Annotated in this window: 54 protein-coding genes (2 of these 54 cut by a window edge); 16 read left to right on the top strand and 38 right to left on the bottom strand. The window is 73.1% G+C overall.

Annotated elements, in window-relative coordinates; genetic code table 11:
* Positions 1 to 1,250: the 3' portion of a prenyltransferase/squalene oxidase repeat-containing protein gene (locus AB0C21_RS35580; RefSeq protein WP_500210282.1), read on the top strand. 124 nt of this gene lie to the left of the window's left edge; 1,250 of the gene's 1,374 nt are visible here — the last part of the coding sequence; the start codon falls outside the window, past its left edge; it ends in the stop codon at positions 1,248 to 1,250.
* Between the two features lie 7 nt (positions 1,251 to 1,257).
* Here AB0C21_RS35580 and AB0C21_RS35575 read toward each other — a convergent pair whose 3' ends face one another.
* The 7 genes from AB0C21_RS35575 to AB0C21_RS35545 all read right to left on the bottom strand — a co-directional run bounded on the left by AB0C21_RS35575 (position 1,258) and on the right by AB0C21_RS35545 (position 8,534).
* Positions 1,258 to 2,091 carry a shikimate dehydrogenase gene (locus AB0C21_RS35575; protein WP_500210280.1) on the bottom strand — a complete coding sequence of 278 codons (834 nt, stop codon included), beginning with the start codon at positions 2,089 to 2,091 and terminating at the stop codon, positions 1,258 to 1,260.
* A complete protein-coding gene (mltG, locus tag AB0C21_RS35570) occupies positions 2,088 to 3,248 on the bottom strand; it encodes an endolytic transglycosylase MltG (protein WP_149264760.1) in 1,161 nt (386 codons plus the stop codon). Before mltG ends, AB0C21_RS35575 begins: the two co-directional genes overlap by 4 nt.
* The gene (gene ruvX / locus AB0C21_RS35565) at positions 3,245 to 3,703 is read right to left on the bottom strand and encodes a Holliday junction resolvase RuvX (protein ID WP_149264759.1); all 459 of its coding nucleotides are present in this window, start codon (positions 3,701 to 3,703) and stop codon (positions 3,245 to 3,247) included. The genes mltG and ruvX overlap by 4 nt, the downstream gene beginning before the upstream one ends.
* Before the next feature lie 58 nt (positions 3,704 to 3,761).
* Positions 3,762 to 6,431, bottom strand: a complete 2,670-nt coding sequence (gene alaS / locus AB0C21_RS35560; RefSeq protein WP_500210279.1) for an alanine--tRNA ligase — start codon at positions 6,429 to 6,431, stop codon at positions 3,762 to 3,764.
* 1 nt (position 6,432) lies between these two features.
* Positions 6,433 to 6,753 carry a hypothetical protein gene (locus tag AB0C21_RS35555; RefSeq protein ID WP_149264757.1) on the bottom strand — a complete coding sequence of 107 codons (321 nt, stop codon included), beginning with the start codon at positions 6,751 to 6,753 and terminating at the stop codon, positions 6,433 to 6,435.
* On the bottom strand, positions 6,750 to 7,166 hold the full coding sequence (locus AB0C21_RS35550) for a DUF948 domain-containing protein (RefSeq protein ID WP_149264756.1): 417 nt from the start codon (positions 7,164 to 7,166) through the stop codon (positions 6,750 to 6,752). The genes AB0C21_RS35555 and AB0C21_RS35550 overlap by 4 nt, the downstream gene beginning before the upstream one ends.
* Positions 7,167 to 7,271: 105 nt before the next feature.
* Complete coding sequence (locus AB0C21_RS35545) at positions 7,272 to 8,534, bottom strand: replication-associated recombination protein A (protein WP_500210318.1); 1,263 nt, start codon at positions 8,532 to 8,534, stop codon at positions 7,272 to 7,274.
* A gap of 290 nt (positions 8,535 to 8,824) precedes the next feature.
* Here AB0C21_RS35545 and AB0C21_RS35540 point away from each other — a divergent pair, with 290 nt between their 5' ends.
* From AB0C21_RS35540 to AB0C21_RS35525, 4 genes are all read left to right on the top strand, one after another.
* Positions 8,825 to 9,274, top strand: a complete 450-nt coding sequence (locus tag AB0C21_RS35540; RefSeq protein WP_500210278.1) for a hypothetical protein — start codon at positions 8,825 to 8,827, stop codon at positions 9,272 to 9,274.
* Between the two features lie 105 nt (positions 9,275 to 9,379).
* The gene (locus AB0C21_RS35535; protein WP_500210277.1) at positions 9,380 to 10,033 is read left to right on the top strand and encodes a thioredoxin-like domain-containing protein; all 654 of its coding nucleotides are present in this window, start codon (positions 9,380 to 9,382) and stop codon (positions 10,031 to 10,033) included.
* Positions 10,030 to 10,659, top strand: coding sequence for a DUF305 domain-containing protein (locus tag AB0C21_RS35530; RefSeq protein ID WP_500210276.1), 630 nt, complete (start codon positions 10,030 to 10,032; stop codon positions 10,657 to 10,659). The genes AB0C21_RS35535 and AB0C21_RS35530 overlap by 4 nt, the downstream gene beginning before the upstream one ends.
* 80 nt (positions 10,660 to 10,739) lie before the next feature.
* Positions 10,740 to 11,303 (top strand): TIGR03086 family metal-binding protein, encoded by a 564-nt coding sequence (locus tag AB0C21_RS35525; RefSeq protein ID WP_500210274.1) that lies wholly within the window; start codon positions 10,740 to 10,742, stop codon positions 11,301 to 11,303.
* Positions 11,304 to 11,346: 43 nt separating this feature from the next.
* Here AB0C21_RS35525 and AB0C21_RS35520 read toward each other — a convergent pair whose 3' ends face one another.
* Positions 11,347 to 12,582 (bottom strand): DUF349 domain-containing protein, encoded by a 1,236-nt coding sequence (locus AB0C21_RS35520; RefSeq protein WP_500210273.1) that lies wholly within the window; start codon positions 12,580 to 12,582, stop codon positions 11,347 to 11,349.
* Between the two features lie 73 nt (positions 12,583 to 12,655).
* Positions 12,656 to 13,405, bottom strand: coding sequence for a peptidylprolyl isomerase (locus AB0C21_RS35515; protein ID WP_149264749.1), 750 nt, complete (start codon positions 13,403 to 13,405; stop codon positions 12,656 to 12,658).
* A 217-nt stretch (positions 13,406 to 13,622) separates the two neighbouring features.
* On the opposite strand from AB0C21_RS35515, the gene AB0C21_RS35510 reads away from it, so the two are divergent.
* Genes AB0C21_RS35510 through aspS form a run of 3 tightly spaced genes read left to right on the top strand, consistent with a single transcriptional unit; the run spans position 13,623 to position 17,412 of the window.
* Entirely contained in the window at positions 13,623 to 14,363 is a 741-nt protein-coding gene (locus AB0C21_RS35510; RefSeq protein WP_500210270.1) for an MBL fold metallo-hydrolase, read from the top strand.
* An 11-nt stretch (positions 14,364 to 14,374) separates the two neighbouring features.
* Positions 14,375 to 15,655, top strand: coding sequence for a histidine--tRNA ligase (gene hisS / locus AB0C21_RS35505; RefSeq protein WP_500210268.1), 1,281 nt, complete (start codon positions 14,375 to 14,377; stop codon positions 15,653 to 15,655).
* The gene (gene aspS / locus AB0C21_RS35500; RefSeq protein ID WP_500210266.1) at positions 15,652 to 17,412 is read left to right on the top strand and encodes an aspartate--tRNA ligase; all 1,761 of its coding nucleotides are present in this window, start codon (positions 15,652 to 15,654) and stop codon (positions 17,410 to 17,412) included. Before hisS ends, aspS begins: the two co-directional genes overlap by 4 nt.
* Positions 17,413 to 17,474: 62 nt before the next feature.
* On the opposite strand, the gene AB0C21_RS35495 is transcribed toward aspS, so the two are convergent.
* The 18 genes from AB0C21_RS35495 to pgsA all read right to left on the bottom strand — a co-directional run bounded on the left by AB0C21_RS35495 (position 17,475) and on the right by pgsA (position 35,859).
* On the bottom strand, positions 17,475 to 20,018 hold the full coding sequence (locus AB0C21_RS35495; RefSeq protein ID WP_500210265.1) for a RelA/SpoT family protein: 2,544 nt from the start codon (positions 20,016 to 20,018) through the stop codon (positions 17,475 to 17,477).
* A 102-nt stretch (positions 20,019 to 20,120) separates the two neighbouring features.
* Complete coding sequence (locus tag AB0C21_RS35490; RefSeq protein WP_500210264.1) at positions 20,121 to 20,651, bottom strand: adenine phosphoribosyltransferase; 531 nt, start codon at positions 20,649 to 20,651, stop codon at positions 20,121 to 20,123.
* Between the two features lie 9 nt (positions 20,652 to 20,660).
* Positions 20,661 to 21,830, bottom strand: a complete 1,170-nt coding sequence (gene secF, locus AB0C21_RS35485) for a protein translocase subunit SecF (protein WP_500210263.1) — start codon at positions 21,828 to 21,830, stop codon at positions 20,661 to 20,663.
* Positions 21,831 to 21,832: 2 nt separating this feature from the next.
* Entirely contained in the window at positions 21,833 to 23,629 is a 1,797-nt protein-coding gene (secD, locus tag AB0C21_RS35480) for a protein translocase subunit SecD (RefSeq protein WP_500210262.1), read from the bottom strand.
* 41 nt (positions 23,630 to 23,670) lie between these two features.
* Positions 23,671 to 24,165 (bottom strand): preprotein translocase subunit YajC, encoded by a 495-nt coding sequence (yajC, locus tag AB0C21_RS35475; protein WP_500210261.1) that lies wholly within the window; start codon positions 24,163 to 24,165, stop codon positions 23,671 to 23,673.
* Between the two features lie 178 nt (positions 24,166 to 24,343).
* The gene (gene ruvB / locus AB0C21_RS35470) at positions 24,344 to 25,417 is read right to left on the bottom strand and encodes a Holliday junction branch migration DNA helicase RuvB (RefSeq protein WP_500210259.1); all 1,074 of its coding nucleotides are present in this window, start codon (positions 25,415 to 25,417) and stop codon (positions 24,344 to 24,346) included.
* Positions 25,418 to 25,452: 35 nt separating this feature from the next.
* The gene (gene ruvA, locus AB0C21_RS35465; protein ID WP_149264744.1) at positions 25,453 to 26,061 is read right to left on the bottom strand and encodes a Holliday junction branch migration protein RuvA; all 609 of its coding nucleotides are present in this window, start codon (positions 26,059 to 26,061) and stop codon (positions 25,453 to 25,455) included.
* Positions 26,058 to 26,633, bottom strand: a complete 576-nt coding sequence (gene ruvC / locus AB0C21_RS35460; RefSeq protein WP_149264796.1) for a crossover junction endodeoxyribonuclease RuvC — start codon at positions 26,631 to 26,633, stop codon at positions 26,058 to 26,060. Before ruvC ends, ruvA begins: the two co-directional genes overlap by 4 nt.
* Before the next feature lie 55 nt (positions 26,634 to 26,688).
* On the bottom strand, positions 26,689 to 27,840 hold the full coding sequence (locus AB0C21_RS35455) for a GNAT family N-acetyltransferase (protein WP_500210258.1): 1,152 nt from the start codon (positions 27,838 to 27,840) through the stop codon (positions 26,689 to 26,691).
* An 81-nt stretch (positions 27,841 to 27,921) separates the two neighbouring features.
* A complete protein-coding gene (locus tag AB0C21_RS35450; protein ID WP_149264742.1) occupies positions 27,922 to 28,677 on the bottom strand; it encodes a YebC/PmpR family DNA-binding transcriptional regulator in 756 nt (251 codons plus the stop codon).
* Positions 28,678 to 28,680: 3 nt separating this feature from the next.
* Complete coding sequence (gene pdxT / locus AB0C21_RS35445) at positions 28,681 to 29,298, bottom strand: pyridoxal 5'-phosphate synthase glutaminase subunit PdxT (RefSeq protein WP_149264741.1); 618 nt, start codon at positions 29,296 to 29,298, stop codon at positions 28,681 to 28,683.
* 213 nt (positions 29,299 to 29,511) lie between these two features.
* The gene (locus tag AB0C21_RS35440; RefSeq protein WP_500210255.1) at positions 29,512 to 30,126 is read right to left on the bottom strand and encodes a DUF6928 family protein; all 615 of its coding nucleotides are present in this window, start codon (positions 30,124 to 30,126) and stop codon (positions 29,512 to 29,514) included.
* Positions 30,127 to 30,264: 138 nt separating this feature from the next.
* Positions 30,265 to 31,188: a pyridoxal 5'-phosphate synthase lyase subunit PdxS gene (gene pdxS, locus AB0C21_RS35435; protein ID WP_500210253.1), complete on the bottom strand. Its 924-nt coding sequence runs from the start codon at positions 31,186 to 31,188 to the stop codon at positions 30,265 to 30,267.
* Between the two features lie 154 nt (positions 31,189 to 31,342).
* Complete coding sequence (locus tag AB0C21_RS35430; RefSeq protein WP_500210251.1) at positions 31,343 to 32,377, bottom strand: DUF3048 domain-containing protein; 1,035 nt, start codon at positions 32,375 to 32,377, stop codon at positions 31,343 to 31,345.
* Positions 32,378 to 32,548: 171 nt separating this feature from the next.
* Positions 32,549 to 33,088 (bottom strand): LemA family protein, encoded by a 540-nt coding sequence (locus AB0C21_RS35425; RefSeq protein WP_149264738.1) that lies wholly within the window; start codon positions 33,086 to 33,088, stop codon positions 32,549 to 32,551.
* Positions 33,089 to 33,096: 8 nt separating this feature from the next.
* Entirely contained in the window at positions 33,097 to 34,260 is a 1,164-nt protein-coding gene (locus AB0C21_RS35420; RefSeq protein WP_500210249.1) for a glycosyltransferase family 4 protein, read from the bottom strand.
* A 10-nt stretch (positions 34,261 to 34,270) separates the two neighbouring features.
* Complete coding sequence (locus AB0C21_RS35415) at positions 34,271 to 35,200, bottom strand: phosphatidylinositol mannoside acyltransferase (protein WP_500210247.1); 930 nt, start codon at positions 35,198 to 35,200, stop codon at positions 34,271 to 34,273.
* On the bottom strand, positions 35,197 to 35,859 hold the full coding sequence (pgsA, locus tag AB0C21_RS35410) for a phosphatidylinositol phosphate synthase (RefSeq protein ID WP_500210245.1): 663 nt from the start codon (positions 35,857 to 35,859) through the stop codon (positions 35,197 to 35,199). Before pgsA ends, AB0C21_RS35415 begins: the two co-directional genes overlap by 4 nt.
* A 355-nt stretch (positions 35,860 to 36,214) precedes the next feature.
* Here pgsA and AB0C21_RS35405 point away from each other — a divergent pair, with 355 nt between their 5' ends.
* Together AB0C21_RS35405 and AB0C21_RS35400 are read left to right on the top strand one after the other, a co-directional pair.
* Positions 36,215 to 38,380: an elongation factor G-like protein EF-G2 gene (locus AB0C21_RS35405; RefSeq protein ID WP_500210243.1), complete on the top strand. Its 2,166-nt coding sequence runs from the start codon at positions 36,215 to 36,217 to the stop codon at positions 38,378 to 38,380.
* Between the two features lie 192 nt (positions 38,381 to 38,572).
* Positions 38,573 to 39,430, top strand: a complete 858-nt coding sequence (locus tag AB0C21_RS35400) for a polysaccharide deacetylase family protein (RefSeq protein ID WP_500210242.1) — start codon at positions 38,573 to 38,575, stop codon at positions 39,428 to 39,430.
* Between the two features lie 56 nt (positions 39,431 to 39,486).
* On the opposite strand, the gene AB0C21_RS35395 is transcribed toward AB0C21_RS35400, so the two are convergent.
* Positions 39,487 to 40,116 carry an HIT family protein gene (locus tag AB0C21_RS35395; RefSeq protein ID WP_235037427.1) on the bottom strand — a complete coding sequence of 210 codons (630 nt, stop codon included), beginning with the start codon at positions 40,114 to 40,116 and terminating at the stop codon, positions 39,487 to 39,489.
* 188 nt (positions 40,117 to 40,304) lie between these two features.
* Here AB0C21_RS35395 and AB0C21_RS35390 point away from each other — a divergent pair, with 188 nt between their 5' ends.
* Positions 40,305 to 40,973: an Asp23/Gls24 family envelope stress response protein gene (locus tag AB0C21_RS35390; protein ID WP_500210240.1), complete on the top strand. Its 669-nt coding sequence runs from the start codon at positions 40,305 to 40,307 to the stop codon at positions 40,971 to 40,973.
* Here AB0C21_RS35390 and AB0C21_RS35385 read toward each other — a convergent pair.
* From AB0C21_RS35385 to AB0C21_RS35365, 5 genes are all read right to left on the bottom strand, one after another.
* Positions 40,955 to 41,563 carry a hypothetical protein gene (locus tag AB0C21_RS35385; RefSeq protein WP_500210238.1) on the bottom strand — a complete coding sequence of 203 codons (609 nt, stop codon included), beginning with the start codon at positions 41,561 to 41,563 and terminating at the stop codon, positions 40,955 to 40,957. The two genes, AB0C21_RS35390 and AB0C21_RS35385, sit on opposite strands and share 19 nt — an antisense overlap.
* A gap of 106 nt (positions 41,564 to 41,669) precedes the next feature.
* Positions 41,670 to 43,655 (bottom strand): threonine--tRNA ligase, encoded by a 1,986-nt coding sequence (gene thrS, locus AB0C21_RS35380; protein ID WP_500210237.1) that lies wholly within the window; start codon positions 43,653 to 43,655, stop codon positions 41,670 to 41,672.
* Between the two features lie 284 nt (positions 43,656 to 43,939).
* Positions 43,940 to 45,403, bottom strand: coding sequence for a sugar porter family MFS transporter (locus AB0C21_RS35375; protein ID WP_500210236.1), 1,464 nt, complete (start codon positions 45,401 to 45,403; stop codon positions 43,940 to 43,942).
* A gap of 48 nt (positions 45,404 to 45,451) precedes the next feature.
* The gene (locus AB0C21_RS35370; RefSeq protein ID WP_149264729.1) at positions 45,452 to 46,084 is read right to left on the bottom strand and encodes a class I SAM-dependent methyltransferase; all 633 of its coding nucleotides are present in this window, start codon (positions 46,082 to 46,084) and stop codon (positions 45,452 to 45,454) included.
* Positions 46,085 to 46,144: 60 nt separating this feature from the next.
* Positions 46,145 to 46,648, bottom strand: a complete 504-nt coding sequence (locus AB0C21_RS35365; RefSeq protein WP_500210234.1) for a cysteine dioxygenase — start codon at positions 46,646 to 46,648, stop codon at positions 46,145 to 46,147.
* A gap of 298 nt (positions 46,649 to 46,946) precedes the next feature.
* On the opposite strand from AB0C21_RS35365, the gene AB0C21_RS35360 reads away from it, so the two are divergent.
* Positions 46,947 to 48,197 (top strand): sensor histidine kinase, encoded by a 1,251-nt coding sequence (locus tag AB0C21_RS35360; RefSeq protein ID WP_500210232.1) that lies wholly within the window; start codon positions 46,947 to 46,949, stop codon positions 48,195 to 48,197.
* Between the two features lie 39 nt (positions 48,198 to 48,236).
* A complete protein-coding gene (locus AB0C21_RS35355) occupies positions 48,237 to 48,911 on the top strand; it encodes a response regulator (protein ID WP_141576397.1) in 675 nt (224 codons plus the stop codon).
* Between the two features lie 14 nt (positions 48,912 to 48,925).
* Here the strand turns inward: AB0C21_RS35355 and AB0C21_RS35350 are convergent, their stop codons facing one another.
* Entirely contained in the window at positions 48,926 to 49,882 is a 957-nt protein-coding gene (locus AB0C21_RS35350) for a quinone oxidoreductase family protein (RefSeq protein WP_500210230.1), read from the bottom strand.
* Positions 49,883 to 49,910: 28 nt separating this feature from the next.
* Positions 49,911 to 50,657, bottom strand: coding sequence for an SDR family oxidoreductase (locus AB0C21_RS35345; protein ID WP_500210228.1), 747 nt, complete (start codon positions 50,655 to 50,657; stop codon positions 49,911 to 49,913).
* 46 nt (positions 50,658 to 50,703) lie between these two features.
* Here AB0C21_RS35345 and AB0C21_RS35340 point away from each other — a divergent pair, with 46 nt between their 5' ends.
* Both AB0C21_RS35340 and AB0C21_RS35335 read left to right on the top strand, forming a co-directional pair.
* A complete protein-coding gene (locus AB0C21_RS35340) occupies positions 50,704 to 51,927 on the top strand; it encodes an acyl-CoA dehydrogenase family protein (protein WP_500210227.1) in 1,224 nt (407 codons plus the stop codon).
* Positions 51,924 to 52,589, top strand: coding sequence for a TetR/AcrR family transcriptional regulator (locus AB0C21_RS35335; protein WP_149264722.1), 666 nt, complete (start codon positions 51,924 to 51,926; stop codon positions 52,587 to 52,589). The genes AB0C21_RS35340 and AB0C21_RS35335 overlap by 4 nt, the downstream gene beginning before the upstream one ends.
* Before the next feature lie 7 nt (positions 52,590 to 52,596).
* On the opposite strand, the gene AB0C21_RS35330 is transcribed toward AB0C21_RS35335, so the two are convergent.
* Entirely contained in the window at positions 52,597 to 53,616 is a 1,020-nt protein-coding gene (locus AB0C21_RS35330; protein WP_500210226.1) for an ROK family transcriptional regulator, read from the bottom strand.
* Between the two features lie 77 nt (positions 53,617 to 53,693).
* On the opposite strand from AB0C21_RS35330, the gene AB0C21_RS35325 reads away from it, so the two are divergent.
* Positions 53,694 to 54,878, top strand: coding sequence for an MFS transporter (locus AB0C21_RS35325; RefSeq protein WP_500210224.1), 1,185 nt, complete (start codon positions 53,694 to 53,696; stop codon positions 54,876 to 54,878).
* Between the two features lie 89 nt (positions 54,879 to 54,967).
* On the opposite strand, the gene AB0C21_RS35320 is transcribed toward AB0C21_RS35325, so the two are convergent.
* Together AB0C21_RS35320 and kynU are read right to left on the bottom strand one after the other, a co-directional pair.
* The gene (locus tag AB0C21_RS35320; protein WP_067639228.1) at positions 54,968 to 55,171 is read right to left on the bottom strand and encodes a cold-shock protein; all 204 of its coding nucleotides are present in this window, start codon (positions 55,169 to 55,171) and stop codon (positions 54,968 to 54,970) included.
* Between the two features lie 192 nt (positions 55,172 to 55,363).
* Positions 55,364 to 55,816: the final stretch of a kynureninase gene (kynU, locus tag AB0C21_RS35315; protein WP_500210223.1), read on the bottom strand. 798 nt of this gene lie beyond the right edge of the window; only the last 453 of its 1,251 coding nucleotides appear in the window; its start codon lies off the right edge, out of view; its stop codon occupies positions 55,364 to 55,366.

Here is a 55,816-nt window from a genome sequence, read left to right as displayed (position 1 = left end):
TGGACGTCCTGCGCGACACCTACGCGCCCGCGCTCGGCACGGGCGGAGGCTGGTACCACGAGCTCGCGCGGCCGGAACCCGGCACCACCGCCACCGCGCTCGGGCTGATGGCGTTCGCCGAGGCGGGGCGCGCGTTCGAGTACTTCGACGACGGCCTGGCGCTCCTCGCCGCCCGGCAGACCCGGTCCGACGACCCGCTGCGCGACGGCGGCTGGGCCACCAAGACCAGCCTCGGCATGCCGGTGGTCGAGGCGACCGGCTGGATCGCGCGGTTCCTCGCCCGCGCCCGCTGCGAGCTGCGCGACGACGCCCCCGACCTCGGGCGCGCCTACCGGTGGCTGCTGCGCAACCAGAATCCCGACGGCGGTTGGGGCTCGCTGCGCGGCTGCCCGTCCCGGGTGTGGCTGACGTGCCTCGCGCTCCGCGCGCTCAGCGAGCTCAACCCCTACGACCCGGCCGTCGACCGCGGCGTCGAATGGCTGACGGCGGACCGGACCGCGCACCGCCCCGCCTGGGGCCCGACGCAGACGTCCCTGCCCACCGTCACCCACACCGCCTTCGCGCTGGTGACGCTGGCCGAGGCGCGCCCGTGCCTGCGGACCGAGCGGCTGCTGGACGCCTACGACTGGCTGCTGGAGCACCTCGACCCCGACGACGACCACACGTGGATCGAGACCTACGGCGTCTCGCCGTGCACCGCGCCGGAACGCGGGCCGGAGCCGGTGTGGCGGCTCGCCCTCTGGCATTACGGGCTGCCGATCGCGCTCACCGCGCTGCTGCGCGACCCGCGCGGCCCGCACGGGCCGACCGTCGCCCGGGCGTTCCGGACGCTGGTGCGCGGGGAGGTCGCCGACCCGCGCTGGAACGGCTACCCGGGGAGTGGGCGCACGTCGCTGTGGACGCTGTGGTGGCGGCTGGAGACGCTGGTCGCGCTCTCGCGGACCCCTCTCGCCGGGAGCGCCGACGTCCTGCACTGGCTGCCGGACGCGATGGTCGTGCAGCGCGCCCACGCCCGGGAGCGTCCGCTGGCCGACCTGCTCCCGCACCGCCGCCTCGTCGACCCGGTCGGGCTGGCCCAGCGGCACTGGGCGGCGTTCCTGCTGAGCCTGGTGTGCGCCGGCAGCTCGCTCGGCGTCGCCGTGGGGCTGTGGGGCTGGAAGGACTTCTGGCTGAGCGTGATCCTGCCCATCGTCCTCACCAGCGTCGACGAGTCGGTGAAGCGGCGCCGCGCCCAGCGGGCGCCGCCCTGAGGCGGGGTCAGGTGCGGCGGGCGAGTTCCGCCTCGCCCGCGGCGCGCATCGCCTCCACCGGCACGTCGTCGCGGCCGGTCATCAGGGCCACCTGCCGGACGGCCTGGTGCAGCAGCATGGCGAAACCGCCGACGACCGTGCCGCCCGCCCGCTCGACGGCCGCCGCGAGCGCCGTGGGCCACGGCGCGTACACGACGTCGAACAGCGCCGCGCCGGACTCGGCGACCGGCCCGGCGTACGCGTCGGCGGCCCGCCCCGGGAGCGTCGACACCACGAGCTCCGCCGGGAGGTGCGCCGGCGCCTCGTCGAGCGTCACGACCCGGACCGCGAGCCCGAACCGCTCCCCCACCCCGGCCGCGCCGGCGGCGCGCTCCGGGGTGCGGACCGCGAGGACGGCCTCGCGCGTGCCGAGCCCGGCGAGCGCGGCCAGCGCGGACGCGGCGGTCGCGCCGCCGCCGAGCACCAGCGCCGTGGCCGGGGCCTTCAGCCCCGCCTCGGCGAGCGCGGTCTCGATGCCGTACACGTCGGTGTTGTCGCCGTGCCGCCGCCCGTCCCGGAAGACGATCGTGTTCGCGCCCCCGACCTTCACCGCGAGGTCGGAGACGGTGTCCACGAGGCCGAGCGCGACGCGTTTGAGCGGCATGGTCAGCGACAGGCCCGCCCATTCGGGCCCGAGCCCGTCCAGCAGCGCGGCCAGGCCGTCCTCGCCGCACTCGACCGCGTCGTAGGACCAGTCGCCCAGCCCCATCGCCGCGTACGCCGCCCGGTGCAGCACCGGCGACAGCGAATGCGCGATCGGTGACCCCAGCACCGCGGCGCGGTGCCCCGTCGTGTCCGTCACTGGCCCGGGTGCGCCTTCTGCCAGGCCCGGAACTCCTTCTCGATCGCCTGCCGCTCCTGCTCCGTCGTGGCGAACTTGGTGACCTTGTTCGTCGGGTCGGTGGCGATGAAGTACAGCCACGTCCCCTCCGCCGGGGTCAGCGCCGCCTCGATCGCGTCCGGCCCCGGGTTGGAGATGGGGCCGGGGGGCAGACCCGGGTGCAGGTAGGTGTTGTAGGGCGAGTCGGTCTGCAGGTCCTTCTCGGTGACGGTGAGCCGCCGCTCGTTCAGCGCGTACAGCACCGTCGTGTCGAACTGCAGCTTCATGCCCTTCTCGACCCGGTTGTAGATGACCCGGGAGATCTTCGGCAGGTCGCTCGGCTTGCCGCCCTCGGCCTGGACCAGGCTGGCGAGCGTCATGACCGTCGCCGGGTTCATGCGCGCCTTGCGCGCCTTGCCGACGAGGTCGACGCTCTCGGCCTCCCTGTTGAAGCGCCCCACCATCTCCTTGAGGATCTGCTCCGCCGTGCCGTTCGGATCCAGGTCGTAGCGGCCCGGGTACAGGTACCCCTCGATCTTGCCCCGCGCGTAGGAGGGCAGCCCGAGGCTCTTCGGCCGCCTCGCCACCGCCTGGAACTCCTTGACGGAGATGCCGGTCTTCTTCGCCAGCAGCTCGTAGACCTCGACGGCCCGGCGCCCCTCGGGGATCACGATCTGGTTCCCGGCCCGCGACTTCGGGTCCAGCAGCAGCGCCACCGCCGCGGCCGACGACATCCGCAGCCGCAGCTGGTAGAAGCCCGGCTGGATGCTGGAGGCGCGGGTCTCCTTGTTGTAGGTCTTCACGAACGCCCGGGAGCTCTTGACGACCTTGTGCTGCTCCAGCGTCGCGCCGATCACCGACCCGGTCGCGCCGTCCTTGATCTGGACGGTGACCTTGCCGGAGCCCTCGCCCTTGTAGTCCGGCGGGTTCCACTTGTTGTCGAGCCACGCGAACCCGAGGACGCCGCCGGTGCCGAACACCGCCACCAGGAACGCCATCGCGAACAGCGCCGCGGCGCGCCCGCTGCGCTTGCGGCGCTTCTGCCGCTTGCGCCGGCGCCGCTGGTCGCGCCTGCCGTAGGGCTCCTCGCGCGGAGGACCGTCGCCGTACGGATCGGAGAAGAGGTCCAAGTCGTTCATGAGCTCCCCTGAACGATCTCCCCTGGGGGGCGTCCGGTCAACCGCTCCGCGTCAAGGGCCGCCTGGAGCAGGACCGCCGCGGCGGCCTGGTCGACCACCTTGCGCCGGGCCTGGCCGTGCACTCCCCCGGCCCGCAGACCGCTCTCGGCGGTGACGGTGGTGAGCCGCTCGTCGTGCAGCCGGACCGTCTCCGGGGGAAGGCGGTCGGCGAGCCTGGCCGCGAACCTGCGCGCCGCCTGCGCCGCCGGGCCCTCCCGGCCCGACAGCGAGGTGGGCAGCCCGACGACCACCTCGATCGCCTCGTGCTCGCCGACCAGCTCAACGAGCCGGTCGACGTCCCCCTTGCCGCTCTTCACCGTCTCCAGCGGAGACGCGAGGATCCCCCCGGGATCGCACCGCGCGACCCCCACCCGAACGCTCCCGACGTCAACCCCCAGCCGCACGCCCGTTCTCATACCCTCGCCTCCGCTGGCCGGTGGCGAGGGGCGTTCGTCCTGCCCCGTCGTGCCGGGCTCACGCGGCCCCTACTGCCTGCTCGACGGCGGCGAGGGCATCGCCGATGGCGGCGGGGTTGGCGCCGCCTCCCTGGGCGAGGTCGTCCTTGCCGCCGCCGCCTCCGCCGAGCGCCTTGGCGGCCAGGCCGACGAGCGCGCCCGCCTTGAGGCCGCGGTCGCGCGCGCCCTGGGTGACGGCGATGACGACGACGGGACGGTCCTTCGGCACGCCGGCGACCATCACGACCGCGGGGCGCGCCGTGAGCCGGCCGCGGATGTCGACGGCCAGCTTGCGCAGGTCGTCGGCGCCGGTGCCGTCGGGGGCGCGGTGCCCCACGAACGCGGTGCCGCCCACGTCCTTGGCGCCGTCGGCGAGGGACCCGGCGATGGCGAGGACCTGCTGGGAGCGGAGCTTCTCCAGCTCCTTCTCCGCGTCGCGCAGCCGGGTGACCACGCCGGAGATGCGCTCGGGCAGCTCCTCCTTGCGGGTCTTCATCTGCTCGGCGAGCTGCGCCACGAGGACGCTCTCGCGGGCCAGGAACCGGAACGCGTCGATGCCGACCAGCGCCTCGACGCGGCGGACGCCGGCGCCGATGGACGACTCGCCCAGCACCTTGACCAGGCCGAGCTGGCCGCTGCGGGCGACGTGGGTGCCGCCGCACAGCTCGCGGGAGTAGTCGCCGACCTCGACCACCCGGACCTCGTCGCCGTACTTCTCGCCGAACAGCGCGAGCGCGCCCATCGCGCGGGCCTCGTCGATCGAGGTGTGGAAGGCGCGCACGTCGAGGTCGCCGACCAGGACCTCGTTGACCTCGTCCTCGACGTCGCGCAGCACGCTCGCGGGGACGGCGCCGGACGCGGTGAAGTCGAACCGGAACCGGCCGGGCGAGTTCTCCGACCCGGCCTGCGCGGCGGACTCGCCGAGCGCGCGGCGGAACCCGGCGTGCACCATGTGGGTCGCGGTGTGCGAGCGGGAGATCGCCCGGCGGCGCTCCACGTCGACCTCGGCGTAGGCGGTGTCGCCGGCCTGCGCCTCGCCGCTGCGGACCCGGCCGCGGTGCACGATGAGCCCGGCGAGGGGCGCCTGCACGTCCGTCACCTCGACGACGGCGCCGTTGCCGAACCGGATCACGCCGTGGTCGGCGAGCTGGCCGCCGCCCTCGGCGTAGAACGGGGTGCGGTCGAGGACGACCTCGACCTCGGTGCCCTCCCCGGCGGCGGGCGCGTTGGCGCCGTTCACCAGCAGCCCGACGAGGCGGGCGTCGCCGGCGAGGCTGCCGTAGCCGGTGAAGTCGACCCTGCCGCCGGCGCCGGTGAGCAGCTCGTCGAGGACGGAGACGTCGAGGTTGCCGGTCTTCTTGTCGCGGGCGTCCTTCTTGGCGCGGTCCCGCTGCTCCTTCATGAGCCGGCGGAAGCCCTCCTCGTCCACCTGGAGGCCCTGCTCGGACGCCATCTCCAGGGTGAGGTCGATCGGGAAGCCGTAGGTGTCGTGCAGCTTGAACGCCTGCTCGCCCGCCAGGGTCGCGCCGCCGGAGCGCTTGGTGTCCGCGACGGCGGTGTCGAAGATCGCCGTGCCGGTGCGCAGCGTCTGCAGGAAGGAGTCCTCCTCGGCATCGATGACCGTGTGGATGTTCGCGGCGGTGCGCACCAGCTCGGGGTACTGCTCGCCCATCGCCTTGATCGCGACGGCGGTCAGCTCGTGCATGAGGCCGGCGTCCTGCCCGCCGAGCAGGCGCAGGTTGCGGATCGAGCGGCGCAGGATGCGGCGCAGCACGTAGCCGCGGCCCTCGTTGCCGGGGCGGATGCCGTCGGCGACCATCATCGTCCCGCTGCGGACGTGGTCGGCGACGACGCGCAGCGACACGTCGGCCCGGTGCTCGCGGCCGTAGGCGGTGCCGGTCAGCCCGGCGGCGCGGTCGAGGACCCGCCAGAGGGTGTCGGTCTCGTAGATGTTGTCGACGCCCTGCAGGATCGCCGCCATGCGCTCGAGGCCCATGCCGGTGTCAATGTTCTTGGCCGGCAGGTCGCCGAGGATCGGGAAGTCGGTCTTGCTCTCGCCGGGGCCCCGCTCGAACTGCATGAAGACGAGGTTCCAGACCTCCAGGTACCGGTCCTCGTCGGCGACCGGGCCGCCCTCGCGGCCGTACTCGGGGCCGCGGTCGTAGTAGATCTCCGAGCAGGGGCCGCACGGGCCGGGGACGCCCATCGACCAGAAGTTGTCCTCCATGCCGCGCCGCTGGATGCGGTCGAGGGGGACGCCGACCTTGTCGTGCCAGATGTTCAGGGCCTCGTCGTCGTCGTGGAAGACGGTGACCCACAGCTTGTCCTCGGGGAACCCGAAGCCGCCGTCGGCCCGCGGCCGGGTCAGCAGCTCCCAGGCGAACGGGATCGCCTGCTCCTTGAAGTAGTCGCCGATGGAGAAGTTGCCCAGCATCTGGAAGAAGGTGGCGTGCCGGGTGGTCTTGCCGACCTCCTCGATGTCGGGGGTGCGCACGCATTTCTGGGCGCTCGTCATCCGCTGGGAGGGCGGGGTGCGCTGGCCGAGGAAGTACGGCTTGAACGGGACCATGCCGGCGTTGACCAGCAGCAGGGTCGGGTCCTCGGCGACCAGGCTGGCCGAGGGCACCACCGTGTGCCCGCGCTCCTCGAAGAATCCGAGGAAGCGGCGTGCGACCTCTGCCGACTCCATATCAGTGGCCATCCTTGTCGTTCTCGATGATCGTGTATCTCGCCTTGAGCACGCGGCGGGACGGCGGTCCCCCGCCGTCCGGCGGAGCCTGGTCCATGCGGACGGCCTCGCGCAGCTCCTCCTCGCGGGCCCGCATCTCGGTACGGACGTCGGAGGCGAAAAGCCTCAACCGCTCGCCGGCGCCCTGGCCGGTCGACACCGCCCGCGCCGCGACGCTCTCGGGCGACAGGGCGCGCGTGAACCGCTCCACGCGCCGCTTGACGCGGTGCGTGGCGTAGACGCCGGCGCCCGCGCCGACCGAGAGCCAGAACAGCCGCCTCATCTGCGCCCCTTACCCGAGGAGCGGGCCTGCAGTTCCGGGCGGCCGGACGCGGCGCGCCCCTCGCCGTCGCGGCCGCCGAGGGCCTTGCGGACGCCGTAGGAGAAGGCGGCGGCCTTCACCAGCGGCCCGCCGACCACCGAGGTCATCACGGTGGTGACGGCCGAGACGTTCTGCGTGACGCCCGCGACCTGCTTGGTGATGACGTCGGTGCGGCCGAGCTGCTCGTTCGCGCGCTTCACCGTCCGGGCCATGTCGTCCATCAGCGGGCCGGCCTGGTCGCCGATGTCGTGCACGAGCTCGCTGGCCTCGCCGAGCAGCCGGGAGAGCTTCAGCAGGGTGAGCGCGATGAACGAGACCAGCACCGCCCAGAACACCGCCACGATGAGGGCTGCTAGCTGTCCACCAGTGAGCATCAGGGCTTTCCGTTCGCGTGGGGTCGGCACGGGGCCGGGCATGGCCTGACAGACCTTACCGGTCTACCAGGCCCCATGGCGGGAGCACCGGCCGGGGAAGATCGATCAACGCCGGTCGGCGGTGCCGCGCAGCACGGAGCGGATCCGCGCGAGGACCTCGGTGAACCGCGCCTCGGCGCCGTGCCTGGTGGGGCGATAGTACTCCCGCCCGTCCACGGCGTCGGGCGCGTACTGCTGCCGGACCACGCCGCCGGGGTGGTCGTGGGCGTACTTGTAGCCCTTCCCGTGCCCGAGCTTCGAGGCGCCCTTGGAATGCCCGTCGCGCAGGTGCTTGGGGACGGGCCCCGCAAGCCCCTTGCGGACGTCGCCGAGCGCGTCGTCCACCGCCCTGATCACGGCGTTGGACTTCGGCGCCAGGGAGAGATGGATCACGGCCTGGGCCAGGTTGATGCGGGCCTCGGGCAGGCCGACGAACTCCACCGCCTGGGCGGCGGCGACCGCGGTCTGCAGCGCGGTCGGGTCGGCCATGCCGACGTCCTCGCTGGCGTGCACGATCAGCCGCCGGGCGATGAACCGGGCGTCCTCGCCCGCCTCGATCATGCGGGCCAGGTAGTGCAGCGCCGCGTCGACGTCGCTGCCGCGGATGCTCTTGATGAACGCGCTGATGACGTCGTAGTGCTGGTCGCCCTCGCGGTCGTAGCGGACGGCGGCCCGGTCGACGGCCTTCTCCAGGACGTCGACGTCGATGGTCGCGCCCTCGTCGACGACGAGCGCGGCGGCCTCCAGGTAGGTGAGGGTGCGGCGGGCGTCGCCGCCGGCCAGCCGGACGAGGTGGTCCTCGGCGGCGGGGTCGAGGGCGACCGCGCCGTCCAGCCCGCGCTCCTCGGTGAGGGCGCGGCGGATCACCTCGCGCAGGTCGTCCTCGCCGAGCGGCTCCAGGGTGAGCAGCAGCGAGCGCGACAGCAGCGGGCTGATGACGGAGAAGAACGGGTTCTCGGTGGTGGCGCCGATGAAGGACACCCAGCGGTTCTCCACGGCGGGCAGCAGGGCGTCCTGCTGGGCCTTGTTGAAGCGGTGCACCTCGTCGACGAACAGGACCGTCTGGCGCCCCGTCATGCCGAGCTCCCGGCGCGCCAGGTCGATCTCGGCGCGGACGCGCTTGACGCCGTCGCTGACCGCGGAGATCTCCACGAAGCGGCGGGAGGTGACATGGCTGACGACGGTGGCCAGGGTCGTCTTGCCCGTTCCCGGCGGGCCCCACAGCACGAGCGACATCGGCACGTCCCGGTCGACGAGCTGCCTGATCGGCGTGCCGGCGCCGAGCAGGTGGCCCTGCCCGACGACCTCGTCCAGGGAGCGGGGGCGCATGCGGACGGCGAGCGGCTGCTCCGCGCCGCCCCGGGCGGGCGCCGCCGGCGGCTCCGACCGCGCGTCCGCCGGGACCGCGTCGCCCCCGTCCCGCTCCGGAGCGTCGAAGAGGCCCTCCGGCTCGCCCGATTCCGTCCTGCTGGTCACGCTCCGACACTATCTCGCGGCGCGGACGGTCCCGGACCGGCGGCGGCCGCCGGCGGGGGGCTGCGCGGGAGCACGGCGGACGGGAACCCGGACGGCGGCCGCGGCGTTGGAACAGCCCGGAAGGCGCGATCAGGAGAGTGACGGTGTCCGCAACGGCCCCACGACCGCGCCACGGGCTGGCAGGTCTGCTCGTGGCGCTGTTCGTCGTGGGCGGCCTGGTGTTCAGCTACGGGCTGGGCCACGCGCCGCCGCCGCGGATCTGCACCCAGCACGCCGTGAGCGCTCCCGTCGGCGCCCCCTGGGCCTTCACGGGCCATGGTGACGCGGGTGCCGGGGCATCGGCGCTCCACGGCTCTCACGGCCCTGCACAGGGTGCTACGTCCGTCTCTCCGGTGAAGGCTCCGGCGCACGTTCCCATGAACGCGTGCCTGTGCCTGGCCGTGCTGTTCACCCTCGTCCTGCTGGCCCTGGCCGCCGGCCTGCGCAGGCCCCTCTCCCGCCTGCCCGCCCGTTTCGGCTGGACGCTCTCTCCGCCGTCCGGCGCCGGGCTCGTCCTCGCGTTCTCGCCCTCCCTCCAGGTTCTCCGGCTGTAGACGGACCGGCCCCACGGCCGTTTCGCGCGCCCGCATCACCCTTCTGCCGATGCGGCGCCGCGCCCTGTCCGTACCGACCTACAGCACCCCTGAGAGGACACCCGCATGTCCAAGAGCGCCCGCAACAAGAACGCGCGCGGCAACACCGCCACGAAGAACAGCGGCACGAAGAACCGCGCCAGGAAGAACGCTCCCAAGAACGCGCTGACCCAGCGCGAGGTCCCGTGGGGAGGCATCGCGTTCTTCACCGTGATCGGCCTGGTGGCGGTCGTCGCCATCGGCTTCGCGTTCATGCAGACCAGGTCGTCCGCCGACGAGTCCCTGCCCGGCCTGGTGACGAAGGACGGCCTCGGCCGCGGCCACGTCGGCGGCGCCGTCAAGTACGACACCGACCCGCCGATGGGCGGCGACCACAACCCTGTCTGGCAGAACTGCGACGGCCGCGTCTACGACGCGCCGCTGCGGAACGAGCACGCCGTCCACTCGCTGGAGCACGGCGCCGTCTGGATCACCTACGGCCCCGGCCTCGCCGCGGACCAGCTCGACGTGCTCAAGGGCAAGGTCGGCGCCACCGACTACACGATGCTCAGCCCCTACCCGGCCCAGGGCTCGCCCATCGCGCTCACCGCCTGGGGCCGGCAGGTCCGGGTCCAGAAGGCCGACGACCCGCGCGTGGACCGGTTCCTGCGGTCCTTCGTGAAGGGGCCGCAGACCCCCGAGCCGGGCGCGGCCTGCTCCGGCGGCAAGGACACCCCGTGAGCGCCGCCCCCGCGGCTCCGCGGGGGCGGCGCGCCACCGTCGTCCTCGCGGTCCTGGTGCTGGCCGTCGGCGCCGTCCTGGTCGCGCTCGCCGTCTCCCGCTCGGAGCGGCCGGGCACGGACGGCCCCGAGGCCGGGTTCGCCCGCGACATGAGCGCCCACCACGCCCAGGCGGTGCGGATGTCGTTCGTCGTCCGGGACCGCACGGAAGATCCCGAGACGCGGCTGCTGGCCTACGACATCATCAACACCCAGTCCGCCCAGATCGGCATGATGACGGCCTGGCTGGACGAGTGGGACCTGCCGAAGACCGATCCGTCCGGCCGCATGCGCTGGATGTCCGGACACGGCGGCCGCCACGGCGGCGGCGAGGCCGCGATGCCGGGCATGGCGCCGCGCGGCCGGCTCGCCGAGCTGGAGAAGGCGTCCGGCCGGGCCGCCGAGGTGCTGTTCCTGCAACTGATGATCGCCCACCATCGCGGCGGCGTCGGCATGGCGCGGGCGGTGGTGGAGCGCACGGGGCACGAGCGGGTGCGGCGGCTGGCCCGCACGATGGTCGAGGGGCAGCAGGCGGAGATCACGCAGATGAACGCGATGCTCCGGCAGCGCGGGGCCGCCGCCGTGTGATCGGGCGCCGTGTGATCGCGCGCCCGCCGGCTTCGCCATAGCGCTTGACAGCGCCGTCGGATCGCGGGTCACTGACCACCATGGCTCACAACCTCAGCGGCTACCACCGGGCCCTCGACCTCTTCGAGGGCCTGGTGGCCGGCGTCCCCCGCGACGGGTGGGACGCGCCGTCGCCCTGCGCGGGGTGGACCGCCCGGGACGTCGCCGGGCACGTGACCGGCGGCCAGTTCCTGGTCCGGGCGCTGGCCACGGGAGAGCCCGAGCCGGACGTCAACTCCGCCCCGGCGCGCTTCGTCCCGGGCGACGTCCTGATGAGCTGGCGGGCCGCCCGCAAGGAGTGCGCGGCGTCCCTCACCCCGGACGCGCTGGACCGTCCCATCCCGTTCGGCGGGCTGGGCGAGCTGCCCCTGGGCGACTTCCTGGAGGGGTACATCCTGGAGCCGCTGGTGCACGCCTGGGACCTGGCGCGGGCGACGGGCCAGCCGTCGCGCCTGGACCCCGACCTCGTCCACCACGCGTTCGCCACCGCCCAGGTGGTCGCCGCCTCGCTCCGGGCCGAGGGCCACCTGGCCCCGCCCCTGCCCGCCCCGCGAGGCGCGGACGAGCAGACGCGCATGCTCGCCTTCCTGGGGCGCACGGCCTAGAGACCGGGAGAGCGGCCCGGCGCCGGAGAGGACGGCTCGGAGGTCAGGAGAACTCGGCGAGGGTGCGCTCGGCCTCTTCCAGCCAGGCGCGGCGGGCGCTGAGGGCCTCCTCGGCCTCCTTGACGTCCTTCGCGCGGCCGGCCTCGCGGGCCTTGCCGAGCCGCTTCTCCAGCTGCTCGATGGAGCTGCGCAGCTGGTTGACGGTGGCCTCGGCGCGGGCGCGGGCCTCGGGGTTGGTGCGGCGCCACTCGTTCTCCTCGGCGGAGCGGACGGCCTCCTCGATCTTGCGGAGCCGTCCCTCCAGCCGGTCGCGCTGGTCGCGCGGCACCATCCCGGCGGCCTCCCAGCGCTCCTGGATCGCGCGCAGGGCCTGCCGTGCCTGCCGGACGTCGCGCACCGGGAGCAGCCGCTCCGCCTCGGCGAGGATCTTCTCCTTCTCCTCGGCGTGCTCGCGGAACTCGGCGTCGCGCTCGGCGAACGCGGCGCTGCGGGCCTGGAAGAAGGTGTCCTGGGCGCCCTTGAAGCGGGCCCACAGGTCCTCCTCGACGTCCCGCGAGGCGCGCCCGGCCAGCTTCCAGCGGCGCATCAGGTCGCGGTACGCGGCGGCCGTCTCGCCCCAGTCGGTGGAACCCGACATCGCCTCGGCCTCGGCGACCAGGCGCTCCTTCTCCCGCCGGGCCTCCTCGCGCTGGTCGTCGAGGGTCGCGAAGTAGGCCTTGCGGCGCTTGGTGAAGGCGTTGCGCGCGGACGACAGCCGCTTCCACAGCGCGGTCTCGGTGGGCCGGTCGATGCGGTCGGCGGCCTTCCACTCCTCGACCAGCTGGCGCAGGCGCTCGCCGCCGTTCTTCCAGTGCGTCTCCTCGACCGCGATCCGCTCGGCCTCGGCGACGATGCGCTCCTTGACCTCGCGCGCCTCGTGCCGGTGCTGCTCGCGCTGGGCCTTGACCTCCTCGCGGCGCCGCCCGACCTGCTCGGACAGGCCGTCGAGGCGGCGCAGGAGGGCATCGAGGTCGCCGACGGCGTGCGCCTCGGCGACGGCCTCGCGGAGCCGGTCGATGCTCTGCTGGGCCTGGGCCGGCTGCAGGTCGGTGGTGCGGACCCGCTGCTCCAGCAGGCCGATCTCGGTGACGAGAGCGTCGTACTTGCGCTTGAAGTAGGCCAGGGCCTCTTCGGGCGCGCCCGCCTGCCAGGACCCGACGACCCGCTCGCCGTCGGCCGTCTTGACATAGACGGTGCCGTCCTCGTCCACCCGGCCCCAGGGATCGGTCGCGCTGGACACCCTTGCCTCCTGAATCGCGGGTCCGGACGCGCTCACGGCGGCCGGACCCTCCACACCTTAGTATCCCGTTCGCCTATTTCCCGGCGATCGTGACGTCCTGGATCTCTACCTTCTTCTTGGGCGCGCCGTCGCCCTTCGGGTCCGAGCCCGCGGCGGCGATCTTCTTCAGCACGTCCAGCCCCTTGGTGATCTTTCCGAAGACCGTGTAGTCCGGCGGGAGCTGCGAGTCCTTGTAGACCATGAAGAACTGGCTGCCGTTGGAGTCCGGCAGGCTGCTGTGCGCCATGGCGAGCGTGCCCTCGGTGTACGTGGCGCCCTCGGTGTTCTCGTTGGCGAACTGGTAGCCCGGCCCGCCGGTGCCCTTCGCGGTCGGGTCGCCGCACTGCAGGACGTTCAGGCCGCCGCTCGTCATCCGGTGGCACGTGGTCTTGTCGAAGAAGTTCTTCTGCGCCAGGTACGCGAACGAGTTGACCGTGCACGGCGCCTTGCTGCCGTACAGCTGCATCTCCACGTCGCCCTGGTTGGTCTTCATCGTCGTCTGCACGACGTCCGAGTAGGCGGGCTTGCCCGGAGGGGTGCCGATGCCCTGGGGCGCGCCGTCCTGCTTGGCCGCCTTGTAGGTGCACTTGGGCCCCGCCGCCGTGGACTTGTCGTCCTTGCTGAGCACCATGAACGCGGCGCCGCCCACCACGATGACCGCCACCACCGCCGCGGCGGTGATGATCTTGAGTCGGCGCGCCCGCGCCGCCTCCTGCGCCTGCCGCTGCTGCTGGCGCTCGTAGCGCTGCCGCGCGAGCTGCTTCTTGCGGTCCTTCGCCGCCACGTGCCTCGCCTCTCCGGTGTGATCAGGTGAACGTGCAGCGCATAGTAGCGGTACCGGGGAGTAAACGCGCCTCCGCGTTCAGGGAGCGCCTCCCTCCCGCCCGCGCCCCGGCGGGTCGGGCCCGCGACACGTCGGCCGCCTATCTCGTTCGCGGTGGCCATGGCCGCGCCGGTACCCTCGAACACGCCCACAGGGATGGTTCTAAGGAAGGACGACCGTGCTCGTCGCCGGGTTCCCCGCTGGATCGTTCGCCGCGAACTGCTACGTCGTGGCGCCCGCCGCGGGTGAGGAGTGCGTGATCATCGACCCCGGCCAGGACGCCGAGGCCGGGATCGAGGAGATCCTGCGCGAGCACCGGCTGAAGCCGGTCGCGGTGCTGCTGACGCACGGCCATCTCGACCACGTCTGGTCGGTGGCCCCGGTCTGCGGCGCCAAGGACGTCCCGGCCTACGTCCACCCCGACGACCGCGACCTGCTGACCGACCCCGCCAAGGGCCTGTCGCTGGGCCCCGGGCAGCAGCTGTTCGGCGGCCTGGAGCTCTCCGAGCCCGACGACGTGCGCGAACTGGCCGACGGGGCGGTGCTGGAGCTGGCGGGGCTGAGCTTCACCGTCGACCACGCACCGGGCCATACGCCCGGGTCGGTGACGTTCCGTACGCCGAAGACGCAGGAGATCCCGGACGTGATGTTCACCGGGGACCTGCTGTTCGCCGGCTCCATCGGGCGCACCGACCTGCCGGGCGGGTCGTACGAGCAGATCCTCGCCAGCCTGTCCCGGGTGTGCCTCACCATGCCCGACGAGACGGCCGTCCTGCCCGGGCACGGCGACCAGACCACAATCGGCCGCGAGCGCGCGACCAATCCGTTCCTGAGCGCGGTTTCACCGGGGGGTCCAGGGGGGTCGTCCCTCCTGGGGAACCGGGTGGTCCCCGCGGACGGACCTGACAAGGGATTCTGACCTAAAAGATCATGAGTTCGAGCTTCCGGGCCCCCAAGGGGGTCAGCGAATACGTGCCGCCGCGGGCGGACCTCTTCTACGCCATCCGGGAGGCCTTCGCCGAGCAGGCGAGGCTGGCCGGCTACGGCTACCTGGAACTGGCGGTGTTCGAGGACACGAACCTGTTCCGGCGCGGCGTCGGCGAGTCCACCGACGTGGTGTCCAAGGAGATGTACACCTTCGAGGACAGGGGCGGCCGGTCGCTGACGCTGCGCCCCGAGTTCACCGCGTCGGTGCTGCGCTCCGTCCTGGAGAACAACCTCCACAAGGGCTCGCTGCCGGTGAAGGTGTGGACGACCGGGGCCGCGTTCCGCGCCGAGCGCCCCCAGCAGGGCCGCTACCGGCAGTTCTACCAGCTCGACCTGGAGGCGATCGGCAGCGAGGACCCGCAGGTCGACGCCGAGACGATCGCGATCGCGTGGAACTGGTACCGGTCCCTCGGCCTGACCCGGGTGCGGCTGCTGCTGAACTCTCTCGGCTGCAAGGAGTGCCGCCCCGCCTACCGGGCCCTGCTGCAAGACTTTCTGCGCGGCCTCGACCTGGACGAGGACACCCGCGCCCGCGTCGAGATCAACCCGCTGCGGGTGCTGGACGACAAGCGCCCCAAGGTGCGCGAGCAGCTCACGGGCGCCCCGCTGATGGCCGACCACCTGTGCCCGGCGTGCAAGGCGCACCACGACCGCGTCCGGGAACTGCTCGCCGACCTCGGCATCGCGTGGGAGGACACGCCCACCCTCGTCCGCGGGCTGGACTACTACACCCGCACCACCTACGAGTTCGACCACCCGCTGCTCGGCGCCCAGTCCGGCATCGGCGGCGGCGGCCGCTACGACGGGCTGTCGGAGGACATCGGCGGCCCGCCCCTGCCCGGCATCGGGTTCGGCCTCGGCCTGGACCGCACGATCCTCGCGCTGGAGGCCGAGTCGTCGGACGTGGAGGGCCCCGCGTTCGCCGCGAAGCCCCGCTGCGAGGCGTTCGGCGTGGCGCTCGGAGACGCCGCCGAACGGCGCGTGTTCGCGCTCGTCGCCGAGCTGCGCCGCGCCGGGATCGCCGCCGACATGGCGTTCGGCGGCAAGAAGCTGAAGGGCGCCATGAAGGACGCGGACCGCTCGGGCGCCCGGTACGCCGTGATCCTCGGGGAGCGAGATATCGCGGACGGCGTCGCCCAGGTCAAGGACCTGGCCGAGGGCGAGCAGACCGCCGTCCCGCTCACCGACCTCACCACGACGTTGAAGGAAAGGCTCTCCAAATGATCCGCACCCACGAGGCGGGGACGCTCCGCAAGGAGCACGCCGGGCAGCAGGTAACGCTGGCCGGCTGGGTCGGCCGCCGCCGCGACCACGGCGGCGTCACGTTCATCGACCTGCGCGACGCCTCCGGCACCGCGCAGGTCGTCTTCCGCGAGGAGGACACCGCGCACGACCTGCGCGTCGAGTACTGCGTGAAGGTCGTCGGCGAGGTCCGCGTCCGGCCCGAGGGCAACGAGAACCCCGACCTGCCCACCGGCGAGGTCGAGGTCGCCGCCGCCGACATCGAGGTGCTGTCGGACGCCGCGCCGCTGCCGTTCCCCATCGAGGGCGATGTCAACGTCAACGAGGAGATCCGCCTCAAGTACCGCTACCTCGACCTCCGGCGCGAGAGCGTCGCGCGGGCGATGAAGGTCCGCTCGGAGGCCTCGTTCCTGGCGCACGAGGTGATGCGCGAGCACGGCTTCGTGAACGTCGAGACGCCCACCCTCACCCGGTCCACGCCGGAGGGCGCCCGCGACTTCCTCGTCCCCGTCCGGCTCCAGCCGGGCCACTGGTACGCGCTCCCGCAGTCGCCGCAGCTGTTCAAGCAGCTCCTCATGGTCGGCGGCCTCGAACGCTACTACCAGATCGCCCGCTGCTACCGCGACGAGGACTTCCGGGCCGACCGGCAGCCCGAGTTCACCCAGATCGACATCGAGATGTCGTTCGCCGAGCAGGACGACGTCCTCAAGGTCGGCGAGGACCTCGTGGCGCGCCTGTGGAAGGAGATCGCCGGGTACGAGATCCCCCGCCCGATCCCCCACATCACCTACGCCGACGCGATGGCCCGCTACGGCTCCGACAAGCCCGACCTGCGGTTCGGCAACGAGCTGACCGACATGACCGAGTACTTCGCCGGCACGTCGTTCCGCGTGTTCCAGGCCCCGTACGTCGGCGCGGTCGTCATGCCGGGCGGCGCGTCCCAGACCCGCAAGGAGCTGGACGGCTGGCAGGACTGGGCGAAGGCGCGCGGCGCCCGCGGCCTCGCCTACGTGCTCGTCCAGGAGGACGGCACCCTCGGCGGCCCGGTCGCCAAGAACCTCTCCGACGCCGAGAAGGAGGGCCTCGCCGCCAAGACCGGCGCCTCCCCCGGCGACGCGGTCTTCTTCGGGGCCGGCAAGCGGCACTCCACCCAGGAGCTCCTCGGCGCCGCGCGGCTGGAGATCGGCCGCCGCCGCGGCCTGATCGACGAGTCCGCCTGGGAGTTCGTCTGGGTCGTGGACGCGCCGATCTTCGAGCCGGTCGAGGACGACAAGGGCGAGCAGATCGGCTGGACGTCGGTGCACCACCCGTTCACCGCGCCCAAGCCCGAGTTCGCCGACACCTTCCAGGACGACCCGGGCCCGGCCCTCGCCGACGCCTACGACCTCGTCCTGAACGGCAACGAGATCGGCGGCGGCTCCATCCGTATCCACCGCGCCGAGATGCAGCAGCGCGTCTTCGACGTGCTGGGCCTCTCCAAGCAGGAGGCGGAGTCCAAGTTCGGCTTCCTGCTGGAGGCGTTCAAGTTCGGCCCGCCCCCGCACGGCGGCATCGCGTTCGGCTGGGACCGGGTGGTCATGCTCCTCGCCCGCCAGGAGTCCATCCGCGACGTGATCGCCTTCCCGAAGGCCGCGTCCGGCCACGACCCCCTGACCGCCGCGCCCACCCCCATCACCCCGGAGCAGCGCGCCGAGGCGGGCGTCGACGTCATCCCCGAGGACGAACCCGCCGAGAACTGACCTCGACGAAGAAGGGGCGGCCGCAGCGATGCGACCGCCCCTTTTCTCTGCTCCCGGCGCTCCTAGCGAGGGGCGCCGCTGGTCACCCGGTAGACGTCGTAGACGCCGTCGATGGAGCGGACGGCCTTCAGGACGTGGCCGAGGTGCTTCGGGTCGCCCATCTCGAAGGTGAAGCGGCTGACGGCGACACGGTCGCGGGTCGTGGTGACCGACGCCGACAGGATGTTGACGTGCTGGTCGGACAGGACCCGGGTCACGTCCGACAGCAGCCGCGGGCGGTCGAGGGCCTCCACCTGGATCGCGACGAGGAACACCGAGTCCTCGCCCGGGGACCACTTGACGTCGATCAGGCGGTCCGGCTGCGACTTCAGGCTCTCGACGTTGGCGCAGTCGGCGCGGTGCACCGAGACGCCGTGGCCGCGGGTCACGAAGCCGACGATGTCGTCGCCGGGGACGGGGGTGCAGCAGCGCGACAGCCGGACCCACACGTCCGAGTCGTCGGCGACGACGACGCCCGGGTCGCCCGCCGGGCGGGTGCGCTTGCGGCGGGTCGGCAGCGCGATCTCGGCGAGGTCCTCCTCGGCGCTCTCGACGCCGCCGAGCGCGTCCACGAGGCGCTGGACGACGTGCTGCGCCGAGACCTGGCTCTCGCCGACGGCCGCGTACAGGGACGACACGTCCGGGTAGCGCATGTCGCGGGCGAGGGCGAGGAGGGCCTCCCCGGACATCATCCGCTGCAGCGGCATGTTCTGCTTGCGCATCGCGCGGGCGATGGCGTCCTTGCCGGACTCGATCGCGGTGTCGCGGCGCTCCTTGGAGAACCAGTGCTTGATCTTGTTGCGGGCGCGGGCGCTCTTGACGAAGCCGAGCCAGTCGCGGCTCGGGCCCGCGTCGGGCGACTTGGAGGTGAAGACCTCGACGGTGTCGCCGTTGTCGAGGGTCGATTCGAGGGGGACGAGGCGGCCGTTGACGCGGGCGCCGATACATCGGTGCCCGACCTCGGTGTGGATCGCGTACGCGAAGTCGACGGGGGTCGCGCCCTGCGGCAGCGCGATCACGTCGCCCTTCGGGGTGAACACGAACACCTCGGAGACCGACAGGTCGAAGCGGAGCGACTCCAGGAACTCGGCCGGGTCGGCGGTCTCCTTCTGCCAGTCGAGGAGCTGGCGGAGCCACTGCATGTCACCGGCCTTGCGGCCGCCGACCGTCTCCTCCTTGTACTTCCAGTGCGCGGCGACGCCGTACTCGGCGCGGCGGTGCATGCCCCAGGTGCGGATCTGCAGCTCGACGGGCTTGCCCTCGGGGCCGATCACCGTCGTGTGCAGCGACTGGTACATGTTGAACTTCGGCATCGCGATGTAGTCCTTGAACCGGCCGGGGACCGGGTTCCACCGCGCGTGGATCGAGCCGAGGGCGGCGTAGCAGTCGCGGACGCTGTCGACGAGGACCCGGATGCCGACCAGGTCGTAGATGTCGTCGAAGCTGACGTCCCGCGCGATCATCTTCTGGTAGATCGAGTAGTAGTGCTTCGGCCGGCCCGTCACGGTGGCCTTGATCCGGGCCTCGCGCAGGTCGGTGGAGACGTTCTCGATCACTTCCTGGAGGTAGACGTCGCGGCGCGGGGCGCGCTCGGACACCAGGCGGGCGATCTCGTCGAACCGCTTGGGGTACAGCGTGGCGAACGCGAGGTCCTCCAGCTCCCACTTCAGCGTGTTCATCCCGAGGCGGTGCGCGAGCGGCGCGAACACCTCCAGGGTCTCGCGGGCCTTCTTCTCCTGCTTGTGCCGCGGCATGTAGCGCAGCGTGCGCATGTTGTGCAGCCGGTCGCCGAGCTTGATCACCAGGACGCGGATGTCGCGGGACATCGCCACGACCATCTTGCGGACGGTCTCGGCCTCCGCGGCCTCCCCGTACTTGACCTTGTCGAGCTTGGTGACGCCGTCGACCAGGGCGGCGATCTCGTCGCCGAACTCGGCGCTCAGCTGGTCGAGGGTGTAGGGGGTGTCCTCGACGGTGTCGTGCAGCAGCGCCGCGCAGAGCGTCTCGGTGTTCATGCCGAGCTCGGCGAGGATGGTGGCGACCGCCAGCGGGTGCGTGATGTAGGGGTCGCCGCTCTTGCGCTTCTGGTGGCGGTGGTAGTGCGCGGCCACGTCGTAGGCGCGCTCGATGAGCCGGAGGTCCGCCTTCGGGTGCGTGTTGCGGACCGTCTTGATCAGAGGTTCGAGTACCGGGTTCATAGCGGGGCCGCGCTGGGCGCCCAACCTGGCGAGCCTGCGGCGCACCCGGGCGGCGGACGGCGGGATCGTGGCCGGCGTGGGCCTGGACGGGACGGCGGACCCGGACGCGTCGTCGGCGTCCGGGGCGGCGCCTGGGCCTTTGGCTGGGGGAACATCGGATCTCGATGGCTGGGCGGGCGGGGCGGCGGACTCGGACGTCTGCGCGGGCTCGGACGTCTGCGTGGCTGACTCGGACGTCTGCGCGGGGGGCTTGGACGTCCGCGCGGCGGAGTCGTCGGGCTCGGGCGGCCGGACGTCGGGCGGTGGCGGCGCGCGCCGTTCCTCGGCGGCGGCGTTCACCGCGTCGGTCGATACCACCTCACCTGGCACCCAGCCTCCCTAGTCCATCCGGGCGCCGCACTCGCGTGCCGAGGGTCGCGCCCGTCCCCACCGGACCCTGATGGCGTCAGTGTATCCGGCGCCTATTTCGTACTAGACCGTAACCAGGGAATGAACGTCCAGATTCCCCAGCTTGTCGCGTCCGTTCAGGAACGACAGCTCGAGGAGGACCGAAAGTCCGACGACCTCGCCGCCGCCCCGCCGGACCAGCTCGGCGGCGGCCCTGGCCGTCCCCCCGGTCGCCAGGACGTCATCGACGATCAGCACCCGGTCGCCGGGTTCGAAGGCGTCGAGATGGATCTCGATCGTCTCGCTCCCGTATTCGAGATCATAGGTCTCCGCGTCCGTCGCCGAGGGCAGTTTCCCCTTCTTGCGCACCGGGACGAAGCCCGCGCCGAAGTGGTAGGCGACGGGCGCGGCGAGGATGAACCCGCGGGCCTCGATTCCGACGATCTTGTCGATGGTGCCGCGGCCGTGGTGGTTGACGACGGCGTCCACCACCCCGGCGAACGCCACGTGGTCGGCCAGCAGCGGGGTGATGTCCTTGAACATCACCCCCTGCTTGGGATAGTCGGCGATGTCGCGGATCCGCTCCTGGATCAGCTTGTTGAGGTCCACTCCCACGTTCCCCGCCTACTTGCCGCCGCGGCGCTGCTGCCGCGACCCTCGCTTCGGCTGCTGCCGCGACCCCGTCTGCACGACCTTGCGCACGGTGACCGCGCTGCGGACGTCGGTGGCGGGACGGTCGGCGCCCTCGTCCTCCGGGTCGTCCGCCGGGTCGTCCTCCGCGGTGTCGGCGGAGGCCCCGGCACCGGCCTTGACCTTCGCCTTCGACGTCCGCCTGGCGCTCTGCTCGCGCCGGGCGATGTTCTCCCGGAGCTGCTTGTACTTCGGCTCGCGCTCCTTGAACTGGACCAGCAGCGGCGTCGCCACGCAGATCGAGGAGTACGTACCGACGATCATGCCGACGAACAGGGCGAGCGACAGGTCCTTCAGCGTGCCCGCGCCGAACAGGGTCGTGCCGATGAACAGGATCGCGCCGACGGGCAGGATCGCCACCAGCGAGGTGTTCAGCGAGCGCACCAGGGTGCTGCTGAGCGCCTGGTTGGCGGCCTCGCTGTAGGTGATCTTGGAGGTCGGCCCGAGCGGCTTGGTGACCTCCTTGATCATGTCGAAGACGACGACGGCGTCGTACAGCGAGTAGCCGAGGATCGTCAGGAAGCCGAGCAGCGTGGCCGGGGTCACCTCGAAGCCCGACCAGGCGTAGATGCCGGCGGTGATCACGAGGTCGTGGACGAGCGCGACCACCGCGGCCACGGCCATCCGCCACTCGAACGCCACCGACAGGTAGGCGATGATCAAGATCATGAAGACGAGCAGCGCCTGCCACGCCTTCTTCTGGATCTCACCGCCCCACGAGGCGCCGACGACCTGGGTGCTGACCTTGTCGGCGGGGACGGTCAGCTCCTTGGCGACGCTGGTCTTGACCGCGGTGACCTCGCTCGAGGACAGGCTCTCGGTCGTGACCCGCCAGTCGCCGCCCGCCTTCTGCACGATCACCTGGTGCGGGCCGCCGTCGGCGACGGCGCCGCGCACCTGCTCGATCGAGGCGCTCGGCGCCTTGAAGGTGAAGACGGAGCCGCCCTTGAACTCGACGCCGAAGTTGAGTCCCTGCACCAGCAGGCCCGCGATCGACAGCGCCAGCAGCAGCCCGGAGATCGTGTACCAGATCTTGGGCCGGCCGACGATGTCGGCGCTGATCTCGCCCCGGTAGATCCGGGAGATGGCCGCACGCGTTCCCATGCTCAGGCCTCCTGGCTCGTCGTGCGGGCGGCTGGGGCGGTGTCCTGCGCCTTGTGCAGGCGCCTCGGGTCGAGACCGGACATCGGATGCCCGCGGCCGAAGAAGCTGGTGCGCGCCAGCAGCGCGACCATCGGCTTGGTGAAGAAGAACACCACGATGACGTCGATGAGCGTCGTGAGGCCCATCGCGAACGCGAACCCGGCCACCCCGCCGACCGCGAGGAAGTACAGCACGAGCGCCGCGAGGAAGGTCACGGCGTCGGCGACGAGGATGGTGCGCCGCGCCCGCTTCCAGGCGTTCTCGATCGACGAGCGCAGCCTGCGCCCGGCCCGCAGCTCGTCCCGCAGCCGCTCGAAGTAGACGATGAACGAGTCGGCGGTGATGCCGATGGACACGATCAGGCCGATGATGTGCGGCAGCGAGAGCCGGAAGCCCATCCCCTCACCGAGGATCACCACCGCCTCGTAGGTGATGGCCGACGCCACGACCAGGCTGGACACCGCCACGAGGCCGAGGCCCCGGTAGTAGAACAGGCAGTAGAGCACCACCAGGCCGAGCCCGATCGCGCCGGCGATCAGTCCGCCGGTCAGCTGGTCGGAACCCAGCGTGGACGACACCTCGTCGATGGAGCTCTGCTTGAACTCCAGCGGCAGCGCCCCGTACTTGAGCACGTTGGCGAGGTCGGTGGCGTACTGCTGGTTGAAGCTGTCGGGCGGGCCGTCGATGCTGGCGGTGCCGCCGGTGATGGGGCCCTCGCGGATGCTGGGCGCGGAGACGACCTGGCCGTCCAGCACGATCGCGACCTGCGCCTGCGGCGAGGACGGGTTCTGCTGGTAGGCCTGGGAGGCGGCGGTGGTGACCGCGCCGAACTCGCGGGCGCCCTTGCCGTCGAACTTCAGCGAGACCGACCAGCTGGCCTGGCCCTGCTGGGCGTTCGGCGGCATCGCGGTCGCCGAGGAGACGTTCTCGCCCAGGACCTGGACGGGGCCGAGGATGTACTTGGCGACCTGGCCCTTCTCCTCGTCCTGGTCGCAGGCGGCGACGAACTTGCGGTTCGGGTCGTTGGACCCCGGGGCCCGCCGGTCGTTGCCGTAGCAGTCGAGCGCCTCGAACTGGCTGATCACGGCCTTGTCGGTGACGCCCGGGTAGTCCTGCGCGGGCGCGCTGGGCTGCCCGGACGGCTGGCCCAGCGGCGACGACGCCGACGGAGCCGGCGACGCCGCGGCGGACCCGGCCGGCTTCGGGGTCGGGGCCGCAAGCGCCCCCGAGAGCGCCCGGCCGCGCGGGGTCGCCGACGTCGACGGCGACGCGCTCCCGGACGGGGAGGCCGACGCGGACGGCGAGGGGCTCTTGCCCCCGTCCTTCCCCTTCGACGACGGGCTGGGGGACGGGGCGGGCGCCGCCCCGTTCGTGGGCCGCCCGTCGGCCACCGCGAACACCTGGCGGAACTGCAGCTTCGCCGTCGTCCCGATCAGGTTGACGACGCGGCCCTGCCCCTCACCGGGGACGTTCACCACGATGTTGTTGCTGCCCTGCTTGGCGACCTCGGCGTCGGACACCCCCAGACCGTTGACGCGCTTCGTCATGATCTTGACGGCCTGGTTCATCTGGTCGGCCGGAGGGTTCTTGCCGTTCGGGGTCTTGGCCGTGAGGGTCACGGTCGTCCCGCCGGCGAGGTCGAGGCCCAGCTTGGGCTTCGTCTGCCCCTGCCAGACCGCCAGACCTGCCAGGACCACCATGACCGCGAAGAGCGCGAGGAGCGTGCGCCCCGGCTTGGGAGCATTCTTGGGCGGAGCCACTTGTCGTCGTACTTCCCGTCGTATCGTCGCCTGAGAGGGGGTCAGGCGGGCTTGTCGCCCGCCTCGACCTTCGCCTTCCCCTTCGGCTTGGACTCGGGCTCGCCGTCCTCGTCCGCGCTCTCCGCGGCCTCGCCGTCCTTGGACAGGTCGACCTCGGCTCCGTCCTTGGACAGGTCGACGCGGTCGCCGTCCTCGTCCTCGACGGCCTCGTCGTGCTCGTCGTCGAGCTCCTCGGGGTCGTCGTCCTTGAGGACCTGCATGATCGCCTGCTTGACGAACCGGACCTCGACGCCGTCGGCGATCTCCAGCACGACACCGTCGTCGTCCACCGACACGACGGTCGCGCGGATACCGCTGGTCGTCAGGACGCGGGCGCCCGGTTCCATGGCGTTCTGCATCTGCATCTGCTCTTTGCGGCGCCTGCTCTGCGGCCGGATGAGCAGGAAGTAGAAGACCAGTGGCACGGCGAGGAGCAGGAGCAGGTTGAAGGCCCCGCTACCGCCGTTGTTCGCCGCGAGAATCATGTCGCTGCCCATTACTGGGGCATCCTTCCGATGTCGATTGCCCAGCCTGTGACCAGACCGGTCACGTGCAACGGGACCGCCGGCTGGAGACGGTGAACCAAGTCCCGGAGTCTAGAGAGTACGCGAGACCCCGGCAACGAGGCGACGATCGGCGTCGCCGGGAAGTTCCCAACCCGTTACCAGATGATCACTATTCCGCTCCGTCGGCGTTCCCGTCCAGGTCGAACAGGGTGCCCGCCATCGGCGCGGTCGGCGGTCGGGGAAGCCCGAGGTGCGCCCACGCGGCGGCCGTGGCGACCCGTCCGCGCGGCGTCCTGGCGAGCAGGCCCTGCCGGACGAGGAACGGCTCCGCGACGACCTCGACGGTCTCGGGCTCCTCCCCCACCGACACGGCGAGCGTCGACAGGCCCACCGGCCCGCCGCCGAACTTGCGCATCAGCGACTCCAGGACGGAACGGTCGAGCCGGTCAAGGCCCCGTTCGTCCACCTCGTACAACGCCAGGGCCGCGCGGGCCGATTCCCGCGTGATCACCCCGTCGGCGCGGACCTCGGCGTAGTCGCGGACGCGGCGCAGCAGCCGGTTGGCGATCCGGGGCGTGCCGCGCGAGCGCCCGGCCACCTCGGCGGCGGCGGCGTCGGCGATCTCCACGCCCAGCAGCCGGGCCGACCGGCGGACGATGACCTCCAGCTCGGCGGGCTCGTAGAAGTCCATGTGCGCGACGAACCCGAACCGGTCGCGCAGCGGGCCGGGCAGCATGCCCGCCCGCGTGGTGGCCCCCACCAGCGTGAAGGGGGCGATGTCCAGCGGGATCGCCGTCGCGCCCGGGCCCTTGCCCACGACGACGTCGACGCGGAAGTCCTCCATCGCCATGTAGAGCATCTCCTCGGCGGGCCGCGCCAGCCGGTGGATCTCGTCCAGGAACAGCACCTCGCCCTCGGCGAGGGTGGACAGCACGGCCGCGAGGTCGCCGGCCCGCTCGATCGCGGGCCCCGAGGAGATCCGCAGCGGCTGCCCCAGTTCCGCCGCGATGATCATGGCGAGGGTGGTCTTGCCGAGTCCGGGCCCGCCGGACAGCAGCACGTGGTCGGGAGTCCGGCCGCGCCGCAGCGCGCCGTGCAGCACCAGCGAGAGCTGCTCCCGCACCCGTTCCTGCCCGACGAAGTCGTCCAGCTTCTTCGGCCGCAGCGCGGCCTCGATCTGCTGCTCCTCGATCCCGTCGGCGTCCGCCGACACCAGCCGCTCGCCCTCGTCGGTCCCGCTCATCCCCGCTCCCCACGCCTCCCCGGGACTGCTCTCACTCATTGTTTGCTGAGCTTCTTCAGTGCCGACCTGAGCAGCGCCGCGACCGGGGGCGTCTCGCCGCCGTCGAGGTCCGCGGCGACGGCGTCGACGGCGGCGTCGGCGTCCTTGGCCGACCAGCCGAGGTTGACCAGGCCCATCTGGACCTGCTCGCGCCACGGCTCGGCACGGGCGGGCGCGCGCAGGTCGCCGCCGTCGTCGCCGACCGGGCCGCCGAGGCGGTCCCGCAACTCCAGGACGATGCGCTGCGCGCCCTTCTTGCCGATGCCGGGCACCTTGGTGAGCGCGTTCACGTCCTCGGTGGACACGGCGCGGCGCAGCGCGTTCGGCGAGTGGACGGCGAGCATCGCCAGGGCGAGGCGGGGCCCGACGCCGCTGGCGGTCTGGAGCAGCTCGAAGACGGTGCGCTCGTCGTCGTCGGCGAACCCGAACAGCGTGAGGGAGTCCTCCCGGACGACGAGGGAGGTCGGCACCTGGGCCTGCTCGCCGACCCGCAGGCCGGCCAGTGTGGCGGGGGTGCACTGCACCGAGAGGCCGACGCCGTGCACGTCGATCACCGCCCCGTCGGGGCCCGCGGCGGCCACCCGGCCGCTGACGAAGGCGATCACTGGACGCTTCCTCCTCTGCTCCGGGCGGCGAGCCGTTCCCGTTCGGCCCTGGCCGCCTCCTCGATCCGCGACCGCTGCGCGTGCGCGAGCCGCCGCTGCGCTCCCCCGCGCCACACGTGGCAGATGGCCAGGGCGAGCGCGTCCGCGGCGTCCGCCGGCTTCGGCGCCGCCTCCAGCGCCAGCAGCCGGGTCACCATCCGGGTCACCTGCGCCTTGTCGGCGCGGCCGTTGCCGGTGACGGCGGCCTTGGCCTCGCTCGGGGTGTGCAGCGCGACGGGCAGGCCGCGGCGGGCGGCCAGCAGCATCGCGATGCCCGCGGCCTGGGCCGTCCCCATGACGGTCCGGACGTTGTGCTGGGAGAACACGCGCTCGACCGCGACGGCCTCGGGGCGCAGTTCGTCCATCAGGGCCGCGATCCCCGTCTCGATGCCCAGCAGGCGCTGGGCGTGGTCCTCGTCGGGGGCGGTCCGCACGACCGACACGTGCACCAGGTGCAGCCGCTTGCCCGGGGCGCCCTCGACGACCCCGACCCCGCACCGGGTGAGCCCGGGGTCCACCCCCATCACCCGCACGGCCGCTCCTTCGATCATCTGTTCGGCCGCCAACGCTACCAATCCGCGTCGCCGGTCAGAAGTAGTCCAGTGAGAACGGCGTGGCCGCGAACACGGCCGTGAGCGCCTCGGCGTCCGCGCCCTGGAGCAGGCCGGCGCGGCGGAGCGTGGACACCGGGATCCCGGCGTAGAGGGCCGACAGGCCGCGCGGGCCGAGGCGCACGGCGTCCGCGTCGGCCGTGGAGCGCTCCAGCCTGCCCTCCCCGTCTTCGATCTCCAGCCGCCAGTGCCCGGAGTTCGCCGGACGCTCCGGGTCGTCGATCTCCAGCGGGACGCCGGCGGCGACCCCGGCCGGGTAGCCGCGCGCCGCGATCGCCGCTGGCGCGTCGACGACCCGCAGCATCCACTGGGAGCGGTGGACGACCTCGTGTTCGCGTTCGCGCGGCAGCCACAGCACCGGGTCCGCCGGCGACACGCAGGCCCGCACCGACTCGGCCGTGGACGAGCCGGATCCGACGATGGCCCACAGCGCCCTCAGCGTCCTCTCGGAGGACGCGACGAGCCGGAGGACCTCCAGCCCGGCGTTGCCCTCGGCCCAGCGGTAGGAGAGGAATCCGTCCTCGGCCAGGTAGTGGTAGACGTCCGGGGCGTCCAGGTGCTCGCGCCACCTCGCCTCGGGCCAGCCGACGGGGCCGCAGTCGCGCGCCGTCCGGTGCGCGCGCCCGATCACTGCGGCCACCTCGGCGGCGTTGCCCGGCCCGGCCCGGCGGACGGGGACCCGCTCGGCCGCGATCGTGCGCAGGGCCTCGGTGGACAGGTCGACGTGGTGCCAGCCGCCCGCGTGCTCCCAGCCCAGCGACCGGTAGAGCCGCGTCGTGGCCGGATAGAGCATGGCGAGCGGGTGGCCGAGGCCGGCGCACCGCTCCAGCAGGTCGGCCATCAGACGGCGGCCGAGCCCCCGCCCGCGCTCCTCCGGCGCGACCGTGACCGCGCTGACGCCGGCCGTGGAGACCGCACGCCCGTTCCACCACTGCGCCATGTCGAGCAGGGCCCCCGTGGCGACGACCGCCCGGCCGTCGAAGCCCGCGAACTGCCGCCCGGCCTCCGCGGCCTGCCGGACGAGGCGGGACCGCCGCGCCCACACCTCGTCGGGCAGCGGCCCGAAGGCGCGGGCCCGGATGTCTCGGACGGCGTCCACCTCGCCGGGGGCGACAGCGCGAATCTCCATGATCCAGACCGTATGCGACGGCTCCGACGGCAACGCCGCCGCACCCGGGCGGGCGGCGGCGGCGTTCGCGGGGCGGCGGGATCAGGCGTCGATGGAGGCCATGACCTCGTCGCTGACGTCGAAGTTGGCGTAGACCTCCTGGACGTCGTCGGAGTCCTCCAGGGCGTCGAGGAGCCGGAACACCTTCTTGGCGTTGTCCTCGTCGAGCGGGACGGTCACGCTCGGCAGGAACTTGCTCTCCGCCGAGTCGTAGTCGATGCCCGCCTCCACCAGGGCCGAGCGGACCGCGACCAGGTCGCCGGCCTCGCTCACGACCTCGAAGTTCTCCTCGTCGAGGTCGTTGACCTCCTCGGCCCCGGCGTCCAGGACGGCCATCATGACGTCGTCCTCGCTGGTGCCCGCCTTGGGGACGATCACGACGCCCTTGCGGTTGAACATGTAGGAGACCGAGCCCGGGTCGGCGAGGGAGCCGCCGTTGCGGGTCAGGGCGACGCGGACCTCGGAGGCGGCCCGGTTGCGGTTGTCGGTCAGGCACTCGATGAGCACGGCCACCCCGCCGGGGGCGTAGCCCTCGTAGGTGATGGTCTGCCATTCGGCGCCCCCGGCCTCCTCACCGGCGCCCCGCTTGCGGGCGCGCTCGATGTTGTCGTTCGGGACCGAGTTCTTCTTCGCCTTGTAGATGGCGTCGTAGAGGGTGGGATTCGCGTCGGGGTCTCCGCCGCCGGTGCGGGCCGCCACCTCGATGTTCTTGATCAGCTTGGCGAAGAGCTTGCCCCGCTTGGCGTCGAGGGCCGCCTTCTTGTGCTTGGTCGTCGCCCACTTGGAATGGCCGGACATCTGTCAATCCTCCTCTGTCGTCCGGCGCACCAGATCGGCGAAGTAGTGGTGCACGCGGAAATCGCCTGTCAACTCCGGATGGAACGCGGTCGCCATGAGGCGCCCCTGGCGGACGGCGACGATCCTACCGGCGTTCGGGCCGCCCTCCGCGCGTCCGAGGACCTCGACGTCGTCGCCGACGGACTCCACCCAGGGTGCGCGGATGAAAACCGCGTGGTACGGCGTGTCACCCATACCGGTCAGCGGGACGGCGGCCTCGAACGAGTCGACCTGCCGGCCGAACGCGTTGCGCCGCACGGTCATGTCGATGCCGCCCACGGTCTCCTGGCCCGCGACGCCGCCGCGGATCCGGTCCGCAAGCATGATCATGCCGGCGCAGGAGCCGTAGGCGGGCATGCCCGCCTCGATCCGCTTGCGCAGCGGGTCGAGGAGTTCGAACGAGCGCGCCAGCCGCCACATGGTGGTGGACTCCCCGCCGGGCAGCACCAGCCCGTCGACCTGTTCCAGCTCGTCGGGGCGGCGCACCTTCAGGGCGCGCACCCCCGCCGCCTCCAACGCGCGCGCGTGCTCGCGCACGTCGCCCTGCAGGGCGAGGACACCGATCGTGGGCACAGCAGTCACGTGGAAACCTTCCGGGGAACAGGAGTCGTCTCAACCCTAGACGTTCCTTACAACGGCGCACGACCTGGCTGATCTTCCCTGCGCCTCCGCAGCGTGCCCCCGCGGATTCGGTCCACCCCCGGAGACGCCTCCCTGTGGGGGAGAACCCCCACACCCCCAAGAGCAGGGCCTGACCGACGCCTTCCGCTCCGCAGGCTCCGCTCCAGGCGCCGGTCAGGCGTGCCGGAAGCGGCGGACCGGGAGTTCCAGGGGCAGGAAGCCGTCCTTGCCCCGGTCGGCGATGCCGCGGCCGAACATGTACGCCTCGGCGAGGGCGAGCCCGAACTCCTCGGGGTCGAACGGGAGCGGCACGTCCGGGGCGCCGGCGTCGACGGCGCGCCAGAACGGCCGCTCGGCGGGCAGCCGCTCGCCCTGGTCGACGACCACCCCGTCCTCCGCGGTGACGAACACGTCGCGGAGCAGCTCGCCCGACTCGTACCAGCGGAACCAGCAGCCGCGGATGACGTTGTGCAGGACGAGGACGCCGCAGTGCGAGCCGGGCAGGGCCGCGGCGGCGGTGTCGGCGATGCGGCGGGCGTCCTCGTCGAGGCAGAACAGCCGCCTGTCGCACAGCAGCAGCGCCCGCTCGAAGGCCCCGACGAACAGCTCGTCGTCGTACGGCCAGAGCGCGAAGTCCAGGACCGTGTCACCGGTCTCGGTGAGGGCGGCCGCCGGGTACAGGCGGCGCGCGATCTTCGCGGCGGCGTCCGGATCGGGCACCATGCCGGGCCGGAACACCTCGGTGGGCTCACCCGCGCTCGCACACGCCAGCGCGACCGACCAAGCCATGCTCTCCCCTCCCGCGGCCGGACCGCCCGAAGATCGCTTCACCGGCCGCGACGTCAGCGTAACCCCGCCGGCGGCCGGTGTGGAGGGGGGACCCCTGTATCCGCCCGGCCACTCCGGGCCGGGCGGAAGAGGCGCCCATTACCAGCCGCGACCGGCGAACTTCTGGTCCTCGCCGAGGGAGGCGGCGCTGATGCCGACCATGGCCTCGCCGAGACCGCGCGACACCTTGGCGATCACGTCGGGGTCGTCGTGGAAGGTGGTGGCCTTCACGATCGCCTCGGCCCGCTGTGCGGGGTTGCCGGACTTGAAGATCCCGGAGCCGACGAAGACGCCCTCGGCGCCGAGCTGCATCATCATCGCGGCGTCGGCCGGGGTGGCGATGCCGCCCGCGGTGAACAGCACGACGGGCAGCCTGCCCGCCTGCGCGACCTCCTTGACCAGCTCGTACGGGGCCTGGAGCTCCTTGGCCGCGACGTACAGCTCGTCCTCGGGCAGGGTCTGCAGGCGGCGGATCTCCTGCCGGATCTTGCGCATGTGCGTCGTGGCGTTGGAGACGTCGCCGGTGCCGGCCTCGCCCTTGGAGCGGATCATCGCCGCGCCCTCGGTGATGCGGCGCAGCGCCTCGCCGAGGCTGGTGGCGCCGCAGACGAAGGGGACGGTGAACGCCCACTTGTCGATGTGGTTGTCGTAGTCGGCGGGCGTCAGCACCTCCGACTCGTCGATGTAGTCGACGCCGAGGGCCTGCAGCACCTGCGCCTCGACGAAGTGGCCGATGCGGGCCTTGGCCATGACCGGGATGGAGACCGCGCCGATGATCCCGTCGATCATGTCGGGGTCGCTCATCCGGGAGATGCCGCCCTCGGCGCGGATGTCGGCGGGGACCCGCTCCAGGGCCATGACGGCGACCGCGCCCGCGTCTTCGGCGATCTTCGCCTGCTCGGGCGTGACGACGTCCATGATCACGCCGCCCTTGAGCATCTCCGCCATGCCGCGCTTGACGCGGGCGGTCCCGGTCTCGGGCGCGGCGTTGTCAGGGGCGGGAGTGGAAGTGGACACGGGCATTCCTCACGTGGACGGACGACAAGTCTTTTCCCATGATATTGCCTGCTCGTTCGCCCTCTGGACCCGGCAGAGTGTCAGCGGGCGGCGCCGGAGGCTTACGAAGTGACGGGCGGCGGGGTTGCCCGGGGCTCCGCGCGGCCCAGAACGCGCCCGCTTAGGGCGTGTAGGGCTTGCCGTCGTTGACGAGCACGACCCACACCTGGCCGGGGGCGAAGTTCATGGGTTTGCCGTCGGCGGTGGTGTAGGTGGTGCCCTTGCTCTCGGACGGGCGCGACCACTTGGCGTCGTAGGCCTTGCCGTCGCGCAGGACGACCGCGCGCCCGGTGCCGGTGGTGTGGATCAGCGGCGTGTAGCTGCCGAGGAAGTCGTGGAACTTCGAGCGAGTCGTCTTGGCGTACTGGACGACGACGGTCTTGCCGCCGAGCAGCCCGCCTTCCGCGGCGCGGTCGGGCCTGCCGCCCCAGCTGGCGAGCCACCGCTTCTGCTTGGCCGACCACGTGAAACCCATCCTGGCGGCGGGCCACCGGGCGGTGAACGACTTGGTGGGCTTGCCGCCTTCGGGGGCCTCTCCGAAGCGGAAGCCGATGTCGCGCGGCTTGGCGGCCTTCGGCGCCCGCTTGAGGAGGTTCTTGGGGTCGGCGTAGAGGTTGTAGGGGATGCGCCTGTCGCTGGAGCGGAAGTACGCGCCGCCCGCGCTCTCCTGTGAGATGTCGTACACCGGCGCCTTGCGGATGTACTTCTTCATCTTGCTCTGGACGCCGGAGAACGCGAAGGCGGGACGGCCGAACTGCGGCAGGATGTGCAGGTCGGAGATGCGGGCGCTGCGGACGGGCCCGACCTTCTTCGGCAGCTTGGAGGAGAAGACCGCCATCAGGCGGGTCTCGCCGCCCTCCACCTGCTCGACGTAGACGATGTCGGCGGCCGACACGCCGCTCTGCGGGAGCGCGGGGCTCGTGTTCTCGATCTTGACCGCGAGGACGGGGTTGCCGAGGCCCTTGCTGCCGCCGGTGAACGGGTGCGTCGCCGGCGTCGGCGTCGCGCTGTCCTGGGGCGCGCCCGTGCTCTTCGGCGGCGGCGCCGACTTCGGACCGTCCGAGCTCGAGCAGGCCGGCAGCGCGGCGCCGAGGACGAGGACGCCGAGTCCCGCGGCCGCGTGCCTCCGGGCGGTGATCTCCCAGACAGATCGCACGATCTACCCCTCCTTTGGACGATCTGCCAGAGGTTAGCGAACGTGATCCGGTGCGCTCGCCCGCCCGGTGGTACGGCCGAGGGGTGCACCCCCGCTCAAAGTCCACCCGCCGATATGTCCGGGCGGCCGGATTCTGGGCCTCCGGGCCGCGGCCGGCCGGCTCGCCGGCGGTCAGATCCCGGGCGGGTCGTCGTCGATCTCGAAGAAGTCCGGGAGCGGGGCGCGCCCGGCGAGCGGCAGGACGCGGATGAGCAGCTTGCGGCGCGCGATCCGGGCCTGGGACACGGCGTCGTTGTAGAAGCGGCGGGCGTAGGCGACCTTCGCGGCGGCGGACGACAGCTCCTCCAGGACCGCCTGGCCGTCGCCGCCGCGGGCGGCGAGGGCGTCGACGAACCCGGGCTGGTCGACGGCCGCGCGAAGCGCCCGCGACAGGTCGCTCTCGGCGAACTCGCGCCCCTCGGCGTCGGCGGTGCGGGCCTCGTGGGCGGCGGTGGCCAGCACCAGGCTGGTCGCGGGGTCCAGGAGCCGCGATGCGGCCAGCTCCAGCGTGGCGGCGGCCCGCCTGACGAGCGCGGCGTCGAGCGCGGCGCGGGCCGTCTCGACCCGCACGTGCAGCCGGTCGAGCCGGGTGGCGCGCCACGACACGTACACGCCGACGAGGAAGACGACGGCGATCCAGAACAGGACGTCGATGACCCAGTCGTAGGACACGCCGCCCCCTACGCGCCGACGCCGGACTCGACGACGCGGACGCGGCCGCCGGTGACGGTCTCGTACACCCGCACCACGTCGCGGGCCACGGACGACCAGTCGTAGGCCCGGACGGCCGCGCGGGCCTCCGCGGACAGCTGCTTGCGGCGGGCCGGGTCGTCGAGCAGGGCCCCGGCCGCCGCCGCGAGCGCCTCGTGGTCGCCGGCCGGGAACAGCGCCCCGGCCCGGCCGCGGCGCAGGACGCGGTCGAACGCCTCGATGTCGCTGGCCAGGATGGGCGCGCCCGCCGCCATGGCCTCGGCGAGGACGATGCCGAAGCTCTCGCCGCCGAGGTTGGGCGCGACGAACACGTCGACCGAGTGGTAGGCGCGGACCTTGTCCTCCTCGCTCACCATGCCGAGCACGACGACGCGGTCGCGCAGATCGGGCGGGACCCTGGCCAGCACGTCGCCGGCGTCGCCGGGGCCGGCCAGCAGCAGCCGCAGCCCGGGCCGGAGGCGGCCGATGATCTCGAAGGCGCGCAGCAGCACCGGCAGGCCCTTGCGCGGCTCGTCCATCCGGCCGAGGAAGCCGAGCGCTCCCCCGTCGCCGCCCCCGGGCGGCGGGTCCGCGCGGCCGCGCCAGCCGGGCAGCGGCGCGGCCATCGCGTAGCGCTCGGTCGCGACGCCGTTCGGGATGAGCACGGCGTCGCCGCCGAGGTGCTCGACGAGCGTGGTGCGGGCGGCCTCGGACACCGCGATCCGGCCGGTGATCTTCTCGAGGGCGCTCTGCAGGATCGGCGCGGTGACCGACAGCGCCCGCGACCGCTCGTAGGAGGCGTGGAACGTCCCCACGATGGGCCCGTCGGCGGCCCAGCAGGCCAGCAGCCCGAGCGAGGGCGCGGCGGGCTCGTGGACGTGCAGGACGTCGAACCCGCCGTCGCGGATCCAGCGCCGGACCCGGCCGGCCGACAGGAACCCGAACGCCAGCCGGGCGACCGAGCCGTTGTAGGGGACGGGGACGGCGCGCCCGGCCGCCACGACGTAGGGCGGCAGGTCGGCGTCGTCGTCGGCGGGCGTGATGACCGACACCTCGTGGCCGAGCGCGACCAGCGCCTCGGCGAGGTCGCCGATGTGCTGCTGGACGCCTCCCGGCACGTCCCATGTGTAGGGGCAGACGAGGCCCACCTTCATCGGCCGGCCCTCAACTTCGGCCGTCCGCGAGGTCGTCCACCCAGACCTTCTGCAGCATGTGCCAGTCCTCGGGGTGGGCGGCGATGCCCTCCTCGAAGGCGCGCGCGAGCTCCTGGGTCATGGCCTGGATCTTCTCCTGTCTGCCGCCCTCGTCCGGCACGGGGATCTCCTCATGGACCCTCGCCGCCCAGTACTCGCCCTCGTACCAGAGTGTCACGGGGATGAGGGCGGCGCCGGTCTGGACGGCCAGCGCGGCCGAAACGGCGGGCATCCGGGCGGTGGCGCCGAAGAACTCGACCTCGACGCCGGTGTCGGTCAGGTCGCGGTCGACGACCAGGCACACCGGCCGCCCGGCGCGCAGCCGCTGCGCCATCCGCCCGTAGGCGGAGGCGCCCTTGTGCGCGAGGACCTCCATGCCGAGGCCCTCGCGGAACTCGACGAACCGGTCGAACAGCGACGCCGGCTCGAGGCGCTCGGCGACGGTGGTGAACGGGTGGCCGTTGTGCACCAGCCACGCCCCGGCCTGCTCGTAGTTGCCCATGTGGGGCAGCGCCAGGATGACGCCGCGCCCGGAGTCGAGGTTGGTGAAGATCTTCTTCTCGCCGGTGACCCGCATCCGGCCGACGATCCGCGCCCGGTCGTACTCGGGCAGCCGGAACACCTCCAGCCAGTAGCGGAAGTAGGAGCGCAGCACCTTCTTGCTGAGGACGCGGACCTCGTCGTCGACGGCGTCCTTGCCGAGGACGCGGCACAGGTTCTTCTCCAGCTGCCGCACGCCGCCGCCGTAGCGGTGCCAGGTGCGGTCGGCGAGCGCGGCGAACACCAGTCGCGCCGCGCTCTCGGGCATCTTGCGGACGACCGTCCAGCCCAGGGCGTAGACGGCGTCGGTCACCTCGTCGCGGAGCGACGGCGACGCCTCTGCGCGGCGGGGCGTGGTCATGGACGCGGCTCCGGCGTCTTCTCGGCCCCGTTGCGCGCGCCGTTGCCCGCCCCCGGGCCGCCGTCGGCCTTCGCCTGGGCGTACACCGTGGCGAACCGCTGCCCGACCGTGACGGTGCTGAGCACGGCGAGTGCCCACAGCGCGACGGCCAGGATGTAGGGGACGCCGAGCCCGTCCAGCCCGGCGGCGACCAGCGCGACGATGAGGCGCTCGGCGCGCTCGGCGATGCCGACGTTGCAGGTGTAGCCGAGCCCCTCGGCGCGCGCCTTGGCGTAGGACACCACGACCCCGGAGACCAGGCAGTACAGGGCGACCCCGGCGAGGGGCTCCTGCCCGGCCCGGTACAGCCCGATCATGAGCCCGGCGAAGATCGCGGCGTCGGCGACGCGGTCCATGGTGGAGTCCAGGAACGCCCCGAACGAGGAGATCTTCCCGGTGACCCGGGCCACCGCGCCGTCGAGCATGTCGAACAGGACGAACGCGGTGATGACCACCGTCCCCCAGAAGAACTCCCCGCGCGGGAACAGCACGAGCGCGCCGGCGGCGACGCCGACCGTCCCGATGACGGTGATGGCGTTGGGCGAGACCCCGGTCCGCGCGACCGCCTGTCCGACGGGGGTGAGGACGCGCCCCAGCGCGGGCCTGATCTTGTTGAGCATCGCCGTCCGTTCTCGTGGTCACCTGGAGTCGTCGCCGCCGGGAGTCGTGGTCACCGGGAGCGGCCCCGCCGCGGGCGTCCGGCGCCCACGCGGCGCGCCCATCGTAGTGCGGACGCCGCCGGGACGCGGCCGGGCACGGGCCCGCCGCCGCCGCGGCCCGGACGGATCGCGGTTGTTTGCCGTTCACCCCTTGTGATCCCGGCCCGCAGGGGAAAGGCTGTTGGCACGGGTGTGACGCCGGTCACGCGCGATGAACGAGGTCGGACGCCGCACTCGGACGTCAGGGCCGGGCCCGCCGGGGCCGGGCCCCAGCCGCACGCGGGCCTCCGCGAGAGGCCCGTCCGAGGAGGTAGTCATGGCGGACAAGGGAGGCCACCCGGGAGCCCCCGGCAGGGCACCGGAGGCCGGCACGTGCGACAGGGTGCGCAACGTCGCGCTGGTCGGCCATTCAGGGGCCGGTAAGACCACGCTCGTCGAGGCGCTGCTCGCCGCCACGGGCGCGCTGCAGCGGGCGGGGAAGGTCGAGGACGGCACCACCGTCAGCGACTTCGACGAGGTCGAGGTGCGCCAGCAGCGCTCGGTCAACCTCGCGCTCGCGCCGCTGGTGCACGGCGACGTCAAGGTCAATCTCATCGACACCCCGGGCTACGCCGACTTCGTCGGGGACCTGCGGGCCGGGCTGCGCGCCGCCGACGCGGCGCTGTTCGTGATCTCCGCGGTGGACGGCATCGACGGGCTCACCCGGATGATCTGGGAGGAGTGCGCGGCGGTGCAGATGCCCCGCGCGGTCGTCATCACCAAGATCGACCAGCAGCGCGGCGACTACGACGACGTCGTCATGACCTGCCAGGACGTCTTCGGCGAGGGCGTCGCGCCGCTGTACTTCCCGGCCCAGGGCGACGACGGCCTCAAGGGCCTGATCGGGCTGCTGTCGCAGCGCTGCCTCGACTACTCGACCGGGAAGCGCACCGAGTGCGACCCCGACCCCCGCTACCTGGACCAGATCTCCGAGCAGCGCGCCTCGCTCATCGAGGGGATCATCCAGGAGAGCGAGGACGAGACCCTCATGGACCGGTACCTGTCCGGCGAGGAGATCGACGTCAAGGCGCTCATCGAGGACCTGGAGACCGCGGTGGCGCGCGGCAGCTTCTACCCCGTCCTCGCCACGTCGGTGCCGCACGGCGACCACCCCGGCCCGGTCGTCGGCATGATGGAGCTGCTGGAGGTCATCACCCAGGCGTTCCCGTCCCCCCTCGAACACGGCATCCCCCCGGTGACCCCGGTGGCGGGCGGGCCTCCGAAGGAGATCTCCTGCGATCCGGAGGGGCCGCTGGTCGCCGAGGTCGTCAAGACCACCTCCGACCCGTACGTCGGGCGGATCTCGCTGGTCCGCGTCTTCTCCGGGACGCTGCGCCCCGACACGACCGTGCACGTCTCCGGGCACGGCATGGAGGACCGCGGCCACGAGGACCACGACGTCGACGAGCGCGTCGGCGCGCTCACCTCGCCCCTGGGCAAGACGCAGCGCACCGTGTCGTCGTGCGGCGCGGGCGACATCTGCGCGGTGGCGAAGCTCAGCCGCGCCGAGACGGGCGACACGCTGTCCGACCCGGCGGCGCCCATGGTGATGGCGCCCTGGTCCATGCCGGACCCGCTGCTGCCCGTCGCCATCCGCGCGAAGTCCAAGGCCGACGAGGACAAGCTGAGCCAGGCGCTCGGCCGGCTCGTCGCCGAGGACCCGACGCTGCGGCTGGAGAACAACTCCGAGACCCGGCAGCTGGTGCTGTGGTGCATGGGCGAGGCCCACGCCGACGTGCTGATCGACCGGCTGCGCGCCCGCTACGGCGTCGAGGTCGAGCGGGTGGAGCTGCGCGTCCCGCTGCGCGAGACGTTCGGCGGGACGGCGAAGGGCCTCGGCCGGCACGTCAAGCAGAGCGGCGGGCACGGCCAGTACGGCATCTGCCACATCGACGTCGAGCCGCTGCCCTCCGGCGAGGGCTTCGAGTTCGTCGACAAGATCGTCGGCGGGGTCGTCCCGCGCCAGTTCATCCCGTCGGTCGAGAAGGGCGTCCGGCAGCAGATGGAGCGCGGCGTGTCCGCCGGATACCCGATGGTGGACATCAAGGTCACCCTGCACGACGGGAAGGCGCACTCGGTCGACTCCTCCGACATGGCGTTCCAGGCGGCCGGGGCGCTCGCGCTGAAGGACGCGGCGAGCCGGGTGCCGATCCTCCTGCTGGAGCCGGTCGACGAGGTGGACGTGCTGATCGCCGACGAGTACGTCGGCCCGATCATGTCCGACCTCACCTCCCGGCGCGGCCGGGTGCTGGGCTCCCAGGCGGTGCCGGGCGGCCGCACGATGATCAAGGCGGAGGTGCCGCAGCTGGAGATCGTCCGGTACGCGATCGACCTGCGCTCGATGTCGCAGGGCACCGGCACGTTCAGCCGATCCTTCCTGCGCTACGAACCGCTCCCGTCGCACCTCGCCGACAAGGTCGCCGCCGAGTCCAGGGACGGCTGACCGCGCCCCGCGGGGGCGGGGCCCGGCGCGCGCCGGGCCCCGCCCCGTCCCCTCCGCCGCGGTGACGGCCGGCGCCGCCGAATCGACCTGCGGGGGGAGCCCGGCTCATCCCGCAGGGTGACCCGCGATTCGGCCGGACGGCCGATGATCAGGGCGGGTCCGCGGTGCGATCGTGGTCTCACAATGAAAAACGTGGACGCCCCCCGGGATCCGGCCGCCCCCGGACGCCGGACGTTCATCAAGGGGCTGGGGCTGGCGGCCGCCGGAGCGGTCACACTGGGCGCCGGGGCGGAGGCCGTCGGCGCCGTGGTCGGCTCCGGGGGCCCGCCGTCGTCGGCGATGGCGGTCCCCATCGCCGGTCCGTGGCGCCCCGGCAGCGCACAAGTGGACGTGATCTGGGGCGTCGACACCGCCCAGAAGCTCGTCGCCCTCACCTTCGACGACGGGCCGATGCCGAACTGGACGCCCATGGTGCACGACATCCTGGACGCCGAGCGGGTCAAGGCGACGTTCTTCCTCGTCGGGGAGCGCCTCGTCCGCCACGCCCGGCTCGTGCACGGTCGGATGGAGCGGCACGAGGCCGGCAACCACACCTGGCAGCACAAGGACCTGTCGCGCCTGCCCGACGATCAGGCCCTGGAGCAGCTGCGGCGCGCCCACAACGCCATCACGCGGATCGTCGGCAGGGAGCCCCGGTTCCTGCGCCCGCCGTTCGGGCATCTGGGCGGCACCACGCTCAGCGCCGCGTGCCGGTTCGACTACGACATCGCGCTGTGGTCGATCAAGATGCTGGAGAAGACCTACGAGGACGAGCCGCCGGCGCTGGTGGACTACATCGTGGGCAACACCGGCCCCGGCGCGATCCTGCTCGCCCACGACACCGGCCACCACGACCGCCTGGTCGCGCTCCGCAACCTCGTCCCGATGATCCGGGGCCTGCGCGCCAAGGGCTTCGAGTTCGTCACGCTCTCGGAGCTGATGAGCGTCTCGCAGCCGCCGCCCCGCCCCGGTGGCGACGCGGGCCTGCGGCGGGCCGTGCCTCCCGCCTAGGGCGGCCGCGCCCAGGCCTCGTCCGTCCGAGCTCCGCCCGGTCGGCCGTCGTGCGGTCAGCCGTCGTGCGGCCAGGCGTCGGCGAGCATCTGGCGGGTGTCGCGCAGCAGCTGCGGCAGGACCTTCGTGTGCCCGACCACCGGCATGAAGTTGGTGTCGCCGCCCCAGCGCGGGACGACGTGCTGGTGCAGGTGGGCCGCGATGCCGGCGCCCGCGACGAGACCGAGGTTCATGCCGACGTTGAAGCCCTGCGCGCCGCTCGCCTTGCGCAGCGCCGTCAGGGCCCGCTGCGTGAAGACGGCCAACTCCGTGTACTCCGGCTCCTCCAGGTCGGCGTAGTCGGCGACGTGCCGGTACGGGACGACCATCAGGTGACCGGAGTTGTAGGGGTAGAGGTTCAGCACCGTGAACACCGACTCCCCGCGGGCCACGACGAGCCCCTCCTCGTCGGTCATCTTCGGGATCTCGCAGAAGGGGCAGCCGTCGCCGGCTCCCCCGCCTGTGGGCTTGTTCTCGCCCTTGATGTAGGCCATCCGGTGCGGGGTCCAGAGCCGCTGGAAGTTGTCGGGCGTGCCCGCGCCGCCCCTCTCCTCCTCGAAGCGGGGCGTGCGCTCGTTCCCGGCGCCGGCACCGGGCGCGTCCTCGCGCCCCTGCTGCACCACGGACTCCTCCGGCTCTGGGCTCAAGGCGGCGGTCTCCTTTTGTTCACGGCCTGACCAGCAGCATAGAGAGAGACGCCCCGGGGGCTGTAGCCGGGATCCCCTAGCATGGCCCGTCGGCGGGTCTTCGGACGCGCCCGCGATCCGGTGCCTGCGTGACGTCCCGCGCGTCGCTCCGACACCATGGTCACCCGACCGACCCCCAGGGAGCGATCATGACCGGGCTCGACAAGCACCGCACCGGGAACGCCGAGCAGGGGCAGGAGGCCGGCCCCGGACCGCGGTTCCCCGGGGTGCCCGCCGGCCGCCCGGAGACCGAGCCGCCGCCCGCGACGCCCCCGCACGCCCAGCAGCCCCCCGGCATGCCGCCGCACGGCGCGCCGTCACAGGGGGTGTCTTCACAGGGGGTGCCTCCACAGGGGACGCAGCAGGTGACCCAGCCGGGGACACCGCTGTCGGCTCCTCCCCCGGCCGCGGCGCGGCAGTCGGTCCCGCCGCCGCGGGGCGTCCAGTCCTCGGGGCCGAACGCGGTGCCGATGACGCTGCACGGCTCGCCCGGCGACCTCAGCGCGCCGGTGGAGGGCCGCATCACGATCGGGAACGCGGTCATCGGGAAGATCGCCGCGTTCGCGGCGCTGGAGGTGGACGGCGTCGCCGGCCTCACCGTCCGGGAGGAGCCCGCCGCGACCGGGGTGCGCGTCGTCCAGAACGACGACGAGGTCACCCTCGACGTCGCCATCGCCGTCGAGTACGGCACCGTGATCAGGGACGTGGCGACCCTGGTGAAGGCGAACGTGGCGCGGGTGGCGGCGATGATGCTGGGCACGCGGGTCGCCGCCGTGAACGTGTCGGTCGAGGACGTCCGTCAGGCGGCGCGGGCGTAGCAGTTCTGCATACCGCCGCCCACCGAGATCGTGGTCACCTTCACGCGCTCGACGAGTTGCGGCATGACGCCCGTGAAGTGGAAGGTCTGCGACCCGCCGCTCCGCATGGTGGTCTGCTGGGCCCTGGGCTCCTGCCCCCGCAGCGACAGCTCCGCCCGGATCGCGCCGCCGGCGGAGACCGCGATGACGACGTCCACGCCCGTCGGGGCGGCCCTGTAGTACGCCGTCCCCTTGGGGCAGGCGCCGATACCGCCGGCCGAGCCGTTCTGGGGCGGGATCTGCGGACCGCCGCCCTGGCCGCCGGACCCGCCGCCCCCGCCGCTCGGGTAGGGCTGGCCGCCGCCGGTCTGCTGCGGAGCGGGGTTGGTCGGGGTCGCCGGGAGGCCGCCGCCTCCGGGAACGCCCGTCTGCCCGCCCGGCGCGGACGGGCCCGCCGTCCCCCCGGCACCGGCGGCGCCCTTCTGGCCGTCGTCCATCAGCGGCATGAGGAGCACGACGACCGCGGCGGCGACGAGCGCGAGGGTGCCGGTGTAGCCGGCCATCCGGAGCCAGAGCGAGCGCCCGCGCCGCGCCGGCCTCCTGGACTTCATCTCCGCTGTCTCCCCGGTCGTCGCACGTGATCGATGAGGCTACCAACTCCGGGCGCGCGCCACCCGCGGGTCGCGCCCGCGCGCGGCGGGCGCGCCCCGGGCCGGCTCAGATCTGCGCGCGGGACCGCACGGCCTCGACGATCTCCTCGACCGCCTCGTCGATCGGGACGCCGTTCTTCTGCTCCCCGTTGCGGTACCGGAACGACACGGCGTCCTTGGCCACGTCGTCGTCGCCCGCGAGCAGCATGTACGGGACCTTCTGCTTCTGCGCGTTGCGGATCTTCTTCTGCATCCGGTCGGAGGACGCGTCCACCTCGACGCGCAGGCCGTGCTCGCGCAGCCGCGCCGCCACCTTCTCCAGATGCGGGACGTGGGCGTCGCCGATCGGGATGCCGACCGCCTGGACCGGCGCCAGCCACGGCGGCATCGCGCCCGCGTAGTGCTCCAGCAGCACGCCGAAGAACCGCTCGATCGACCCGAACAGCGCCCGGTGCAGCATCATGGGGCGCTGCCGGGTGCCGTCGGCCGCCTGGTACTCCAGGCCGAACCGCTCGGGCTGGTTGGGGTCGACCTGGATGGTGGACAGCTGCCAGGTGCGCCCGATCGCGTCCTTGGCCTGCACCGAGATCTTGGGGCCGTAGAACGCCGCGCCGCCCGGGTCGGGGACGAGGTCGAGCCCGGTGGCCTCGGCGGCCTCGCGGAGCGCGGCGGTGGCCTTCTCCCACATCTCGTCCGAGCCGATGAACTTGTCGGACTCGTCGCGGGTGGACAGCTCGAGGTAGAACTCGTTCAGGCCGTAGTCGCGCAGCAGCCCGAGGACGAAGTCGAGGAGCCGCTTGATCTCCTCGCCCATCTGGTCCTCGGTGCAGTAGATGTGCGCGTCGTCCTGGGTCATGCCCCGCACGCGGGTGAGGCCGTGCACGACGCCCGACTTCTCGTACCGGTACACCGACCCGAACTCGAACAGCCGCAGCGGCAGCTCCCGGTAGGACCGGCCGCGCGCCCGGAAGATCAGGTTGTGCATCGGGCAGTTCATCGGCTTGAGGTAGTAGTCGCCCCCGTCGATCTCCATGGCCGGGAACATGTCGTCCTTGTACCAGCCGAGGTGCCCGGAGGTCTCGAACAGATGGCCCTTGGTGATGTGGGGGGTGTTGACGAACTCGTACCCTTCCTCCTCGTGCCGCCGGCGGGAGTAGTCCTCCATCACCTTGCGGACGGCGCCGCCCTTCGGGTGGAAGACGGCGAGGCCGCTGCCGATCTCGTTCGGGAAGGAGAACAGGTCGAGCTCGGCGCCGAGCCTGCGGTGATCGCGCTTCTCGGCCTCCTCCAGGAACCTCAGGTACTCGTCCTGCTTCTCGCGGGACTCCCAGGCGGTGCCGTAGATCCGCTGGAGCTGCGGGTTCTTCTCGCTGCCGCGCCAGTAGGCGCCGCCCGAGCGCATCAGCTTGAACGCGGGGATGACCCGGGTGGACGGCACGTGCGGGCCGCGGCACAGGTCCTTCCAGCGCAGCTCGCCGGACTTGGCGTCGAGGTTGTCGTAGATGGTCAGCTCGCCGCCGCCCACCTCGACCTCGGCGCCGTCGGCGGCGTCCCCGACCGGGCCGGAGCCCTTCAGGCCGATCAGCTCCAGCTTGTAGGGCTCGGCGGCCAGCTCGGCGCGCGCGTCCTCGTCGGAGACGGGACGTCGGGAGAACCGCTGCCCCTGCTTGACGATCTCGCGCATCCGCTTCTCGACGCGCTTGAGGTCGTCGGGGGTGAACGGCTCGGGGACGTCGAAGTCGTAGTAGAAGCCGTTCTCCACCGGCGGGCCGATGCCCAGCTTCGCCTCGGGGAACAGCTCCTGGACGGCCTGCGCCATCACGTGCGCGGCGGAGTGCCGCATGATCGCCCGGCCGTCGTCGGAGCCGATCTCGACCGGCTCGACGGCGTCGCCGTCGCGCAGCTCGCCGGCGAGGTCGCGCAGCTCGCCGTTGACGCGGGCGGCGATCACGGTCCGGCCGTCGGCCTCAAGTGCCTGCCCCGCGGTGGTGCCCGCCGGCACCGCCCGCTCGCTCCCGTCGAGGGTGATGCGCAGCTCAGACACGGTGGACACGGGTACTCCTCGCGATGGTGGTTCGGGGTCAGCGGGTTTCGATGCTATCGACTCGGGGTGTCCCCCGGACGCATCCGGCTCCATCGGCCGCTCCTCTCGGTCGGCGGAGGGCCCGTGGCGTCCCCGGACAGCGGAAGGGCCCCGGGGATCGCTCCCGGGGCCCTTCCGCGTGCAATGTCAGGACATGCCGCCGTCGCGCCGGGAGTGGCCCGGCGTCGTCGTCTCTGCGAACGCGTACGGCATGACACCACTGTAACCGATGGGCGGGCGCGGGGCCCGGCCCTTTACGCGCGGGCCCCCCTCGGGGCGGCGAGGTCGTCCATCTCCTCCAGTTCGCGTCCCTTGGTCTCGGGGACGGCGCGGAGCACGAACACGAACGCCAGGATCGAGAACAGCGTGTAGATGCCGTAGGCCAGGCCGAGGGAGAAGCCGGAGATGCCGGGGAACGTCGTCGTGACGACCCAGTTGGCGAGCCACTGGGCGGCGGCGGCGACGGCCAGCGCGGACGCGCGGATGAAGTTGTTGAACATCTCGCCGAGCATCACCCACACGACGGGCCCCCACGTCGCGGCGAAGGAGGCGACGAACACGTTGGCCGCGACGAGCGCCACGGGCCCGGCGGCGCCGCCGAGGTGCGGCTCGCCGTCCACCACGGGGGCGGTCGCGAAGCAGGCGGTGAGGGTGCCGAGGGAGACCGCCATGCCGGCGGCTCCGGTCAGCAGCAGCGGGCGCCGCCCGACCCGGTCGACGAGCGCGATCGCGACCAGCGTGAAGGCGACGTTGACCACCGAGTTGATCACCGAGGTGAGCATCGCGTCGTTCTCGGAGAACCCGACCGCCTGCCACAGCGACGAGGAGTAGTAGAAGATCACGTTGATGCCGACGAACTGCTGGAACACCGACAGCAGGATCCCGGCCCAGACGATCGGCAGCAGCCCCAGCCGGCTCCCGCGCAGGTCACGCAGCCGGACGGGCCGGTCCGCGGCGATGGACCGCACGATCTCGGTGATCTTCACGTCCACGTCGCCGCGGCCCATCACGCGCCGCAGCACCTGCCGGGCGCGGGCCGTCTCGTGCTTCTTGACCAGGTAGCGAGGCGACTCGGGGATGGTGGTGGCGATCACGCCGTACATCACGGCCGGGACGACGGCGCTGGCGAACATCCACCGCCACGCGCCCCCGCCCCACGGGAACGTCCCGGTCGCCCCGCCGTCGGACACCCGCGCGATGGCGTAGTCGGCGACGAGGGCGGCGAAGATGCCGAGCACGATCGCCATCTGCTGCAGGGACCCGAGCCGGCCGCGCAGCTCGGCCGGGGCGATCTCGGCGATGTAGGCGGGCGCGATCACCGATGCGGCGCCGATGGCGAGGCCGCCGACCAGCCGCCAGGCGGTGAGGTCGACCGCGCTGAAGGCCAGCGCGGAGCCGAGCGAGCTGACCACGAACAGCCCGGAGGCGATGAGCATCACCCGCACCCGGCCGATCCGGTCGCTCAGCGGGCCGGCGAACCAGGCGCCCGCCGCGCAGCCGAGCAGCGCGGCGGACACGACGAAGCCGACCGCGAAGCCGCCCAGGCCGAACTCCTGCTTGAGGGCGTCGACCGTCCCGTTGATCACGGAGGAGTCGTAGCCGAAGAGGAACCCGCCGAGGGCGGCGGCACCCGCCAGCAGCGCCGCCACCGCGGCGGTATGGGACGGCCCGTCCTGGAGCCGCTCGTCCACCTGTTCCGGTTCGCTCCCTGCGGTCATGGAGCCCGATCTTCCCCGGGAGCCGGACCTTATGCGGGTGATGTCCGGTCAGTCCCGGACGGCGGTCCCGATGACGTGCGGGGAGGCCGGGTTGGCCCGGCCCTGCTCCGGGAACTCGAACCGGCGCTCCTCCCGCACGGTGAACCCGCTGCCGGCGATCCACTCGTCCGTCGGGCGGGAGACGTGGCATCCGGCGGCGAAGAACGGCCACAGCAGGTCGGCGTAGCGCTGGAAGCGCACCTTGCCGGGGGCGGCGCCCCGCACGTGCTCGTAGTAGCGCAGCTCGCCGCCCGGCTTGAGGACGCGCCGCAGCTCGGCCAGCGCGCGGACGGGGTCGCGGACCGAGCACAGCACGAGCGAGGCCACGGCCACGTCGAAGGACGCGTCGTCGAGGTCGAGGTCCTCGGCGAGGCCGGGGCGCACCGTGACCGGGACCGGCGCGCGGTCCGCCGCGTGGCCGGCCTTCGCGCGCAGCCGCGGCTCGGGCTCGATGGCGACGACCTCGGTGACCTCGGGCGGGTAGTGGGCGAAGTTGGCCCCGTACCCGGCGCCCACCTCCACCACGCGGCCGGACGCCCCGGCGAGGAGCTCGGCCCGGAGCGCGTCGCCGCCCGCCTTGGCGCAGCCGGCGTCCAGCCGCGGGTAGAGCCGGGCGAAAATGGGATGACTCAGGTCGGTCATTCCCGCAGTGTCCGCCGCCCCGGCGATCACCGCAAGATCGCGGCTCCCGGCGGCCCGGGCTCACCAGTCGGCGGCGGACTCGTCGGCGAGCCGGACGAGGCCGCCGCCCGCGTCCACGTCGTACCGGCGCATGGCGGTGAGCGGCGGCGAGTAGACGTGGACGCTCACGGCGGGGGCGTCGGAGGCGTTGCGCACGTCGTGGACGTAGCCGGGGCCGAAGGAGCGGGCCTGCCCGGCGCCGACGCCGTGCACGGCTCCGACCCGGCGCGCGGCGCCGGCGCGCTGCTCCTCCAGGGCTCCGAGGGCCACCGCGAACGCGCCCGCGGAGCCGCCGTGGTCGTGGAACCCGGTGGACTGGCCGGGCAGCCAGCTGATCAGCCATATCTCGTGGTCGGCGTCCTGGTGGACGCGCTCGTACCAGCGCCCCTGCGGGTCGAGGCGGACCCGGTGCAGCCACTCCCCCGGCTCGGTCGCGAGCCCGCGCGCCCGCTCGGCGAGGCGCCGCGGCGTGAAGGGGGCGCCCGCGGTCGCGGGCACGGTGAGGCCGGTCGTGGTGACGGTCATGTCGGGCGTTCTCCTAGCGGTGTGCTGCCGTTCGTCGTCGCGTTCAGCGGGGCGGGCGGCGACACAGCGCGCCGGCCTGGCGGCGCAGGTCGACGTGCAGGCGCTGGTGGCGGAGTCCGGAGATCGACACGGGACCAGCGTGGCGCAGATTCCCTATAAAGTCAATCGGAAATAGCTGTTTGGCGCCCTCCCGAACCGTCCCGGGAGCCCTGCCAGGGCTGATACCCAGGGGCCGGATCGGATCTCCCTCCCCGGAGGCAGGCCGCCGGGGGCCCGGGCGTTCTAGGCTCGCACCCAAATGAACGATCCAGACCGCCACGCACCGGGCCGCACCCGGCTCGCCGCCGGCGTCCGCGCCGCCCTCGTGCCCGGCCAGGACGAGCCGGCCGTCACGCTGCTGCCCGCCCACCCCGCGCTGCGCATCCCGATCCTGGCCGTCCTGGTCGCGCTGACCATCGGCTTCACCGCCGGCTCCATCGCCATCTCCATCACGCAGTACCGCGTCGACGCGGAGCTGGCCTGGCCCCTCGGCGTGCTCCAGGCGGCGCCCCTGGTGTTCGCGGCCCGCTGGCCGCTCGCCGCCTGGCGCGTCGCGGCGACCGGCCTGCTGCTCACGGTCTTCGTCCGGCACGGCGAGGGTTTCATGCCGTGGCCGGTGACGGCGATCCTCGCCCTGGTCGTCATCCTGTTCTTCACCGGGGTCGGCGCCGCGCGGCAGACCACCGTCGGGGTGGGCGCGGTCACCATCGCCGGCGTGCTCGCGCCCGCCGTGCTGTTCGGCATGCCCGGCTGGTTCGGCATGATCCTCGCCGGGATCGCCGCGGTCGCGCTGACGTTCGGCGACGCGGTCGGCGGGCGGCACTCGGCCGTGGAGGAGCTGCGCCTGCGCGAGGAGCAGCACCGGCGCGACCTCGCCCGGCAGGCGGTGCTGGAGGAGCGGGCCCGCATCGCCCGCGAGCTGCACGACGTCGTCGCCCACCACATGTCGGTGATCGCGATGCAGGCGGAGGCCGCCCCGTTCAAGATCCCCGACCTGCCGGACGCCGCGCGGCAGACGTTCGGGGTCGTCCGGGACGCGGCCCGCGAGGCCCTCACCGAGACGCGCCGGGTCGTCGGGCTGCTGCGCGCCGACGACGAGAGCGCCGAGCGCGCCCCGCAGCCCGGCCTGGAGCGGCTGGACGACCTGGTCGGCGCGGCTCGCCGCTCCGGCCTCGCCGTCGCGACGGCCGTCGTCGGCATGCCGCGGCCGCTGGACGCCGGGGTCGACCTGTCGGCGTACCGGATCGTGCAGGAGTCGCTGAGCAACGCCTCCAGGTACGCGCCGGGCTCCCGGGTGCACGTCGAGGTGCGGTACGGGACCGGCACGCTGGTGGTGTCGATCACCGATGACGGCGCCCGCAGCACGCCGGAGGAGTCGCAGGGCGGCGGCCACGGCCTGGTCGGCATGCGCGAGCGCGTCGCGATGCTCGGCGGCAGCATCGAGGCGGGCCCCCGCGACGACGCCGGCTGGTCGGTCGTCGCCGAACTGCCCTACGGCGATCCGGACTAGTCCCGATCGCGCCGATCACTCGACCCGTAGGGTTGTGCCGTGACGATTCGTGTGCTGATCGCCGACGACCAGGTGATGATCCGCGACGGGCTCGCGGCGCTGCTGTCCTCCGATCCGGGGATCGAGGTGATCGGCCAGGCGGGCAACGGCCGCGAGGCGGTGGAGATGGCCCGCCGGCTGGACCCGGACGTGGTCGTCATGGACATCCGGATGCCGGAGATGGACGGCCTGGCCGCCACCGCCGAGCTGGCCGGCGCCCCCGATCCGGACGCCGACCCGGCCGGCGCGCGGCCCAAGGTGCTCATGCTCACGACGTTCGACCTGGACGAGTACGTCTACGAGGCGCTCGGCGCGGGGGCCAGCGGGTTCCTGCTGAAGGACGCCTCGGCGGCCGACCTGGTGAACGGCGTGCGGGTCGTGGCGGCGGGCGACGCGCTGCTCGCCCCGTCCATCACCCGCCGGCTGATCGGCGACTTCGCGCGCCGGCGCCGGCACCAGCGGCCGAGCCCGAAGGCGACCGCGGGGCTGACGCCGCGCGAGCTGGACGTCCTGCGCCTCATGGCGCGCGGCCTGTCCAACGCCGAGATCGCCGCCGAGCTGGTGCTGGCCGAGCAGACGGTCAAGACGCACGTCGGGCACGTGCTGACCAAGCTCGGGCTGCGCGACCGCACCCAGGCCGTCGTCTACGCCTACGAGAACGGGCTCGTCGGCTAGCCCGAGCCGGGGGCTCAGCGCGACGGGTCGATGACGAGCTTGCCGGTGGTGCGGCGCGCGCGCAGGTCCTCGTGGGCCCGCCGCGCCTCGGTCAGCCCGTACTCGCCGCCGGCGACGACGCGGAGCCCGCCCTGCGCGGCGAGGCCGAACAGCTCGTCCAGCGCCCGGCGCATCACGTTGCCGGGGAGCTGGAAGACGTGCGCCAGCCACATGCCGGAGATCGTGGTGGAGTGCGACATGAGGGTGGCGGGCCGGACGGGCGACGGCTCGGTGCGCGACGCCATGCCGTAGAAGGCGAGGCGGCCGAACGGGGCCAGGGCGCGCAGGCTCTGGTCGGTCACCGTCCCGCCGGTCATCTCCAGGACGGTGTCGACGCGCCTGCCCTCGTTGGCGTCGATCAGCGCCCGGGTGAGGTCGGGCACGTTCGGGTCGATCGCGACATCGGCCCCGAGGTCGAGGGCGAGGTCGCGCTTCTCCTTGGAGGAGGCGGTGGCGATGACCCGCCCGGCGCCCCAGGCCTTGGCGAGCTGCACGGCGATCGTGCCGACCCCGCCGGCGGCGGCGTGCACGACGACGGACTCGCCGGGCTCCAGGTGGACGCTGCGGCGCAGCAGCACCCACGCCGACGCCCCCTGGACGATCATGCCGAGGGCCGTGAGGTCGTCGATGGCGTCCGGGACGTCCCAGGCCAGCGCCTCGGGGGCGACGGCCTTCTCGGCGTAGCCGCCGGTGCCGACGAGCGCGACGACGCGGCGGCCGTCCGGGGTCGTCCCGACGACCTCGCCGCCCGGCACCATCGGCAGCGTGGACTCCGACAGGTAGCTGTTCTCGGCCTGGTGGGTGTCGGCGTAGTTCACGCCGGCCCGGGAGACGTCGATGAGCAGGTGCCCCGGCCCGGCGACGGGGTCGGGGAGCTCGGTGACGGTCAGGACCTCCGGTCCGCCGAACTCGGTGATCTGGATCGCGCGCATGACTCTCCTCTCGGAAGCTCTCGGACGCTCAGCGGGGGCCGGGGACGCCGCGGAACCGGAACGGCTCGGACGGGCGGCCCGGCACCACGTACCAGGCCTCGCCCGCGCCGTCCGCGTCCAGGATCCGCATGAACGCCTCGACGACGTCCCCCACGTCCAGGATCGGGAAGCCGGCCTCCTGGAGCTGCCCCTTCATGGGGGTCAGGATGTCTGTGTCGGCGAAGGAGGGGCACAGCGCGTTCACGCGGATGCCCTCCTCGGCGAACGTCGGGCCGAGGGCGCGGACCAGCCCGACCACGGCCGCCTTGTTGGCGCCGTAGACCGGGTCGAACGGCGTCGCGGTGAGCGCCGCCATGCTCGCGGTGGCGATGATGTCGCCGCCGCCCCGGGCGCGCAGCGCGGGCAGCGCGGCGTGCGCGCCGAACACGACGCCGTCGAGGTTGATCCCCATGGCCCGCCGGTACGCGGCGAGGTCGAAGTCGTCGCCGACGCCCCCGCCGCCAGCGACCCCGGCGTTGAGAAACGCCACGTCCAGGCCCCCGAAGCGGTCGACGGCGGCCGCGACGGCGGCCTCGCTGTCGGCGGGCTCGCGCACGTCGCAGCGGACGAACGCGCCGTCCAGCTCCTTGGCGAGGGCGTCCCCGGCCTCCGCGTCGACGTCGGCGAGCACGACGCGCGCGCCCTCGCGTGCGAGGCGGCGCGCCACCGCGGCGCCGATGCCGTTGGATCCGCCTGTGATCAGCGCGACCTTGCCGGTGCCGTCGAAGGGTGCCATGGGGGACTCCTCCCGAAGTAACTGACTCGTCAGTTACTCTAGCGGAATGGACTTCGGTTTGAGCGAGCGGGCCCGGGACCACCTCGGCCGCCTCCAGGACTTCATGGACTCCCACGTCTACCCGGCCGAGCCGGTCTACGCGGCGCAGCGGGCGGAGCTGCGCGCGGCGGGCCGCGAGCACCACGTCCCCCAGATCGTGGAGGACCTCAAGGTGGAGGCGCGCAAGCGCGGCCTCTGGAACCTGTTCCTTCCCGACAGCGAGGACCCCGCGCACGGCCTCTCGGTCACCGACTACGCCTCCCTCGCCGAGGTGACGGGCCGCTCCCCCAACCTGGCGCCCGAGGCGACCAACTGCGCCGCCCCCGACACCGGCAACATGGAGGTCCTGCACCTGTTCGGGACGCCCGAGCAGAAGGAGCGGTGGCTCGTCCCGCTGCTGAACGGGGAGATCCGCAGCGCGTTCGCGATGACCGAGCCGGACGTGGCGAGCTCGGACGCCACCAACATCTCCACCCGCATCGAGCGGGACGGCGACCACTACGTCATCAACGGCCGCAAGTGGTGGATCAGCGGCGCCGCCGACCCGCGCTGCAAGATCATGATCGTGATGGGCAAGACGGACCCGGAGGGCCACCCGTACCGGCAGCAGTCGATGGTGCTCGTGCCGCTCGACGCGCCCGGAGTGGAGGTCGTCCGGCCGCTGCCCGTGTTCGGCTACCAGGACCAGCACGGCCACTGCGAGATCACCTTCACCGACGTCCGCGTCCCGGTGGAGAACCTGGTCGGTGAGGAGGGCGGCGGCTTCGCCATCGCGCAGGCCCGCCTCGGCCCCGGCCGCATCCACCACTGCATGCGCGCGATCGGGATGGCCGAGCGGGCGCTGGAGCTGATGTGCGAGCGCGCGGTGTCGCGCGTGGCCTTCGGCGGGCCGCTGGCCAAGCAGGGCGTGGTGCGCCAGCAGATCGCCGAGTCGCGGATGGCCATCGAGCAGGTGCGGCTGCTCACCCTCAAGACCGCCTGGCTGATCGACAAGCAGGGCGTGCAGGCCGCCCGGTCCGAGGTCGCGGCGATCAAGGTGATCGCCCCGCGCGTCGCGCTGGACGTGGTCGACAGGGCGATCCAGGTGCACGGCGGCGCCGGCGTCAGCGACGACACCCCGCTCGCGGCGATGTGGGCCGGGCTCCGCACGCTGCGCCTCGCGGACGGCCCGGACGAGGTCCACGTGCGCTCCGTGGCCCGCGCCGAGCTCGGCGGGTACCTCGGCACATGACGAACGGCACGGGGGAGGCGGCGCCGGGCGCGCGGCGGCGCATGCCGCACGCCCGGCGCCGCGAGCAGCTGCTGCAGGTCGCGCTCGCGGAGTTCGGCCGGCGCGGCTACCACCTGACCCAGATGGAGCACGTGGCGGCCGCGGCGCAGGTCTCCAAGGCGCTGCTGTACCAGCACTTCACCTCCAAGGAGGAGCTGTTCGCCGAGATCACCGAGGTGATCGTCGCCGAGCTCACCGGCAGGCTGAACCGGGCCGTGCTCGCGGCGCACGGCTCGGCCGACGGCATCCGGGCGATGATCCGGGTGCTGTTCGACTACGCCACCGAGGAGCCGGACGCGTGGGCGCTCGTGGTCCGGCACCTCGACAAGCCCGAGGTGGGGCTGGAGCTGCGGGAGCTGCGCGACCGCCTCGGCACCGCGTTCGCCGACCTGCTGCTGCGCCGCCGCCGCGCCGACCCGGCGCTGTCGCCGGCCGCGCTCGCGGTGAACGAGCGGCGGGCGCGGCTGCTCGTCCCGCTGATGTACGGGTCGATGCTGTCGATGGTGTCGTGGTGGCTGGAGCATCCCGACACGCCGCGCGAGCGCGCCGAGCAGATGGCCGTGGAGTTCATCTGGCTCGGCCTCGACCGGCTCCGGGCGGGCGAGCGCCTGCCGAAGGCGTGAGGCGCCCCTAGCCGAAGACGTCGTCGCGGACGAGGTCGAGGGCGGTCAGGACCGCGCCCCGCAGCACGGCGTCGCCCTCGACGCGGCTCGCCCGCACCTCGGTGGCGGCCGGGCTGAGGACGCCCAGGTGCCCGGCGACCAGCTCCGCGAGCCGGTCGCCGCCGGCGCGGCCGAACGCCCCGCCGAGCACGACGAGCCCCGGGTCCAGGACGGCGACGAGCACGAACACCGCCTCGGTGATGCGCGCGGCGACCGCCTCGTCGCCGAGGCCCGCCACGGCCGCCGGGTCGAGCAGGCTGCAGAACTCCGTGCCGCCGAACTTCAGCAGGCCCACCTCGCCGGCGCCGCCGGAGGCGCCGCGCCGCAGCCGCCCGTCCAGGACGAGCGCCCCGCCGACGCCGTCGTCCAGCCAGAGCAGCGCGAAGTCGTCGCGGCCGGCCGCGGCGCCCTCCCGGTGCTCGGCGACGGCGCCCAGGTTGACCTCGTTCTCCACGAGCACCGGCGCGCCGAGCCGGTCGCGGAGCGCCTCCCCGAGGTCGGGCCTGCCGCCGGGGACGTGGTCGCCGGTGGCGCGCCCGGTGCGCGGATGGATCAGTCCGGGGGTGCCGAGCACCACCGTGTGCAGCGTGCGGCCTTCCGCCGCCTCGGCCACGGCTCCGGCGACGACCGCGGTGAGGTCGGGGGACGGCGGCAGCGGCCGGGACGCCGCCCCCACCGGGTTCCCCGCGATGTCGGCGACGCCGACGTGCACGGCGTCGCGGCGCAGGTCGACCCCGGCGATGTGCGCGCGGTCGGCGACCAGCCCGTAGAGGCGGGCGTTCGGGCCCCGCCGGTCGGCGCCGGCCTCCCCCGCCACCTCGATCAGGCCGCCGGCGCGCAGCCGCTCGATCAGGTCGGACACCGTCGGGCGCGACAGCCCGGTCAGCGTCCGCAGCTGCGGCGCGGTCAGCGGCCCGCGCTCCAGCAGCAGGTCGAGCGCCAGCCGGTCGTTGATCGCGCGGGCCATCGTCGGGTCGGCGGTCTTCACGCCCCCATGCTAGTAGGCAGGGAGCCTACCTGATTTTCTCTTTTCATCAGGAAGGCTGCCTGTTAGTTTTTGGGACCATGAGGTCTCCCCACCGCGCCATCGCGGTCGTCTTCGTCCTGCACGGCGCCGTCGCCGGCTCCCTCGCCACCCGCATCCCCTGGATCCAGGACCGGCTCGACCTGTCCCCCGGCGTCCTCGGCCTGGCGCTCCTCTGCCCGTCCGTCGGCGCGTTCGTCGGCATGCCGACCGCGAGCCGCGTCGCGCACCGGATCGGCGAGCGCCGCGCCACCCGCCTGCTGATCGCGGCCTGGTGCGCCGCCGTGGCGCTCCCCGCCCTCGCCCCGGCGCCCGCCTTCCTGTTCGCGGCGATGCTGCTGTTCGGGACCGCCGCCGGCATGTCCGACGTGGTGATGAACGCGCACGCGGTGTCGGTGGAGCGGCACCTGGGGCGGCCGATCATGTCCGGGCTGCACGGCCTGTGGTGCGTCGGCAGCCTCGTCGCGGGCGGCGCCGGCATCCTGGCCGCGCACGCGGGGATCGACGCCCGGCTGCATCTCGGGCTGGTCGCCGCCGTGCTCGTGGCGGCGGGCGTGCCCGCGGGGCGCGGGCTGCTGGACGTCCGCCCGGACCCCGGCGCTCCGGCGCCGCGCCGGTTCGCCCTGCCGACCCGGGCCGTCCTCGCCATCGGCGTCGTCGGCTTCTGCGCCATGTTCGCCGAGGGCGCGAGCACCGACTGGACCGCGGTCTACCTGACGGAGGTGGCGGGCGCCGGCCCCGGGCTGGCCGCCGCCGGCTACACGGTCTTCGTCGCGTGCATGGCGGGCACCCGGCTCCTCGGCGACCGGCTGGTGCGGCGGCTCGGCCCGGTCCGGGTGGTCCGCTGCGCCGGCGTGGTGGCGGTCCTCGGCGGCGCGGCGGTCACGGCGTCCCGCGCGCCCTGGCCGGCCGTCGGGGGCTTCGCGCTGCTCGGCATCGGCGTGGCGACGGTCGTGCCGCTCGTCTTCACGGCGGCGGGCTCCGCCGGCGCCACCCCCGGGGAGGGCGTGGCGGGCGTCGCGACGATCACCTACCTGTCCGGGCTGACCGCGCCCGCCGTCACCGGCTGGACGGCCGGGGCGCTGTCCTACCCGGCCGCGTTCGGGATGATCACGTGCGTGGTCGCGGTGATGACCGTGTCGGCCGGCGCGCTGGCCCCGCGCGGCGGCGCCGACGCACGGCCCCCGGCGGAGCCCGCCGAACACGCCGGGTCGGCGCTGCCCTAGGGCGGAGCCGGCCGCGCACTGCCGCCGGGCATGCGAAAGGCCGGGGACACGCGGAGCGTCCCCGGCCTCATCTGAGATCCGGCAGGACCTTAGAGCGGGTAGACGCCCTCGGCCTGCGGGCCCTTCTGGCCCTGGGTGATCTCGAACCCGACGCGCTGGTTCTCGTCGAGGCTGCGGTAGCCGTTGGTGGTGATCGCCGAGTAGTGGACGAACACGTCGGGGCCGCCGCCGTCAGGCGCGATGAACCCGAAGCCCTTCTCAGCGTTGAACCACTTCACGGTGCCTTCGGCCATGGTCTTTCCCTTCCGGGTAAAACGTCTCCGGTCCGCCGGTCGGCGGCCCGGGCTGCAAGCGGACTCACTCACGCCCGCCGGTCACCCGGAGAAAACGCTTCGAGACTGCTTGGCGCCGGCCGGCCGGGCCGACGCCATCGTGCAACGCAGACGAACTTACCCGATGCGGGGCGGACCCATGCACCGACACACCTAAAGAAGATCGGCGAGTGCCTCGGCGGCGCGGTGGCAGTCGTGGAACGTGCAGTACAGCGGGACGGGCGCGAGCCGGATGACGTCCGGTTCGCGGGCGTCGGCGACGACGCCGTGCGCCGCGGCGAGCCGCCGGACGAGCCCGCCCGCGTCCGGCACCCGCAGCGAGAGCTGGGCTCCGCGCGCCGCCGGGTCGGACGGGGTGACGACGTCGGCGCCGGCGTCCGCGAGCCGGGCCGCCAGGTAGCCGGTGAGGCGCTCGCTCTTGGCGCGCAGCGCGTCCATCCCGACCCGGTCGAAGATCTCCAGGGAGGCCAGCACCGGCGCGAGCGCCATGATCGGCGGGTTGGACAGCTGCCAGGCGTCGGCGGAGGCGGGCGGCGCGATCGCCGGGTCCATCCGGAACCGGACGGCCGGGTCGGTGCCCCACCACCCCGACAGCTTCGGCACGGA

The organism is Spirillospora sp. NPDC049024, assembly GCF_040649235.1.
Lineage (GTDB): Bacteria > Actinomycetota > Actinomycetes > Streptosporangiales > Streptosporangiaceae > Spirillospora.
The sequence above is the reverse complement of the archived record's forward strand: the minus strand, read 5'-3'. Positions and strand labels throughout refer to the sequence as shown.

Bases quoted from the DNA above. Each gene is read 5' to 3' on its own strand.
- AB0C21_RS35555 (WP_149264757.1), bottom strand. From the start codon at position 6,753: ATGAGGCGGCTGTTCTGGCTCTCGGTCGGCGCGGGCGCCGGCGTCTAC.
- AB0C21_RS35325 (WP_500210224.1), top strand. From the start codon at position 53,694: ATGAGGTCTCCCCACCGCGCCATCGCGGTCGTCTTCGTCCTGCACGGC.
- AB0C21_RS35450 (WP_149264742.1), bottom strand. From the start codon at position 28,677: ATGTCCGGCCATTCCAAGTGGGCGACGACCAAGCACAAGAAGGCGGCC.
- AB0C21_RS35375 (WP_500210236.1), bottom strand. From the start codon at position 45,403: ATGACCGCAGGGAGCGAACCGGAACAGGTGGACGAGCGGCTCCAGGAC.
- AB0C21_RS35440 (WP_500210255.1), bottom strand. From the start codon at position 30,126: ATGGCTTGGTCGGTCGCGCTGGCGTGTGCGAGCGCGGGTGAGCCCACC.
- AB0C21_RS35535 (WP_500210277.1), top strand. From the start codon at position 9,380: ATGTCCAAGAGCGCCCGCAACAAGAACGCGCGCGGCAACACCGCCACG.
- ruvB (WP_500210259.1), bottom strand. From the start codon at position 25,417: ATGAGCGGGACCGACGAGGGCGAGCGGCTGGTGTCGGCGGACGCCGAC.
- AB0C21_RS35550 (WP_149264756.1), bottom strand. From the start codon at position 7,166: ATGCTCACTGGTGGACAGCTAGCAGCCCTCATCGTGGCGGTGTTCTGG.
- pdxS (WP_500210253.1), bottom strand. From the start codon at position 31,188: ATGCCCGTGTCCACTTCCACTCCCGCCCCTGACAACGCCGCGCCCGAG.
- AB0C21_RS35415 (WP_500210247.1), bottom strand. From the start codon at position 35,200: ATGACCACGCCCCGCCGCGCAGAGGCGTCGCCGTCGCTCCGCGACGAG.
- AB0C21_RS35365 (WP_500210234.1), bottom strand. From the start codon at position 46,648: ATGACCGTCACCACGACCGGCCTCACCGTGCCCGCGACCGCGGGCGCC.
- AB0C21_RS35340 (WP_500210227.1), top strand. From the start codon at position 50,704: ATGGACTTCGGTTTGAGCGAGCGGGCCCGGGACCACCTCGGCCGCCTC.
- AB0C21_RS35545 (WP_500210318.1), bottom strand. From the start codon at position 8,534: ATGCGCCCCCGCTCCCTGGACGAGGTCGTCGGGCAGGGCCACCTGCTC.
- AB0C21_RS35390 (WP_500210240.1), top strand. From the start codon at position 40,305: ATGACCGGGCTCGACAAGCACCGCACCGGGAACGCCGAGCAGGGGCAG.
- ruvX (WP_149264759.1), bottom strand. From the start codon at position 3,703: ATGAGAACGGGCGTGCGGCTGGGGGTTGACGTCGGGAGCGTTCGGGTG.
- AB0C21_RS35525 (WP_500210274.1), top strand. From the start codon at position 10,740: ATGGCTCACAACCTCAGCGGCTACCACCGGGCCCTCGACCTCTTCGAG.
- secF (WP_500210263.1), bottom strand. From the start codon at position 21,830: ATGGGAACGCGTGCGGCCATCTCCCGGATCTACCGGGGCGAGATCAGC.
- AB0C21_RS35320 (WP_067639228.1), bottom strand. From the start codon at position 55,171: ATGGCCGAAGGCACCGTGAAGTGGTTCAACGCTGAGAAGGGCTTCGGG.
- AB0C21_RS35420 (WP_500210249.1), bottom strand. From the start codon at position 34,260: ATGAAGGTGGGCCTCGTCTGCCCCTACACATGGGACGTGCCGGGAGGC.
- AB0C21_RS35350 (WP_500210230.1), bottom strand. From the start codon at position 49,882: ATGCGCGCGATCCAGATCACCGAGTTCGGCGGACCGGAGGTCCTGACC.
- pgsA (WP_500210245.1), bottom strand. From the start codon at position 35,859: ATGCTCAACAAGATCAGGCCCGCGCTGGGGCGCGTCCTCACCCCCGTC.
- alaS (WP_500210279.1), bottom strand. From the start codon at position 6,431: ATGGAGTCGGCAGAGGTCGCACGCCGCTTCCTCGGATTCTTCGAGGAG.
- AB0C21_RS35455 (WP_500210258.1), bottom strand. From the start codon at position 27,840: ATGGAGATTCGCGCTGTCGCCCCCGGCGAGGTGGACGCCGTCCGAGAC.
- aspS (WP_500210266.1), top strand. From the start codon at position 15,652: ATGATCCGCACCCACGAGGCGGGGACGCTCCGCAAGGAGCACGCCGGG.
- mltG (WP_149264760.1), bottom strand. From the start codon at position 3,248: ATGAACGACTTGGACCTCTTCTCCGATCCGTACGGCGACGGTCCTCCG.
- AB0C21_RS35385 (WP_500210238.1), bottom strand. From the start codon at position 41,563: ATGAAGTCCAGGAGGCCGGCGCGGCGCGGGCGCTCGCTCTGGCTCCGG.
- AB0C21_RS35370 (WP_149264729.1), bottom strand. From the start codon at position 46,084: ATGACCGACCTGAGTCATCCCATTTTCGCCCGGCTCTACCCGCGGCTG.
- hisS (WP_500210268.1), top strand. From the start codon at position 14,375: ATGAGTTCGAGCTTCCGGGCCCCCAAGGGGGTCAGCGAATACGTGCCG.
- yajC (WP_500210261.1), bottom strand. From the start codon at position 24,165: ATGGGCAGCGACATGATTCTCGCGGCGAACAACGGCGGTAGCGGGGCC.
- AB0C21_RS35345 (WP_500210228.1), bottom strand. From the start codon at position 50,657: ATGGCACCCTTCGACGGCACCGGCAAGGTCGCGCTGATCACAGGCGGA.
- AB0C21_RS35360 (WP_500210232.1), top strand. From the start codon at position 46,947: ATGAACGATCCAGACCGCCACGCACCGGGCCGCACCCGGCTCGCCGCC.
- AB0C21_RS35335 (WP_149264722.1), top strand. From the start codon at position 51,924: ATGACGAACGGCACGGGGGAGGCGGCGCCGGGCGCGCGGCGGCGCATG.
- AB0C21_RS35405 (WP_500210243.1), top strand. From the start codon at position 36,215: ATGGCGGACAAGGGAGGCCACCCGGGAGCCCCCGGCAGGGCACCGGAG.